Source organism: Aeromonas sp. DNP9, from assembly GCF_001728955.1.
GTDB lineage: Bacteria > Pseudomonadota > Gammaproteobacteria > Enterobacterales > Aeromonadaceae > Aeromonas > Aeromonas veronii.
In genome coordinates this window covers 1-44,957 of the sequence record NZ_LYSQ01000033.1, presented here as the reverse complement: position 1 = coordinate 44,957, position 44,957 = coordinate 1, and the positions used below count along the sequence as shown (strand labels likewise).

Genomic DNA, 44,957 nt, shown 5'->3' with positions numbered 1-44,957 from the left:
AAACAGTTGCAGGCGGGGAAAGTCAGTCTGCGTAACTACAACGGCCAAGTGGGAGAGGTAATGGCGTATGTCAGCGCCATAAACAAACTCAATACCCTGGGTCTGCCTGTCAGAAAGCCCCGAGTGTAACGGTCACTTGGGGCTGGGGGAGTTGTGGTTTGATGGTTGATTTGGGAAACAACGCCATTGTTTAGAATAAATGCATTTTAGCGGTCAGTATTTCAGCAAGCACTGTAATGATAGACGCAGAAAAAGCAGTGATGGCAATGTGTACGAGACCATGCTTGCTTAATGAAGCTGCCATATGCGCTTGGTGCGAACTACCCGGTGCAACTAATGCCTCTGGTTCATGAACGCGGTATACCGCTGGTTCTTCGAATGTCACTGTATCAGAATATGTGCTGGACAAGAGTGCATTCCCTTCACCTTCCACAGCTAACATATACCCTTGTCTCGGAAATGTTTTGAGCTCACAGTCAATGTCGGAATGCAGTGCAAGGGCCTTTCGTATGTTCGAAATCGCTTTTGTCAATGAGGTCTCGGCGACCAAGACATTGCCCCATACCTTATCGTTGATAAATTGTTTAGACAACAAGGTGTTCGGGGTATCGAGAAGCAACAACAAGATATTTGACTCTCGTCCACCCAACTTGGTAATCCCTGCTTCAGTCTGAATTTCGCGTTTTGGGTAGCAGAATGTTGCGTTCTGACCTAGTGGATACGATGTTCTCATGAAGTTGATCCTCGTTATGTGTGGTGGAGTGAGGAAAGCATAAGAGGGAACCTAAAATGGGGCAATGTCACGAAAAATCAAAATTTTTCCGATGGGTCTTGATTTTTTATTGTTAGAGGCATTGTTGACTAAATCCGAACAGGGGAAGCCTTTCCCCAAGCTGCTTCCCGCTCAGTTGGCATTGCAAGCGACTCATCGCGTCCGTTAACGTTTCATCATCGAACGTACCGCCACGGTCAATCAGATGAGAGCGTTGATGCTGGAATATGGTCTCACCGTACCAGTGGGCAGAAAAGTCTTCGAACGCTCCCAACCGGCGATCCTTGAAGATGCCGAGAATGGCTTAACTGATTTTATCCGCGCCCTGGTATTGCGCCTGAGAGAACGGTGGCAACAGCTGGATATTCAGATTGATGAGATGAGCCTCATGCTCGGACAAGCCTCGAGCACATCGAGTTTGTGCCAAAAAATCAGTACCGTCCCCGGCATTGGACCAATTGTCTCAACCGCGTTGATTGAATCGCCCCGGATTTTCTAGACACTCTGTTGCTGAAAAATAAATTGCCTTTCAAACTCTACCGGCGACAGCCCATCATTGGAACCATGACGCCTGATTGGGTTGTAAAACATCTCGATATAATCAAACACATCGCTGCGGGCTTCGTCTCTTGTCGGGTAAATCCTGCGTTTGATCCGCTCCCGTTTGAGCAATTGAAAGAAGCTCTCGGCGACAGCGTTGTCGTGACAGTTGCCACGTCGACTCATGCTGCAACTCAGGTTGTGGGCCTTCAGAAAGTCCTGCCATTCACCACCGGTAAACTGGCTGCCCTGATCCGAATGCACCAGTACCGGCTGCTTGGGCTTGCGCCACCAGACGGCCATCAATAACGCATCAACCGCCAAGTCTGCCGTCATGCGTGGCTTCATCGCCCAGCCGATGATCTGGCGAGAGAACAGGTCGAGCACCACCGCCAGATACAGCCACCCTTCTTGAGTGCGGATGTAGGTAATGTCAGTCACCCAGGAGATGTTGGGGGCTGGCACCTTAAACTGACGTGCCAGCGTGTTTGGGGCAGCCAGTGGGCTCTTGCCTCCATAATGCCCCTTACGGCGTTGATAGCCCGTTTGCGAACGCAGCCCTTCCCGCTTCATTAATTTGGCCACACGGTGCTTGCCGCAGGCTTCCACCAAGTCACGAAGATCGTGATGGATCTTGCGATAACCGTAGACAGCACCACTTTCCAGCCAGGATTGCTTGACCAATCTGGTCAATCGTTCGTCCTCCTGCTGCCGTGGCGACGCGGGCTGTTTCAACCACGCATAGAAGCCACTTCGGTGAACCCCCAGGGTCTGGCACAGGGTAACGACACTGTACCGGTCGAGTCGGGAGGTTATGAACGCGTACCTTTCCTTGACTCGCTGGCAAAGTACGCGGCGGCCTCCTTTAAAATGTTGCGCTCCTCGGTGACTTGGCGCAGTTCGGCTTTCAGACGGCGTATCTCGGCTTGCAAGGCAGACTCTTCGTACTGCTGGTCAGCGGGCTTACCGTACTGCTTGAGCCAGGCATACAGACTGTGGCTGGATACCCCGAGGGCTCGTGCAACATCAGCCACAGGCCGCCCGCGCTCGGTGACTTGTTTAACAGCTTCTATCTTGAATGTTTCTGGGTAACGCTGACGGGTCATAACACCTCCAATAGTTGCCTCATTTTAAGGCTGTGAGGTGTCTAGGGAACTGGGGGCGATTCAGATTGCCGCAATTGGCAATGGCTCACAATTCAAGAAAGCCCGCGACCTGTCAGCCTGGTTGGGATTCAATGGGTGGCAAATCTTCGCTCGGCGGGATCAGTAAGCGTGACAATAGCTATTTAAGGCAAATGGTTATTCAGGGCGCCAAAGCGCTGAAAATTCACATGAAGCGTGACAAATCATCGTTAGGCGAATGGGTCGCGAGGCTAGAGGTCGGCCATCACCACCATGTGGTCCTTATCGCCTTGGCCAATAAGATAATGCGAATTTGCTGGAAAGTGCTGACATCCGGCAGGGATTACCAACCCTATCCCAACCCAAGCGCAGCCGTTTAACAGATATAACTCATACCCGGTTTTGCGAGCCAAAAACAGATGACAGAAGCGTTTACCCCACGACGTTGCAGCCTAGCTAAAAAAGCAGTCTCTCATGACTGGTAGCTTTATTAGGACGACGACGTGCGGATCCCATCAAGGCCAGAGCCGGAAAACGGCTCACAGACAGGCCGGATACATTGACGCAAACGACTTCTGGAAATCAGTTCAAGCTTGCAGATAAGGAGCAGACCATACATTTTTTAGAATGTCCTTTTCGCGCTCGAGCCGATTGATGCGGGCTTCCAGCTCCTGAATTTTCTGCTGTTCTGGTGTCAGTGCTTTATTAGTTGGGGTTGTACCACTGCGTTCGGATTGCAGTTGCTGAACTCAGCGACGAAGTACGGTTTCACCGACATCCAGTGAATGGCTAGCTTCGGGGACAGAATATCCCTGTTCGAGCACCAGGGATGCGGCTTCGAGTTTGAATTCGGCAGTAAATGAGCGACGTAATCTTGTCATTGAACACCTCAGGTCATGGTGGCGACTGTACCACCTAAAATGGTGTCCTGGATGATTAGACCACTACACCTGGAGCTAGGGCCGTCATGACTTGCTGGCTAATTTTGGCAACAACGGCCTACCCTGTAGAGGTTGTGTGGTAACGGTTAACCGAGGTCGCTGAGCCGAATAGGGTGTCTTGTGAGCGTTGTGAAATGATTCCTATAGGTGTTCACGTATTTTTTAGCTATATTTAGGATAACAGGATTGGCGAAAAACCTAAGAAAATCAAATTCATGGATGTACAAATTTCCAAAGGTTGCATCCGGTAAAGAGCAAATCGATTTTCCCCCTAAGGTCTCGGACAGCATTAACCCTTGTAGACCGCGAAATTGAATGACTAATTTCTGTTTATTGGAGTAGTGTTCAAGCATGAGGTTTACTAACAAACCGCACAGCAAAAGAAAATGTTCTGACGAACGATAGTAGCTCAATGTTATCGCGACACAATTTTTTTCTGAATAATCTGATTCGTTCCGAGTAATGCCAAGGCAATCTAAATGGACGTTTAACCCGTGCTGCATCCAGATAAAGGATTCCACTGCCATATTGTCCTGCTCGCCAATGGCTAAGAGCTCAACATTGATGGGGGCGTAGAGGCTATGCGCTTGCTCTGTGATGCTCTTCAAAGCCTCGAGCTTATCCGAGAAGCGTTGTACATAGGGGTACAGGTCAGTGTTTTTACCCCTACTGTGGAATAAATATTCCTCGTGCTCAAACGCCAGAATGTGATGATAAGGCGCATCAAAGCGACTGAGATAGTTGGTGAAAATGCGTTCGTCAACACTGCTTACTTTAGCTTCTTCGAACGTATCCATGTACTCTGAAAGACATTGACATGACTGAGCGATCAATAACTGCTTGTGAAGACTCGGCTTTGATGTGCCTTTGGTCCAACGACCAAATGTCAGAGTATCTAAGCCGTGAAAATCTTCGCAGGCCAACTGAAGTCGGATCAATAGTTCTTTTTTTGAAATCTTCTTTAACACGATATCTTGTAAGAATTTATGAAATTTTTCCATAGGATTAGGTTAAATCATGAATTTCTTATACTATAAGCGATTTTGATTTTTCGTTCAAAGTATCGTCCTCTGTATATCAGGAATCGTCTAAATAGCTGTTCCGAATAGTAGATCACTGGAGGAAGGGAACTCAGTCCAGTTTGTGCGATCTCATTAGCCGCCAAACAAAACAAGCCACACCCAAAGGACTGAGTTGATGCCTATCCTACCACCCCTGCCACAGCCACAACGGCGCCGCATTCACAAAATCATCCATGCCACGCGTGATAAAGGGCATGCTCGTCTCTTGATGGCCATCAAGATCAATCGGTTAACAGGGCTCAATGTGGCAGCCTCTACACTTCGTCGCTGGTTACATCGTATGGGTATTGTCTGGCACAGGCCCGTGCCAACCTTGCGGATAAAAGACCCAGCCTATCAGGAGAAAATGGCGAATATCGACGCTGCGCTGGCCCGAGTGAAACACTTCATGGATACCGTGTCTCCTTTCCGGGGGAATGGCTATGGCACAGCGAAGGTGTAGCACTATTGGGATCCGTTATTTAGAAAGCACAAAGTCAGCGATGTGTGGGGGGGGGGGAGATAGAGGAGGTGGCTTATACTGCGGATTGATATCTGCGAAGAATCTCAATCAACAGAGGTAATATGCCATGACCAAATCTGCCCTCATAACCAGTCACAATCAGCAGCCAAGTCAACAGACCCGCCAAGGACCTGCTGCGTGAAGGCGCCAGAGACCAGATTGCCCAGGTAGAAGAAGCTGAGCTCCAAACCCTACTCGAGCGCAGGGTCAGCTAAAGCTCCCTGAAGGTTGCCAAGCTGTGGTGCGCAACGGCTTGTTGCATGGACGCACCATCCAAACTGAATCCCCCTTGTCTACTCAGCCTTACTTCATCCTGTGAAGCTAAGCCACGGTACTCGCCGTGGCTTAATTAAGGTTAAGTGACGATGGGGTTCACAGCTTTATGGCATTGGGAATGCAGGCCTTCCCGTAGGAGATGATGAACTATCTGCCGGAGATGGCAGGTCACGATCAATTGTGTGAAATGCTTTGCCTGTAATGTAGTCTTGGTTATCAATTACACCGGATGCAAGGCAGCCAGCAAAATTCATGCTTGCGCCTACTAGAGCATCACATCTATCTCCTGTTATTTTAGCTTGCATAGCCGTGGACCACCATTGAACACCGGAACTAGCGAACGCAGCACTAGCAGACATGTCGCCTGTGGCATTCTGGGTCAGGAGGTTCACATATTCTTTTGCCTTTTGAGGAGGAAGTCTACAGTGCCCGTTCGAGATCAGGTTGCTGTTCACGGTCTCCAAGGAATTTGCAAAAACTGGGCTGGTTCGAGCCTGGCTTGATTGACGCAAGGAGTTATTCTTTCGTAACGCCTGTCGCAGTTTGTCTCGTTCAGGTTGAATAAACTTCGGCTGTTCGGCACTGTGTGTGAGGGCATCATGTACACTCTTAAAAAGCGGGCAAACACATTTCTGACCCGTGGTATCTCTTGAATTAAAAGGCGTTGAATTGCTGGGCCACAAGTTGTCCCTCATGGGAGGAATGCTAGCATTAAAATGCGCACCGTCAGTCGATGACTGATCTTTTTCCTCATTTGACCGAAGTCTGATCATGTTCTGAATGATGTTGTATTGTTCGGAATTTTCTTGCAGCGCGTTAGCCGCAATTAATTCGGAACAAATTTTTTCCATCTGCTTTGACGATGTATCGTTGCTCTTGAGTGCTAGCCATCTTGTCACTACAAACTCTTTATTATCCATAATGGTGCGCGTTCGCGCAGAGTCTCGAGGATGATGATTACTCGTACGCTTGTTACGAACACCTGAAACGAGCATTTTCTGACCTGAACCAGATAGGCTACCCTCATCTCTCAATAATGAAGGTGATTTATTGAAATCAATTGGTCTGTCCATATCTATAACTCCAATTCGATATAGGGTTTGTATAAGATTTTTGCATGACGCTTTTAACGTCTGATAGCGCTAACCGATAGAAAAATTCGATTAGTGCAATCAATTTCGACTATCTCATCATGCGACCGGTATTTGATCACTGATAGGGGGGTATTTTTCAAATTTTTTTGTTGCGCAGCATTGCTCAATCTCGTAATACGATGCGAATGGCAGCTTAGAAAAAAAGACCCAGTCTGTTATTTGTATGAAATCGCAATGGGAGCATTGCAGGCAATGGAATAAAAATGAAAAAATATGGCTTTCTCTGAGTGAGGAGTCTGCAGTCTTCAGGATTACCAATTCCTAGGGTGTGTTCTTAAAAATATGATGATGTTATATCTATATTCTTAATCGGTTAATAACTATGTGGTATGCCGTCAAGATCAATTGATCGATGCACAGTGGAGGGGTAAGTCCATTTTCAACATTAGCGCAAAACGGAAGTCTTTGGTGAAATCTACCATAACTATTCGGTGCATGATGTTCGGTAAATAGACTTTTTGACGTTGGCTGAATACAGGGCGAAGGATGTCATTTATGACGGATTATAAATGTATCTAAATGCAGAAGTACTTGGTGAACACGTCATTTTTTGCATGGATGTCATCCATGCCTAGGCATTCAAAAGAGCTGAGGTGTCTATACAAGCCCGTCAAATCAAGCATTAGATGGTGAAAAGTGTTCGGTCGGTGTTCCGTGTGATTGCAGTCGCTTCATAGGTTCTCTATGGGGTGTGAAAAATTGCGGAGTTTTTTCTGTTTTTATCAGGGTGATTTCTGAAATTGTTGCTTGTGGAGATGGTGGGTTGAGGTTATGGGTCCATTTTGAGCGGGTCCCTAAATCAAATTGCTCGTCACTGCAACAAGCTAAGTAGTGCATGGAGGGGTGGGAGGATTCAGCTTTATTCATTTGATGTGGTGGTGGTGTGGTTGTAGGATTATTTCTATTAATGAAAAACAACTTAAAAGATGAGGTTTTGGAATGCAGAGTTTTGCTATTGAACAAGTTCAACCGTCTGTTATGGAAGAGACGTTCAATAATATAGGTGAAGGCTTTCAGGAAATTCTCGATCAAATGGATCGAATTAACACCAATCAAAGTATTACAACTGTTGATACGTTGGCATTACAGCAATCGATGTTTCATTATACCATGTTCCAAGAAATCGTGACAAAAGTGGCGTCAAAATCTGCCAACGCTATCAATGAAGTGATGAAGGCTCAGTGATGAGAAAGTTTTTTTGTTTATTACTTATCTTGCTGTCTGGCTGTAGTGAGCAAGGTGGGACACAAATAGCAAAGTTTGAGTCTTCGGACATGGCTAACAAAGTGATTGTTCTCCTTGCACATTACAAAGTGAAAGCGGAATTGAGTTCTGAGAAGGATAGTTACCTTGTTAGCGTTGATGATGATGCTGAAGCCAAAGCACGTGAGATACTGACACAGTTCAACATCTACTTCGAGAAAGAAGATTTGAATGAGTTGCTTGAGTCAAAATTTGCGAGCTTGAGTAAATTGGAACAGGTTAAAGGAAACTTGCTAGAAGGACGTGAAATATACAACAAGCTCAGTGTCATCCCTGGAATAATGCGAGCTAATGTGGTTGTGACTGGCGATAAGTATAAACGAGTCTCGGTTTTGGTCATGAGCCTCGCTGAAATCAACACAACAAACAAACAGAACATAGAACGGTTCTTAAAAGGTATTGTTGACGACGGTGACAAACTCACAGTGAGCTATTTTGTAGAACGTGAGCGAGACAGTGATGCTAATGATAAACAAGGCTAAACGTCGGTATCAAGTTCTAGTGCATCGTTGTTTGGTGAGGAAGCAGGTATCTCAAGAGTTATTTTTTTTGCTCACCAAGCTGACGGAAGACGAGGTCGCTTTGTGTTTCGCCTATACCATTCAAGAGGTACGTTTAATCGTTGAAAAACTTGGCATGATGGTCGAATATCAAAGCGCAAAACGTAGCATGAGCGTGTCAAGGTTATGGTCATTGCGCCAAACCTTGGGTCAGGAGTTATCACTATGGTCAGACGTGGCGGGGGTTGAACCCTCATCTCAGTCATTTAATACAACCGAGTTAGGTTTGCAGGTTGTGAAGTTACATGACTATCGTCTTGCTGCAATATGGTCGCTTCGACTTAATGTGGTTTTTCCTGGGGATGCTCTTTCAACCAAAAGTCAACATCGTACAGGCAATTTGGTATCGAAGGTTTCAAATCAATGTGTGCGACTCACTGAATCTCAAATAAGCATGATCAGGATTTAATTATGAAGTCAAAATCGATCCACTTCGGTGAGGCGGGTGAAGAATTTTACGCACTGCTTGAAAAAAATATGGTAGAGCAAGAGATCGCAGCTATACGAAGGTCGAGCAAGGTGTCTGTTCCTCAGCTTAAAGCTATATTTGAGTTGGGGGTGGACTTTTATAACCAGTTTCAGTTCAAGGAAGCGGAGATCGTCTTTTCGGCCTACAGCGCGCTTAACCCTTACGATCATCGCGGTGCAGGATGTTTAGCTGCGATTTATCTGGAAAAAAAGCAGTTTCAAAATGCATTAGATATGCTGAACATACTCAAAATGTTTCCCACTAATGATTTAGATGAAACTATTCTGAATATCGCATTGTGCCACTATAAACTGGACCAAATGCTTGAATCTGCCGCGATGCTACTCATTGTACGACCAGATAATCTAAGCGGCTATTACATTCAACGTTACAAATATCTAACAAAGCAGCTAAATCCTTACTTATAAGGTAAGAGTACCATGCTTTAATTCTATATTCTGTTGTTCGTTTTAAAATCAATATAACAATTTAATATGAGTTATTAAAGAGTTTAGGTGGAGATTAGAAAATAATGAATTTAATAAATCTTGATGGTTATTTTAATGGTGCAATTATTCGTGAAGGTAGCCATGATGGTGTCAATTCTAAAAAAGCATCCATGGATATCGACATAAATAAAATTGAGTGTTGGATAACGCTCGTGGTAAGCAATATGCAGTTACTGGATGGACCAAGTTCTTTGGCAACAAAAAAAGGCGTTACCGATGTACTGATGGTTGTATCGGCACACCAAAAGGATATTGTCGCACAAATGGCAAGTTCAAATCCAGAAGATGCAATTTCCCTCTCATTGGCGGCAAGTATTGAGGCGTATAGCAAACAGTTAGAGATTATTGAAGGTTGGACTAATGGTGGTGTGGAAATGTTTGAATCTGCACTTTGGCTCATGTTGGAAGATATTGAATCTGATGGAGTAATCGCACCAGAAGAGATGGAGGATCTATTCCAAATAGCCCTACTTGAAATCATGATTCATCCCGAAAAATATGGTTTGGAGGATTGGTATGGCGATAATAAACAAGACATCAGTCATGTCTTGGAGAGCACTGGTAGTGGCAGTCATGGGCTGCACGAATCTGATTATGACTCTCCAGAAGAATTAGCTCAGGTCACAAAAACACTTTATGATGGGATTTTGGAAAATGCAGTGATCCCGCCAGGTTCATTACTTGATTGCGTCATGAAGGATCTTGAGTCAGGCGGCGGCGCTAGTGTTTTGGGTGATCAGATAGAAGATCACTATTATGATGACTATGGCTGGTGGGCCAATGGTACTGCTGACGATCTCAGTCCTATGCTTCGTTTGTTTTTATTAAGTATATTACTCGAAAAAAACCCTCAGATGTCTCAACAAGATGTTGAGATTGTTTTGACCGGAAGTATAGAAGAAATAGATGAGTATATAGCCGCTACATTTGGTAGTGACTCAAGCGGTAATCCTTATACTGCATTGAGTTTTTTATGTGAAAACTCACAGTGGCAAATACAGGAGGGTGGTGCAGCAACCGGTTCACAGACTGGATATGACCAAATCGATTGGGTTGGTGATGGTATTGATGATGATGACTTAATTGATTTGTACTCAAATTTTCCACCTCGTGAATTGACCGAAGAAGAGATTGAAGAGGTGAATCGGATTGGTGACCAAGTAAAAATGTTGCAGCAAACGCTTCTATATTGGCTAAAGATATGTCGAGATGAACAAATGGCGATTGCTAAAAACACGTGAGTTATAATCATTATTAGTCGATGTAGCATGAAAGTTTCAATTCCATGATGGAGCTGTAAAGTGATAAATATTGATTTTCCTAACCTTGACAGAGCTGCCATAGTTTATAACCCTGACAATAATAAAACTGAATCAATAAAATTAAAATTAGAGCAGTTTGTAAAAGAATCTGACTGTATGGTTACCACACTTGAGTCTCAGACAGAATTTGCAAACACAACAGGGGCAAGTGACGCGCTGATGGCTGCTGCGGCACATCAAAAAGAGATTGTTGTGCAGATGGTCAGTTCCAATCCGGAAGACGCGATAGCCCTCTCATTGGCTGCCAGTATTGAAGCGTACGGTCAGCAATTAGAAGATATTAATGCCTGGACTGAAGGGGGGAGTGCCGTATTAGAACCTATGCTGACTATGATGTATGAAGCCATTTTGGAAGATGGTGTGGAGGGAACGGAATACGAAGATATAATGCAGCTATTGGTCATCGATTTGCTATTACATGAAGATGAATGGGGCTTGGATCTCGATAGTAGTTATGATGTGTACTTTGCACAGATAACAGAACATTTTGGTAGTGGTTTACATGCTCCATATAGTCAGTATGGTGCTCACCCACCAGATGAAGTCATAGATTGGTTTCTAAACGAACTCATTCCAACGTTGGAAGCCCAGATCCCCGATCCTATCCCAAGCAATTCTCTGACGGCTCAAATAGTGGCGTTCTATGGTGATGAAGCTAACCAAGAAGGCCTAGAACAATGTGCAGAGAACTATTGGACGGACCCCGATGGTTTTATTAACGGGTCAGATCAATATTCATCGGATGAGTGTGAAAGGCTAAGCCCAATTCTGAAAATCTTTATTCTTTCTGATGCAGCTGAAGAAGGAATTGTTACATCAGATGAATGGGATCAGTTGATTACAGGTGATGTTTCAGATTATGAAGAATTACTTGGGTTAGATGACGGAGGCCTTGGGCAGTACCTGACAACTAACGTCGATGGGTGGATTCCCAGTAATGGAGTAGGAAGTACTCCGGAGTCGGGAGAACACGTTGAAGCGGGTCGATACCCTGATTTCGCTGGTAGTGCTGGCATCTACCCTCAAGATCTAATTAACGTACTGAATGATTTTCCAGGAAGAGATCTGACAGAAGAAGAGATCGAAGAGGTCAACCGTATCGGAGATCAAGTGAAAATGCTGCAGCAAACGCTACTGTATTGGTTGAAAATCTGTCGCGATGAGCAAATGGCAATGGCTCAAAATATTTAAATGACTGATGTGTTACACACGTTTTTCTTGAAAATGGTATGACATTGCCGGGGACATACCGCTCTCTGAGTCCGCAGGCAGGTCGCGGACCTGCTTATTCCTGGCCAATAACATGAAGAGAAAATAATGAGTACATTCATGAACACCGTCGCAGCCACTGCCTATGTGAATGCTGTCGATGAAGAATCATCCAAGGTCTCTAGTCAGCCGACGCAAAGTGTGTCTTCGAATTCGGCTGTGCCAGGTCAACCCCTTCCGGGAAGCTCTGTGTCGCTCAGTGCGCTCTGGCGTTTGGTCGAAGATCAAATGAAAGAAGTGGCAAATGCTGTATCGGGCACGGGTAAAGAAAATTCGGAAGCCAAAAAATCACTTATTGAAGTGCAAAAACAATCGCAAATCAACCAACTTGAGGAGCGTGAGAAGGACATCAATGAGCAGCAAAAAGCCCAGAAAAAGCAAGGCTTCTGGGGTAAGTTTGCCATGGCTCTGGGTTTTATTGCCGCTATTGTCGTTGCTCCGTTTAACCCGGCAATGGCTGCTGTGATGATTGGCGCTATGGTTGCGACTATTGTTGTGCCCAAAGTCGCGGATGAAATTATGAAAGCCGCGGGGGTACCTGAAGAGACTCGAGCCAAGGTGACCATGGGCCTGCAACTGGCGATCGGTATGGCAACTATGGTGCTTAGTTTCAACCCGGGGAAGATTGTAAACAAACTCGGAAAAGCCACCTCAAAAATGGCATCTAAAGTGGCTAGCACCGCAGCTAATGTCGTCAGTAAAACGCCGCTCAGTTCCGTGACGTCGATGATGTCAAAAGTGGGTGAGCTAAAGAATATTGTGGCGTCCATGAAAGCAATGCGCCCACTTTGTAAGATGACGCAAAAAGCGAGCAAGATGTTGGATGACGTTGCCGAAAAGCTAAAAGACTTCATGGTCAGCAGCGATAAAGCAGCTCTTCGAGCATCTCGCATGAGTCAAGTTGCGGAAGTGGGTTCAACAACGGCTTCAGTTGTCAGTGCCGGCTATGGAATTAAATCAGCTGACATTATGAAAGATCTAGAGATCAATCAAGCAAAGCAAGATGAACTGGAAACTCGGATCCAGCAAATTATCAATATGTTGAATCAATCTATGCGCGCCATTTCACACGCGTTTGAATCGATGTTCAAAACGAACAGTGATCACCGAGACTTCAACGCAAAGATGATTTCCATCCATATGTAACTAATAGGAATTGAACGTGTCTACAAACAACATCAATATGCCGTCCGTGTTCACTGATGCACAAAGTATCAGCGCATCATCTTCTTCTGTATCCATCCAAACGCTGGGTTTGCAAAGCCAATTGCAGTTAGTCGCCCAAATCATCAAGGAGGCAGACCAGTTCGTTGTGACAGACCATCAACTGGATGGGTTGGCCAAATTGTCGATGGCTGTGGCGAGGGGGGAATTCTCTGCAGCTGAAGGGCATCTAATGCATTTAAGTGCCTCTTCAAGTTCGGTTGGGGAAACATCGCAGGCGGCTGAGCAATCGAACAGGAGTGACACACATAGTAGTGTCTCGATGGCTGAGTTGCTGGCGTTGATGACCGAAATCATCGCTTCCTCACATGAGCTTCGCTCACAAGTGATGCAAAACCGTATCAATGAGGCGTCCGCAACTTGCGATTTAGCGGTTTCGCTGGCAGCTGACAAGTGCCACGATGCGCAGACAAAATTCGGCATTACTCTCGCCGCGTCAATCCTCACCATGGGAATTTCTACCTTCGCGGCAGTGCGTATGGCTCAGCCGAAATCATTGCAAGATAAGCACATCCGCAGCATGTCTGGTGATGAGAGTGTAACTGTTAAGTCTCTCGATGCTAAGACACGTAATGACTATGCTGCGCGGCTTCAAGATGCCCGTACCGGGAAATACCGCGCGGTATCCCAAGCAGCGGAAATGTCGCAAGGTGTTGTGGGGAATGTCAATGAAATCCAAAATGCAGCTCAAATCCGAAATCAGGAAGAGACCCAAGCTACCAAAGACATGAAAGAAAAGTTCGATGCTCAGCTCGATCAATACATCCAAAATCTGACTCAAGAAACTGCCAAGTTGAATGAGATCTTGGACTCAATTGCAAAGGCAAGCTTGGTTACTAACCGTTAATAGGGAATGAGCGGGCTTGCCCGCTCATTTTAAACAATGCGTAATATTTCGATATCCATACCACAACGCATCGAACGAGTGTCTGATGTCTCTCAGACTAAGCAAACGCGGGATGAGGGTGGGCTCAAGCGTGTTCGCGATGTCAAACACATTGAAAAACGTCAACGGAAGTATCCACGCATTTTTCGTGTTCGACGTAAAGAGATGACGCCACAGAACCAGCGTCAGTTCCTTAAACAGCTCAATAGCTATCAACTTAGAGCGCTGCGCGATTGGCAGGGTTTCTCCGAGTCATTACCGGATGCTGAATCACTCAATGATGCCCAAATATTCATCTTGCAAGCTGTGAAGCAAAGTCAACATTTGTATCCGGCTTCAGTGAAGAAAACTCTCAAACAATATGAGCAAGTTTTATCAGCTCTTTGCGATGATAGTGAGCCCAGTAGCGAAGCTCTGCAGCAACTTATCGCGTATGACTACTATCTGGCAGGGTTGCTGTCTTTACTTGTTTTGTGTCGTCGCTATGATAAAGCCAGTAAAGCGGTACCTCGCGGCAATGACGAATATCAGGATAATACCGATGCCTAAACAACGTATCAGCCATTGCAATTTGCGAAATGTCTTATTCGACCCCTATGTGTTGATTGCCAGTAAGTCGCAACGTTTAAGTTGGAATCAGGTGAGTGAAACCGATGCTCTTCTGAGTAAAAAAGAAGTTGTTGAATGGTTTGCCCTGCTTAGAGCGTATTCAGAGCAGACCGTTCAAGCTATTTTGGTTGATGGTATTTTAAATAGTAACTTTCATAACATTACCTTCATTTTTAGCTTGGTGCAGAAGGATGATTTCAAACTGGTCGCGTCCAAACAAGCTTATCAAACTCTTTATGAGTTTGTTTCGAGAACACCCGCAGGCATCCGAGAGTGGATTGATGATAAAGATTTCTTAATGAGCAGAGATGTGTTGGCGTTGCTTTCTCGCAATAGGTAGATACAAATGAATAATCATATCGTAACCATAGAATGTGCCGCAGTGTTGTCTCGCAAGCCGGTGGACACCATCAATCGTGTCGCGGGGCATATTTTTGATAACGGAGCTATTGAAATTGATTTTTATGGTGTTCGAGCAGAGGCTAAGCCGCCACCGAAATGTGTCAAATTTCACTTAAATCAACAAGGTATCGAAGCCCAAGGCTATATAACTACTGAGATAGTTCAGCAGCTTTTGGCTGTTGACGTTCAGTATCTCGATTCGGAATACATCTCTTATCTTTTAGCTCAGAAAACAGCGAGATATGGTATCAGTCATATTCATTATGAAGCGGGCGAAGTGTGCGCCCCGCAAACGATGATTGACGCGTATTTTCGTGTAGGGGATACCGCAGTCAAGGTTACCTTGAATGTGAAAGATCTTTTGGTTGAAGAGCGCTTCTTACACCCTAAAAGCCAAGTGTTGTCTGGGCAGATCAAATTGTCAGTTAGCTATGCTCCGTTTGAAACAAAACTGCGAGCCCAAGAAATAGCTGATCTGACAAAACATGATTTAGTGCTGGTGTACCCTAAGTAAATGTCTGAATTTAGCCCCGTAGAACAATTTTTATTGAGATTGGAACGGAATGAACGTGATGTGTTTGTGCACCATCCTGACCATATCTTGGTTCCTATCATTCCATTTTTTCAACTGGTCCACGCCGTGAATATCGAATGTGTTTTAATACAGCTAAGCCGATTTGAGCAAGAGGAAGGGAATGCTCTGATCCGACTTGATGGTTTTCTTACCTTAGCAGCAGATGAAAAAAATATTCGACCAGACGACTTGCGACGCTGGATAATAAATTTATGTGAGTCCATGAGGTTTTGACATGATTGTACTTGATTCAATTACAGCCCAAGATATACAGGAGCCCCTAGTATCTAGTGACAACAATATAACCTCGGTCGATACAGCACCAACCATACTGTCTACATCACCCGAAAAAATATTAACATCTGAGAGCAACACTCAACCCTGTTCGGTCTCGACTGCGCTCTCTTTGTTTAATAAGGTGGGTGCCGAACAGCCCCATAGGGCTGCTGAGGTTGAGGATGTCAAATCGACTCAAAGCACATCCAATAAGTACAGTAATAAAACAAAAGCCAAGGTTCACCTCGGTGCATGTTCAATTGGAGCGCTTACATTTGGTGTTCTTGCGGGCCCGGTTGCTTTGGTGTTTGTGCCAACATACCTCAATGCAGTGCTGATGGCGTCGTATGGAGGAAGCGGTTTTGATATTGGGGAGAATGCTTCTCCAAAAGCTAAGCCCGAGGCCGTAACATCGGAACCCGACCAGTCAGAGCACTCAGCCAGTCAAACACCACCTCGTCCTGCGAGACCCGACCAGCCGGATGGACTCGATCATGAGGAAGAAGAGGATCCCAATCATAGAGATGTGCCGCCAGGACCGTTTCAATTTCATAGTAAAGGTGGGAACTTTACCTTTGCGCCGGTCTACGCACCGAACATCACCATTAATGAAGCGCCGAACATCACTATTAATGGCAATATTTACTTCACGCAAGCTGGCGAGACGGGAAGGTCATCGCACACAAATTCAACGAATGAGACATCGACGAAACCCGACAAACGGCGTAATGAAACTGCCGCTCATCAAGGCGAGCAACTGCGGGCAACTAGGATCACGAAGATGACATCAGAACAAGTGTCAAGCATGGTGAGCTCGGCTACTAGCGTGATTGGTACCCAAATCGTGCAGACATTAGTTGCCGGAGGAGGGAATGCACACCATGTTAGCTTCAATGATGGCGCTCAAGCAATTGTGACAGGTTTACCTGCCCCCGTTCCATCTCTGCATCATCGTGGTAAAGGGTTTATGGCATTTAATGAGGCGAGTGTGTGCTTCTCGCAAGGGTCTCAGTTAAAAGAGAAGATCAAGGATGGTGATATTAACGTAGGTAAAACACACTCTTGGCGTATGAACGAAAACCGACAGTGGGCTTTGGTACCTATTGTGAAACCAAATACAGACGACGTAAAGCCGATAAGTGATGATGCTCGACTGTACGATGAGCATAAAAATAAGCCTAGTCAAGCTCAAGGCAGAGTGACTGAGCAAGTATTTAAGCGAAATACGCAACAGATACTTACACCACCAGTCTATGGTGTAAATGGCAATGAATTGGAAAAGGCTTCAGGTCATCAAGGATCATGGCTCCGTGTAGGTAACAGTTGGATTAAAAATTCTGAGTCAAAGATTGGTCACAGTTCTTCTGTGATTTTGAGCTCTGGTTCTGCCCAAGCCATTTCTAGTCAGCACAGCAATCTGACAGCGGGAGTTTGTAACAACATCTCTGATCTTAGTATCGCTGGTTCTGACGATAGTAAAAGAAGTAGTGAGCTGCCAACGTCCTCAACCCAACAAGTAAATTCAAATATAAAAACAAATGAGTCTGAACAGCTAATGGCGGAAGAGGCTAACGACGATATTCTTGTATCTGATGTGGTTCGTGAGCCGACAACACAAGCTCAAGCTATTGGAGAGTTAGTTTCAGAAAATAATTTGGATACTGTGAATAGCAATGAATTGGAAAAGGCTACAGGTCATCAAGGATCATGGTTTCGTAAAGATAACCATTGGATTCCAAACTCTGAGTCAAAGTTTCGTAACAGTTCTTCTGTGATTTTAAGCTCAGGTTCTGCCCAAGCCATTTCTAGTCAGCACAGCAATCTGACAGCGGGAGTTTGTAACAACATCGCTGATCTTAGTATCGCTGGTTCTGACGATAGCAAAAGAAGTAGTGAGCTGCCAACGTCCTCAACCCAACAAGTAAATTCAAATATAAAAACAAATGAGTCTGAACAGCTAATGGCGGAAGAGGCTAACGACGAGATTCTTGTATCTGATGTGGTTCGTGAGCCGACAACACAAGCTCAAGCTATTGGAGAGTTAGTTTCAGAAAATAATTTGGATACTGTGAATAGCAATGAATTGGAAAAGGCTACAGGTCATCAAGGATCATGGTTTCGTAAAGATAACCATTGGATTCCAAACTCTGAGTCAAAGTTTGGTCACAGTTCTTCTGTGATTTTAAGTCTAGGCTCTTCACAAGCCGTACCAAGTACATATAGTAATCGTGTCACGGGACTTTTGAACAATATGTCAGCAATTACACTGAAAAAAAATGAAAGTGTCGCTCACAATGAAGTGGATGTTCCTTCCCAAAGACAGCACATTATTGGGGGTCGACCAGCCAAAGCTATGCAGTTAACCAATTTTGTATATCATGGCACTGTAATGCCCTAAAATTAACAACCATCGTGTGTCGCAGACTAAACCATTATTTTTCAGGTTTAGTCTTTTTTTTTCTTTTGGGGCGAGTGAGTGTGCAGAGGTAGAATGACTTTCATAGAAAATGAGGTGAGTCATGTATATTGAAATTGAATCATCACAACGTTCAATCCCATGTATTAGCTTTAAACGAGACTGTGATTCGAATGTTATAAAAAAATCCGAATTGCGTCTATACAAGCAAGCCCAAACGCTTTTAGATAGTGTGAAGGGACGAGTAGGAGATTACCAGTCTATCTTAGAGCAAGAAGTTATTAGATTGTTCGACGAGAAAGAAAAATCTTTAAACACCTACATGGAGAAGGTGTTTAAAGACTCGTTGGAGCGTTGGAACAGCGAAAAAAAACAGTGGCTAGCTGACGCAGAGGAAAAACTGTCTGCGTTGTTAATCGAACAGAGCCAAAGTATTTTGGCGATTAAAGATGAGTTGAAGCGTGCTGTAGTGATGGTGGTTCAATCGAAGTTGGGTGATATCAGTCGCAACGAAACGTTAATTCAGCATTTGGTTGAAGTTTTACACATGCAAATAGACGACGCTAGCCGTTGCTTGAAGGTTGATTCTCACCTTTCAGAGACAGGTGTAACTTTGTTTATCGAAGATGATGAACGATGCATTTCTATTGACACCTCTGATCTGATCGCCCAACTGAGAATGAGCTTAGATAAAATATGATGAAGCTATTAAAACTGCAGGATTACTTGTTCAACCCAAGCAGCGTGATTTTAGCCCTTTTATTGCCTACGATTATTTTGTTCACCCTGCCAGGTGAAGTAATTGACGCATTTATTTTGTTGAGTTTCATCAGCTCAGCCTTATTGCTCATCATCATGCTTGAGAACGATGAACCGTTGAAAGTGACTTTTCTCCCAACGGTAGTGTTGCTTCTAACTACGTTTAGATTGCTGTTGTCGATAGCTACAACACGAAACATCATAGCCAACGAAGATGTAGGCGTTGTGATCGAAACAGTTGGCCAGACAGTGATGGGTGGTAACCTGTTATCCGGACTGTTGATTTTCCTGATCATTACTATTGTCCAATTTCTTGTTGTGACTAAAGGTGGTGAGCGCGTCGCCGAAGTCGGTGCTCGTTTTTCTCTTGATGCCTTGCCTGGGCGTCAGATGACCATAGATGGTGACTTGAAAAGTGGTTTGATCACAGGAGAGCAGGCGCAAACGCTACGAGCGAACCTCAGTACGGAAAATAAGTTGTTTGGATCCCTCGATGGCGCGATGAAGTTCGTCAAAGGAGACTCAATTGCCGGGATATTGATCAGCATCGTCAACTTGTTCGGTGGCATTTATGTTGGAATAAACCAATTTGAACTGTCGTTGTCAGAAAGTGTAAGTCGATTTTCTGTTCTGACAATTGGAGATGGACTGGTATCACAAATTCCGAGTCTATTGTTGTCTTTGGCTTGCGGCGTATATTTGACGCGGATAAAGAGTGTTGAAGAAGAGTCGAAGCCATTTATATCACAACTGATGATACAGGTTGGTTCATTCTGGAAAAGTCTTCTGATTATCGCTGGCGTCGTATTGGTTGTTGGCGTGCTGAATGTAGAACTATTGCTTGTTTGTCTCCCATTATCAATAATTTGTGCTCTTTCCGCATATTCTCTGAGGCGGAAGCAGTCGGTAGTGAAGGCGATAACAAGCGATAAAGGTAGTGGATTGTTCGAGTCGCTTAAATTCGTTGTCCGTAATGATAATCATCAAGGCGTTATCCACCATGGATTGAAAATGATAGAAGACGCATTGTGGGGGCAGATTCTGGGCGCTCCGGCTATAGTGGTGGATGATTCATCTGATCACGATCTAGAAGTGTACATCGCCGATATATGTGTATGTCGATTTAGCAATGATGTGCCCAAAGATGTAGTAGAAATAATGAACGATGGTATGTTCGTTCGCTGCGACAATATAGAGGAAAACTTATCTCACATCGCGTCTTATTTTTTAAGAAAACGGTTGATAGAAAAATATAACCTTCAATTTACAAGTAATGTAATTGAGGCGTTATCTCAGGAAAGTGACGTGATGAAAAAGGAGATTGACTCAGCCATCGGTCACAATAGGGTACATGACGTTCTAAAAGAAATGCTTCGTGCACCTGAGTTTTTTTTAGACAGAATAAGCTTTTTTGAATCTCTAATATATTGGTCAAGAATAGATAGCGATCCAAAAAACTGGTTAATACGGATTCGGGCTCAAGCGAAATATGAGATCACTTCTCGATTAATGAATTCGAATAATCAAATCCATGTTGTTCTGCTGCCAGCGGAGCTAACCGAGCAAATATCTTGGTTTGTTTCTGGAGAAGTTGAAGACATCAATCAGATGATTGCAGTCCAAAAAGGCCTTCGACAAGAACTACTTCGGCTGACAGCTATGCATCGTTGCTTACCCACCCTGGTGGTGAATGATTCAGAGGTAAATATGGTGAAGACATTCTTTAATCAGGTTGTATCTACTTTACCGATATGTGGCCATGGTGATATTGCGGACTCCAGCTGTGTGGCCACATCGGACGTGATACAAATCGCGCAGTAGGAAGAAAAGTGGAATCTTCAGAACCCAAAAAATATCCTCCGACGGCTAAAAAGCTTCGAGACTTAAAGAAAAAGGGACAGTTTCCGAAAACGGAACTGGCGGAACCTACGCTTGAGTTAGTGGTGTTTACGCTAGTCTTTATTGCTGCGCTTTATCTGGCGTTCGAACACATGAATCAATGGATTGAAATGATGCTTTATGCCGATGTGCGAGTTGGCTTGTCATCACTGGTGGCGCTGCTTGGGGCTGTGATTGCTCTGTTGGTTGGATTGAAACTGATTGTCACTTTATTGAATTGGGTGCTACTTAATAAAACGGTGGTGAACACCGATTCGATAGGATTCAAAATTGAAAAAATAAACCCAATCAATGGCTTTAAGAATGTTTTTGGCTTAGAGGCGATGTCTCGCGCGTTGCGTAAAGTTTTGGAACTATTGTTTCTACTTTTCTTGTTGAAATACATTTTCGACGTGTTTGGCGGGGAGTTGACCTCAATGCGAGAAATTAATAACCAAAGCTACTTTATTTACTATCTGATGATTTTAATAGGATTGTCTTCAGTTGTATTTATTGTGTACGGCGTGTGTGTGGGAAGTGTTGATTATCTTGTCGAGCGTTTCCATTTTCATAAAAAGCACCGTATGACCTTTACCGAAATGAAAAACGAGATGAAAGAAACCGAAGGATCCCCTGAGATCAAGTCTGAGCGCCGCCGCCGGATGCGCGAAGTGATGGACACCCCCATCACCAAAGGACGTAAACCAACATTTGCTTTGGCTAATCCGACGCACATCTTAATTCCCATTTGCTATGAGCCCGGCATAGACAAAGCTCCGGTGGTCTTGACCATTCGCACCGACAGTTTCGCCAAAGACGAACGATTGCGGCTCGAGGTTATGAATGTACCCATCATCGAGAACAGACGGCTAGCCAGAGCATTGTATAAGAAGATGAAAACAGGCGACGCCCATATACCAAAAGAGTTTTATCGTGATATCGCGATTATTATTTCAACGTTAAGAAGGCAGGAAAAGAGTGGTAATTAAATTGAGAATGACGTTAGTTAGCCTGATGGCATTTAATATTTTTGCCTGTAGTTCCCCTGTCATCCGGGAGGAGAATCCGATATTGGATTTCGAGTGGGAAACTGACATCTACAACATGATGTATAGCACTGTGGCTGATGTCGATAATCTGCGGCTCTGGGTGCGTCGTACCCCGAATTTTGCGGATGGGGGGGTTCACCAAATGGCGTGTGTGGAGATTGCTCAGCCAGGGAAGGACAATGGATTCTATTTGGTCAACCTGAACACTTACGGGGTGCAGGAAATAAATAATTGTAAAGGCGACTATGCGGCGTATTCAAATTTTGTCACCCCTAACCGTTATCAGAGTTCAAACAATAAAGATTTGAACAAGTATCAGAGTTCAAACAATAAAGATTTGAACAAGAAAGAATTGGCGAGTGTTGATGGTGTCAGAGCGACATCACTAGAGAATGGTCTTTATCGATTCACCTTCACCAATTTGTTCTTGGTGAACCAATATGAGTTGACGGCAGAAGGCAAAGCCACATTGCGTAACGTCGTTGATCTAGCTCGGCAATGGCCAGTTAAACATATTCGCATCTATGGTGTCGCTGACTCCTCAGGGAAATATCCTCATAATCAATTTTTGGCAAATGCGCGAGCACAAGTTGTTCACGATTTTTTAAGGGAAGAAGGCGTACATCACATCCCAATCTCGTTGCGCGGCAGTGTAGAAAATGGATTGCCCAGTGCCGAGGAGCGTATCACTCAGCGTCGTTTTATTATTGAAATGAAATTAGATACACAATGAAGAATAAGCAATTTTCGTTATTAATGAGTGAAGTGGCCCAGTTGGTACAGGGCCGTTCCATGCTCGTTCACGACAGCGATGCATTAGTTTGTACCTATGCTGAATCGTCTTGCAGAATTGAAAATGGAGCAGCGGTTGGTCTGACAGGACAGATTATTGTGTTGGTAAAGTTGGATTTGGTTATCGACGATCAACTCGCTCTTAAGTGGAATAGTTACTTTGGGTTGACACAAGATGGCTACATTGCAATGCCATTTGACGGCGAGCGATTCTATATACGCCATAAGCCGATGCCGACACATCCACAACAAGTCCTTGATCTGTTGGGTCAAACAATAAGTAACGTTTATCAAATGAAAAAAGAAATGAAAAAAATATGTGGCTGATTGAATTTATCACTGGGCACCTGCAAGGCGTGACTCTCCCTTTAGATCGCCCGTTGTGTTTGACTGGCTCCACAGAGTCTGAACAGCCGGATGTGTTGGCAATCCCAGAGTATTGGCCAAATGAGACCAAGCTGTTGCTTGAGCCTGATGGAGAGCAACTTTATGCGCAAGGTCTTCATCATAAAGGCATACGTAAGCTGCTCGTCGCGAACCACGTGTATCAGCACCAAGGACTCGCATTCTTTGTATACCCCCAAGGGTTGCGAGCGCCTAGATTGCGTCGATATCGGCTTAAGCAATATTACCCCCTGATCGTGATTTGTCTGGTGCTCAATGCCATCCTCACCACGGGGGGCATTGTGTGGTCACAGTATCATGAGACCGCATTGATTCATAAGTATCTGAAATATATTGATTCTGGCTATATCAAAGGTGGCCGTTTATACGTGTTCGACCAGGCCATCATTGATGGCTTGCCTCAGTACTTGAGTGCAAATATGACCGTTATTGAACAGGCTAAGTACTTACGAACCTCACAGTTGTTGGTAGAAGTGGTCTCATCCGTGACTGGTTTGCCTGTCCGCAGTTCCATCACAAATAAGAAAGGGCGCGATCAAATTCGCGTGAACACGGGGGAAGTTGACAATCAAGTCATGGCGCTTTTAGGGGAGGCAGGCGTAAGCTTTGTCCGGGAGGGGCAAAGCTGGCGTGTGTCAGACACTGAGCTGGCTTCACGAGTACTCAAGGCTCATGGTTTGACTGACATCTCCAAACGCCTTACATCTCGTCTTGATAGTCACGAACGTATTGATACGGATGCTTTTCCTTACGCCATCTTCTTGTCTACCCAATCGGTGCGCTATATCTACGATGCAAGTAATCGGTATTGGGAAGGCAGTCTCGTGCCTGGCCTCGGTGTGATACAAGCTATTACACGTGAAAAGGTAGTTTTCAAAGATGGTTTGAAAATCCGAGTTTATTACATTCCGAAACAATAGGAGAAGAAGTATGTCAATGCCACAGATCACGAATTTTTCGAATATGAAGCCAGGTTTCTCTCATCAATCGTCCGATGTCACACTGGAAAAAATGATATTTGATCACCCGGCGGTAAAGAATATGGTCGGTGATAATGGATATCGTACAAGTGGCTCTGAATCGGTGCCTTTATTCACTCCAGGGGCGGTCGACCCGCTCGATTTGATTGATCAGATCTTATCTCAGTACATTGAAGAGCAAACAGCTAAAGCGGATGCTATGGCACAAGAAATTGAGGTGATGTCCAATGCTGTTGCTGAGATCAATCGACTATGGGGACTGGTTATGCAGGACAACCTTTCGTTTACTGACCCTAATTCGAATGATAAAAAAACACAATTGGGTGATGGTAATTCAGCTGCTTACTTAGATGAAATTGATCGTTTGATTAGAGAGGATTTACATAACCCTGATGGTATCAAGGTCATCACAGGTAAAAATCTAAATGATTCGAAAAATTGGCAAGTAACCTATGGAGAGCTTCAGGAATTAAACGCGACCATGACGGCATACTGCGATACTATCCAAGTCGATTTGGACACTAAGCAGCAAGAGTTCAAGAATGTGATGACCGAAATATCCTCTGCCCAAGAGGAAATTCGCGACGTTCGTCGAGCTATTGTCGCCATTACTCAAGGATAGATCATGAAAATTGCTATCGATGTGGTCATTGGGCACACGACGTTAACGCTCGAACAACTAAATCAGTTGCACAAAGGCCAGGTTAAGCCGTTGACAGACTTTGTACAATCTTCGGTCATGCTAAAGAGCGGAAACGAATTGATTGCCACCGGAACACTGATAAAAGTTGATGATGGCTATGGCGTGTTGGTGGAAGAGATCAACCCGCACTGCAACTAGTACACGGATAAAATGAGAAGGGTTTGACTTGGCTATTGGGCTGTATATTGCAGCCTAAGCGGGTGACCTAATGACTCTTTATGTTAAACATGGCCTCGGCAACATCACTTTTGGACAAAAAAATGACAAATAAGATAGTAAGCGGTCACGTAGATTTTCAGATGAACAGTAGTGCAAAACTACAATCAAAAATCAGCCATTTAGAATATAAAATAAGCAATATTAAGAGCAAGAAAAATGAAATTGCATCGTCTGTTAGTGCTATTAACGGAATGATCAAACAACTTAACAGAATCTCCACAAAGCATGGCGATAATTCTATAGTGCGCCTAAAAGCTTCGGGAAAGTTAAAGCATGAGAAATCTAGCAGTAAGCTGAAAAATCTTTTTAACTTGGACGCAAAAAGACTCAAGAGTGAGCGACGAGCTGCTGTGGAACTTGTTCGTACTCAATCTACTGATGCAAAAGCAACTACGGTTATGGCGAAGGAATGTTCAGAATATTTTACTAAGCTTGTGAATGATGGACGTAACGAGTTGACGAAATTATCCAGTGAATTACCCAGTTTGGAAAACGAGCTACATATAGTAAAAGAACAATTGACGTCGGCGAAGGCTCAAGAGCATAAAATAGATGAAGCCAAGAATAACATAAAGGAACGCATTCAAGTTTTTAGCGTAATTTATCGTTCGGATCGTGGTTATCCCTTAATTAATGCGGCTGCGCGTAGTAAATATGGTAATTCTAGTTCTTATTGCAACGAGATTTTAAAACATAAGAATGTCCTTGAGTCTTACACTCAAATAGATGATAAAGCTTTTAAGAATGAACAATATAAACATCTACCATTGAAAATTAAGAATGCATGTAAAGATATGGATAAGCTGGTTGAAGATAGCGCCGAACTCTTTTATAATAAAGACGGTGGTAAAATGACAACATACCGTGGCCAGTCCATGACAACAGATGGGCTTAATACACTGAGAACGAATTTTGATAACAACAAGAATATTATATACGGTCCTGGGCAGTTTTTTTCGACTACTAAAGACAAGCAAACAGCATATGGATTTGCTAAGGCTAATGCTAAGGCTAAGGCTAATGCTAATGCTAATGTCTATGTTCAGGCTCCTAATCCAGTAAGATACACCATAAAAGGTTTTAGTAGTGTCAATATGTTGATCCCCAGTGGTCTCGGTTACGATAAGGATGAAAGTGAACGAATATATTCACCATTGGCTAGATTTAAGGTGGTTGGTTTTTCTATGGTAAAAGATGAAAGTGGACAGGAATATACCAATATTGACTTGCATGAGGTCCGGCGGACAAGTGAAAAGGTGGAACCTCTTCCCGCTTAGAAAACTTGACTAAATTGTCTAGCATATAAGACACTACACCCTAGCCCCATTTGTTAATGATATTTGGGGCTTTGTTATTTTGACTGGATTGTATGATGTATGAAGTTTCACTGCTATCATTTCCCTTGCTTTGCAATTGTATATCTGCAGGCTGATTCTCATACCATCAACTACCTGATTCGATATAATATGTGCTCGATCTGCGCGCAATGGTGATAACGCGTTAATATCTTTCATGTGTACTACGATTTTGCATTATGGGAATGTTTCATTTCATAATTAACGTTATCGCCGCTCCTGACACTGCCTTTTATTCAATGGTTAGCACTTAGGTGTTTTTTTGAGGGGGCCGCGCTCGAATGACGCTTATTTGTTGGGGCTGAGATTATGATTTTTTCATTTTTATTTGTGTTATATTATTTAATTTAGAGTGAGTAGAGATTGCGCTCTGGTCTCAGACAGATTTCCATTCTGGGATTATCGTATACCTAGCTGCGCAACATTAAATGTTGCCAGGGTAAAAGAGATTGATAATGTAATGGCTAAATGAATGGAAAGTTATGATGAGAAATTATGTACTTGGCAACCAAACGGTGTTTGATGTACTAAAGCGGGAAGTTGTTTCACCCACACAGACTATCATGCTTGGAGGACGTGAAGCCGCAATCCTGAAATTGCTGTGCATGCACAGCAATGAAGTAATCAGCAAAGAGCAAATCCATCAGCAGGTGTGGGGCAAGGTGTTGGTGAGTGAAACATCTCTCACTAAAGCCATCTCTAACCTGAGAAAATCGTTGGTTCGAATAGAGAGTTTGTCCTGCGAGATAAAAACCATTCCAAAAGAAGGTTACATGCTGATCTGTGAAGGCAGCAGCATCTTGGAACTCTCAACTGAAATGGTTCCAACGTTTAACGTTAAACAGATAAACAATGTGAACGCATCAATAGAACTCACTAGGCGGATTTCCAGCCAGGATAGTAATAATATTGAGTCGGTGTCACACATTACCCACACTCTGATTTCCATTCGACGCTGCTTTATGCTCCTCCTTGCATCATCACTCTTAGCTTCATTTATCTCTGGCGCGGTATTTTTTTTAATAAAATAATGTATTGCTACCACTACGGCACTTGCGTGTTCACGTCACATTGTTATGTGCATCGTTAGCTGATATTTTTAATATGTCGAGGTCTATGAATGGACGTCATAGCCCTCTATCTGGCTTGAGTGTATTCTACCTACTTTTTATACCCCTATGGTGAATTTATTATAGAGCAGACTACTGTGGAAGTTGTTAGTCTGTTTAATTCCACCTCAACCAAGCATGTCCTCTTGGCCAGTTTGTATTGATAAAGCTCAAAGACTTCGTGTGTGTTGATTTTGTTTGGTGATTGAATGAGACCACAAACGGAGTCTTTTATGGCAGTTTAAATAGGTTAGCGCTAAAGATCTTGCATATGAAAACAGCACTCAGGAAAGACGGGCGATGGCTTTTCATGAAGATCCCAACTCTTCACAACGTGTGGAGACTAACCTAAATAGCTTGTTCCGAATAGTAGATCACTGGAGGAAGGGAACTCAGTCCAGTTTGTGCGATCTCATTAGCCGCCAAACAAAACAAGCCACACCCAAAGGACTGAGTTGATGCCTATCCTACCACCCCTGCCACAGCCACAACCGCGCCGTATTCACAAAATCATCCATGCCACGCGTGGTAAAGGGCATGCTCGTCGCTTGATGGCCATTTAACTGTTACATGAAGGACGCACGATCACTGATGTTCATCACCTTACCGGTGCTGCTCGCTCGACCATCGGCCGTTGGCTTCGGTGGTATCGGGATGAAGGTGTGGGGGCTCTAGAAGCCTTACCGGCTGGCCGTGCCCTGGTCTTACCTGTCGCCAAGATTGTCACCTTACTGGTGCTGCTCATGCAGTTTTCTTCGCAAGATTTTGGTTATCAGCACAGCCGCTGGTGTACCAAACTATTGGCTCTCAAGATCAATCGGTTAACAGGCCTCAATATGGCGGCCTCCACGCTCCGCCGATGGTTACATCGTATGGGCATTGTCTGGCACAGGCCCGTGCCAACCTTGCGACTAAAAGACCTTGCCTATAAGGAGAAAATGGCGGATATCGACGCGGCACTGGCCCGCTGTGATGCCGATAATCCGGTGTTTTATGAGGATGAAGTCGATATAGACCTCAATCCCAAATTAGGGGTCGACTGGATGTTCAGAGCGCAGCAAAAGCGGGTTGTCACACCGGGGCAGAACGGGAAACATGACCTGGCAGGCGTTCTCCATGCAGGCAACGGAAGAGTGCTTTACGTCAGTGGGATAAAGAAAAACTCATCCCTGTTTATCGCCATGCTGGAAAAGCTGCGTCGCCACTACCGACGGGCCAAAACCATCACGCTGATCCTCGATAACTACATCATTCACAAAAGCAAACAGACCGATCGATGGTTTAAGAAGAATCCCAAGTTCTGCCTGGTATTCCAGCCAGTTTACTGTCCTTGGGTTAATCACATAGAACGGCTGTGGCACAAGTTACATGAAACCATCACGCGAATCATCAATGCAGAGGGATGGCCAGCCTTCTGGCCCGAGTGAAACACTTCATGGATACCGTGTCTCCTTTTCCGGGGAATGGCTGTGGCACAGCGAAGGTGGAGCACTATTAGGATCAGTTATTTAGTCGATGGTCAAATCAGTTGGTAATGCCGAATTCGAAGATTGGTATTGTTGCTACTTGGTGCTTTTTCCAGAAGATTGCTTCTCTGCAACCGGATTTTATAAAAGAAGACTGATATTTTAAAGTGTGACAATTTGTGATGTTAATCGCTTTTTTGTGAGGTTGGTTTTTTCATCATTATTCACTTCATCTGATTTGGTTGTGCTGATAATTTAAGTCTCGAAAAAAGCATGCCTTTATTCGTAACGTACACAAACGTACAAACGTACAAACGTACAAGCGTACACATTAAAATCAAAAAACAGGAAAAACAGGAGTAATAATATATGTCAACTAATATCTCGCCGGCTACAGTTACAACTGACAGTGGGCTCACTACTGCAGATGTTGCAAATTCTTTTGAGGGGTTTATTTCATCTGCTGATCAGGATGTTGAAGCTTTCATAACACAAAATACTAATGCTGATGGCGCCCTCGAATTGTCGGCGTCTCAGTCATTGGAACTTCAACAGCTAATGGCGGACCAAAGCATTGCTGCGCAAACAGGTACGGCCACGTTGAAAGGCGTAAAAGACTCTATTCTTGCTGCTGCACGTAATATTTAATCATATGTCTGGAATTTCTATATGCATAAGGACATCGATTTTGGCCCTTTTGCTCTAGGCCAACTGACTACCAGTGATGTAGCAGATGTTTTTGAAGGATTTATTTCAGCTGCAGATGAAGATGTTGAGAATTTTATCACAAGTAATACTAATGCTGATGGTGCGCTCGAAATGTCTGCGTCACAGTCATTGGAACTTCAACAGTTGATGGCGGATCAAAGCATTGCTGCACAGACGGGAACGTCAACCCTGAAAGGGGTGAAAGACTCGATTCTTGCCGCTGCTCGCAATATTTAATCGTCGCAGGGCTAATGCCCTGCGACTCATTCGGTATAACTATGATAGATCTATTGAATCCGGACAATGCCTTTTCAGGTGCCAACTTAATTGTATTGTTGGTATTGGCATTGATATCGACGGTTCTGTTTATTTGTTTTTCGGGGTTCGTCAAGTACAACATTGTTTTAAATATCATCAAAAATGCGGTAGGAACACAACAAATACCACCTTCTATCGTTGTGAATTTACTCGCAGCATTGATGGCATTGAACAGTATCTGGCCTGATATAACGCCTGGTTTAGAGAGAATTAAACCGTATTTCTCTGAACAACAAGAGGAGCGGCAATTTCAGCTGGACATTCAGGAAATACAAAATAAAGAGCAGCCTAAAAATATAACCATGTACTACTTAGTCGCTCATTTGTTTGAATTCTTTCCTGAGTTGCTAGAGCGGGCAAAAAATAACACAGATACACTGATGGGCCTGATGGAACTCCCTCTCAACTTTGACAGCAACGCAGACACGTTTAAATTTTTCCTTGGCAATTTAATACTGGATATGTATCAAGGTTTCGAAATGGGGCTGAAGCTCTATATGGTGTTTGTGAGCATAGATTTTTTGATCGCAGTGATATTGAGTGGTGTAGGGATGACGATGCTTTCTCCAACCGTGATTTCCACTCCCATAAAGCTTGCTATTTTTTACTTTTCTGACAGTTGGACTATGTTGTTTAGGGCGATGGGTTAGTATGGAGGCTCTGCTATTCCCCCATTGGATACTGTTTGCTGGGCTTTTCCTTTTTTTGAAAGTCTATGAGCCGACGCGTCTCTATTTAGATAATACCTGTTGTTTGGCAATCTCTATTGTTTGTGCGATGTTTTTGGACCACCAAGAGGTCTTGAATGACCTTCAATTTGGCTGGGTGATTGCAGTTGTGATGTTTGCTTTTTTGATTTCGGTCCCCTACCTGTTAGGGGGCATGGTCGGCAGTGTCATTCAGCAGTTGCTACTACTGAATGAACAGTCAGTGCAAGATAAGCGCTTTACGGACGAGTCAGAATCATTGGCGAAACTGAGCAGTTTGTTGTTTGTGTACTACGCGTTAGCTGATGGTGCTTTGTTTCGTCCGTTTTTGCAATTGCTCAATGCGCCGGCATCAATTAGCTTGCATACCGATTTTGCGTATTTGTTCTTTTTAATCACGGACAGCTTGGTGGTTTTGATGGTGGTGTCTTGCAAATACATTGTGCTTATGATCTCAGTCACCGTCTGTTGTGGTTATGTTGATCTGTTTTTTAAAAAAGCCTCCTTATCCCAGTTTGTTACTCCCAACATGAAAGCGGGGTTGGTGGTGATCTTGTTAAACCTCTGGTTTTTAAATGACCAGTTCTATGTCTTTAAACTGTTAATGCAAAAGGTGGGGTATCAATAATATGCAAGTACAAGGCCTTGGCCAATTAAGAAGTGCATTTGAAGAAACATCTGATTTTGAGACATTTACTCATGAACTCGCTCAAACCAAGGGCTGCTCAGGGGGTGATGAAACGGGTAACTCGGGTGAGGTTCTTGGCGAGGATGAAGTAGTAGAAATGATTCTAGAACAGACAATCATTAATAATACTATCCGTCAAATGAAACAATCCGAGCAACAGTTAGAAGAAATTTTAAATGAAACTTAAAATATTTTTTTGTGTACTTTGTCTTCTATCAGGAAGTGTCTATGCCAACGTTTTTATCAAACAGCGAGATATGAACGTCGAGCAAGCGTTGAATGCTATCGCTAAAGATATGAACCTGAAATTAGTGAATACATTAGAGGGTGAGATCGGAAGACAAGTGGTTTCACGCCCTCTCTCTGGGGAAGGGAAAAAACTACTTTCAGAACTCTCGCAAGTCTACGACTTTGATTGGTATATATACGGTGGCACGCTGCGTGTACAGTATGTTCAAGACTATATAAATTATTCATACCGCCCAAAGAATATTCAACCAGCTGACTTGCTGTTTGAGTTAAAACGTACATTTATTACCAGCTCGACAGTCAAGATAATAAGCGTTGAGCGCGATCACTCTGTGCTGCTTTCCGGTTCCAGGGAATTTGTCAATGATGCAGCTAGTTATGCAGCCATGGTAGACAAAAACGAGTTTCTCGAAAATGAGAATGACCTCGAACTTGCCAGGATAAAGTTTGATTACTTGTCCGTTGTTGACAGAAGCATTGCAACCTTTAATGGGGCAGTGAATTTCCCTGGTGCGCAGTCTCTAATTGCTTCCGCGATCACGAACATTGGCCAATTTGAAAACGTTAGCGACCAACAGGCGCTAGAAAAAGCGTATAAGGTCAAACTCAAGGATGGTGACAAGCAATCACTTGATGAGGAAGAAAAAACGTCTAAAGTGCAAGTAATCCCCTCTGCTAATGCGCTCTTAATTCGTGGAACCCCTGCTGAAGTGAAACTGGCAAAACGTATTGCAGCTCTTATTGATATCAAGAGTCAGCAACTGCTATTTTCTCTTAAAGTCTATGACGTGGCGGTTGACAGAGATGAAACTCTTGGCCCAGATAGTACCCTTCTTAACGGTACTCAAGGCATCTACGACGTTGTTTCCGCTCCGTTTAGTGAAACCAAAACTTTCCTTGAGGGGTTTCAAGCGACTACTACTAATGGGATGGCTCGTGGTGTCTATGAGACAAACCTATTGACCCTGGAAAACCAACAAGGTCATTTTGGTCGTAAGGAAACAGCAACCATCAGTCTGATCTCAGAGAAACAAGTAGATACAAAAGAGATTGACGCGGATAACAGTGTTTATGTCACTGGTCGCTTGCTCCCCTCCGGGCGAGTTCAGGCAAAGGTTGAATATAGAGAAGAAAGCCTAGATGATGAAGATGATGATGATGATGAATCCAGTCAGTCGATTTCCCCTCCGAGGGTAAGCTCTCAATCTCTAGAGTCGGAAGTATATATTAAACCGGATCAAACAGTTATTCTAGGTGGTTTTGATAATACAGTTACACAATCTACAGAAGTGGGAGTCCCTGTTCTATCAAGCATTCCATTATTAGGATTGTTATTCAAAAATACCCATGAAACCAAACGAAAATACAAACGGTATATTTCGATTTCTTTTCAGGTGATTGAGTGATAATTAAGCGCTACTTTAAAGTGAAAGAATCTTGCCAAGACACGGTAACCTTTCATGCAACTATCGATACCTTTGTCGGCCAAGAGTGCTTTATTCATACTGTCGACGGGCAGAGAATACGCGGGGAAGTGGTCAAGGTGCTCGGTCATAGGGTGGAAATTAAGCTCCTGCAACCTGGATCCGTGATGCGAGGTGGGAAAATTGAGATTACGCCAAATCGTTTTTGTTTTCCACTAAACGAGCAGGCATTAGTCGGCAAAGTGATCAACTGCTATGGGCAAACATTATATGGTCAAAATTATCTAGATCAGCCTGGAGACTATGTGGACTTGCCTATCGCTATTGAGCCTATTCCATTAGCAATACGGGCACCGATAAAGGATGTATTCCCAACAAAATTGAAGATTATCGATGGCCTGTTCACCATTGGCGAAGGCCAACGTCTTGGGTTATTTGCCCCCGCTGGCGCAGGCAAAACGACGACAGTGTCGATCATGGCCAACAATATGGACGCTGATGTGGTTATTTTCGCAATGATAGGCGAACGGGCTCGTGAAGTGGTGGAATTTCTTGAAGGAGAAATCGGACCTGAGGTGATCCAAAAATCCATCACCATTGTCTCGACGTCTGAAGCGAACCCATTGGAAAAAGTCCGCTCTGGACTGGTCGCTGTTTCGGTTGCGCGGCATTTTATGGAACAAGGGAAAAAAGTTGTTCTGTACTTCGACTCGTTGACACGTTTTGCCCGCGCACAGGCAATGCTCGATGGCACGCCGATTGACGGCGGCATTCCCATTGGTGTCTCCTTAGCTTTGTCGCGTTTAGTTGAAAGTTGTGGTAACTCAATTCGAGGCTCTGTAACCGGAATTTTCACTGTGCTGATTGAGAAGGAAATTGATAATGATCCGATTGCTCATGAAGTGAAGTCATTGATTGATGGTCACTTGGTGTATTCTACAACCATTGCATCAACCGGTCGTTATCCGGCGATTGATGTACTGAAAAGCAAAAGTCGTCTGCAAAATAAAGTCCAGGAAGCAAAGTTCGTTCGCATGTCCGAAGCAATTAAAGATATGGTGTATCGCTATTTTAATGTTGAGCTATTAATCCGAGTCGGTGAGTACGAAAAAGGCAACGATTTAGAAACTGATGAGGCGATTGAGCGTTATCCCCGTATCATAGAATTTCTGAAGCAGGGATTTGATGGGGTGGAGTATGAAGAAACCCTCGAAGCAATGGGTCGAATTTGGTCAGATTATTGATATAATTGATATTCGCATCGGCAAGCAGCAACGTAAGCTCATCAAACTAAAAAAAGATCAACAAGCACTGTTCGCTCAAATTCATGCACTATGGGAACAGATTGAACAAGAGCAAAATGTACTTAAGACCCTCAAGATGCTAGATGAAAAAAACGCATTGGAACGTCTTTTTTTGCGACGAGAAGATTGCAAATCTCAGATTGAGTCGTTCTATTTTGATGTTTCTATTAAGCAACAACAAAGTGAAGTATTAGCTCTGGAAATAGAAGCCACCGAAGCGGAGAAAAGACAGTTGGAAAAGCGAAAAGATGCACTAGGTGAACTGCGTGAACTGATCAGAGATGAGAAGGCATAATGGAAGTTACTCCGGCAACGCTGTCACTTAACACGCTGGGTGAACACAGTGACTTTGAAGCAGAAGTTGAGTCGGTTACTGACGCCATAAATGATGAACCATGTCGTGATGATCATAAGGTTAATCGGCTAGTGGAAAGACGGCGCTTGGTCAAAGAGGTTGCTCAAGCACAATCATTCGGTCGCCATCGGCAGAAGAAATGCTTCTTAGGGCGGGGCTCGTCAGGCAAGCTTGATGTAAATAAATATCGTCAATGCGATGCCCCCGAACAACAAAATCAGCCATCAGGTTACAACTTTGGCTTCTTTCAGAGACGCTCGTGGGGTACCAGCACTGACGGTCAGCCTTTCACGCTAAAAGGTCCAATAGTCACAGTACAAATGAACCCCGCAGCAGTGGGCTTAGCTGAACGGGTGCGGAGATGGCATGTTGAAGTACAGCAAACAGCCGTCTATGTAGCAGCGGTAAGCCCTTTTGCAGCGAGCGCTCGCTTGTTTCATTATGAACATAAACTCAAAAGTTATCGTGTGTTATACCAAGGCAAATATTACCATTTTGAATTTGAAGGGGAAGAGATGAAAGAGTACTGTGAGCTAGAATATGACCGTACTTGATGTCACTGCCGCTTGTTTGGAAATCGTGAAAGATGCAGTCATTATTTTTTCGCTCAGTTTTGTCATCACCGGCGTGTTAGTTGGTCTGTTGCAGACAGTATTAAGTGTGCAAGACCCAGGTTTACCCATGGTGTCAAAACTTGTGGTATTCATGGTCCTGCTGACGCAAATGGGCGGCAGTATCTACGAACAATTTCATATGCTGTTTCGACAGTTATGAATATTGTAATAACGAAAGCTTTATATTATTGGAGGGAAGTTTTTGAAACAATTAAAAGAAATCGTCTTCAAATCTTTGGTGGATAATTTGGGAGTTGACCCTGCATTGCTGTCCCGGGTTGAAGCAGATCAACCTATCACCATTGAACTGACGGGGGGGGAGGATATTTATGTGTACTTTCAGGGTAATACCTTACAGACCTATATTGAGATCCCCTTTAAAGACCGCAGGGTTCTCCCGTTGAAAGCTTCAAAATTCATGGAGGCTCTGGCGAATGATGAGCATTTTTTTATGAATGTTCAGAAAGATAAGGTTATTGTATTTGCGGAGTTAGGTGAAGATATAATGGGTCTTGAACAAAAATTGTCTGGTACACTTGACAAATTCAATACGTTAGCGCATCAGTTTAGGATTTAGATTGGATAGCCTACTTACGGAAATGATAATTTATTATACGATGTTTATTGCGTAAAGGTTATCTGATGATAATAGTATCATTCACCTTAATGATTAAAAAGAAGGTTTATAATGAGAGTTACAGCATCTCAAAGTCCCATATCTAATGAAGGGATGATCACTGATTCCAAAATTAGCTTTAATGTCAAAGGTGTTACCAATTCTGGAAATAAAGCGAAATTTGTCGATAAATTAAAAAGCATGATGCTTTTTTTGAAAACTATGTTATTGGGGGGGGCAAAGAAGGCTCAACCGGCTTCCACTGACCCGGTGATAAGACCTGGTACTAATGAAGTTACTGAAATGAAGGCTGCTAGCAACCCGTCTATAACAACGGCGGCTGAACCTGTCGATCAAGACGGGAGCTCTTCTATCCCAGAGAGTCTTCAACCAGCGGCTGGGCCTGTCGATCAAGACGGGAGCTCTTCTATCCCAGAGAGTCTTCAACCAGCGGCTGAACCTGTCGATCAAGACGGGAGCTCTTCTATCCCAGAGAGTCTTCAACCAGCGGCTGAGCAAAGTGAGCCTTCAGCTCTTTCTTTCAAGGAAAGAGCATTAATTGTAGATCGCTCTCTGAAGAATGGTCCAAAGACCCCCGCTGAGTTTCGGGCTAGAGAAACGGCAAGACGACATGAGAATAAACTAAAGCAATTAGTTCACAGTCAATCCGCACCTAGTTTGTTGGCACCAAGTAAGAGCTCTATTTCGATAACCCCCGGGGTAATTCCACCGCCGCCGCCGCCACCGCCACCGAGAGTTGAGGCTCATTCTGGAGTAAGAAAAACTTGGGATAAAGTCGATACGAGTGGTGTAAGTTCACGCAACCCAAATGCAAGCACTATGTCTGCAAAAGCATATATCGATAAAATCGACAGTAACCAAAAAAATGTAATGGAAAATATTAAAGAAGAGTTAGCGAGAAATGTGGTTTTTCTGAGTCGAAGGCCGGCTATCGAAGGCAGTGAGTTGGATGATTGATTATAAAGATGATTGATTCATTGTCCTGTAAGCCAACACTCATTTCATAACAATGAAAATCTGGGCTGATTTACTAAGGTCCAGATTTTTTTCGTTATTTCACACGGGTGGAATTTTGTATGTTCTATCTAGCCTGGCATTTGAGTCTTGATGATTTGCAATCGGTGTTGCTTACTATATCAGCCAATAATACATAATTATAATGGCCTTAGATGAACGTAATGCTAGACTCCGTTTGTAATCTTCTACTCGCTGCTTCTATTTTTTTATAAAGAAGCGTTTTTTCCCTGCACTATCAAGTTGATGCTATTTTACCGTCTTAATATATTGTAATTCCAATTCCAATTCCAATTCCAATTCCAATTCCAATTCCAATTCCAATTCCAATTCCAATTCCAATTCCAATTCCAAGTCTGAGGATGAGCTGTTCATGCAGTGGTAGATAGTCTAGTTTATTGGCTTGGTTAATATGTAAAATCCAAGCTGAGTGTTTTTAAATGAACTGACCATGCATCTGAGTTTTTAAGGTGCATATCTATTATGCTCACGGCTGACTGATAATATTAGAGGTAATCATGAAATTAAATTTATACCAGCTTCAGCAACAGGTAACCAACCCTGTTAATCAAAATCGTGGTGACATGGTCGGCAAGTTGAGATATGAGGTGGCGGCCAGTAGTCAGTTTAAGGCTTTATCTGTCTCCAATGAGGCTTCGCGTGAAGAGATTCACCCAAGGTCAGGATGCACCGCCGTTGCCGCCACGTCGTGCTCCGCCCCTTCCTCCGCGTAATGCCGGCCCGGCACTGGCCCAGCAGCATGAACGATTGATGAGTGCCACACCCAGAATGGTGACCCCTGCAGCGGTTGATCCTTACGGGGCGCAGACGAAGCGGGAACTGAGCAGCAGGCTGGCCGGTTTACAGCAATAGCTGCAACCCTCGGTGCAACCTGATCGTTATCTGCAAAGCAGCGATGGCAGTCAGCTCAACCGCTTCAACGACATTCGTGCCAACAAGGTGACCGCCGTGCGACCTGACCTCAACGCCAACTATGTGCAGGTCGGAACCCATCGCTCCATTGCTTGCCAGTACCCGCTCGACAGTCAGCTGGAGAGTCATCTGCATATGTTGTTCGACAACCGGACGCCGGTACTGGCGGTTTGGCTTCCGCCAACGAAATCGCCAATCCCCAGTTCAAGATGCCCGACGATTTTCGTCAGAGCGGCCAATATGGGTGGTATCGGTAAAGTCCGATCACAAGATGAGTGTCGACCTGGGTGATGGCATTCAGGCCGATGCTTATCAGATGGCACTGACCATGCCCGGCTCTGGCAAGAAGGGGATCCAGGTGCCCGTGGTTCATGTCAGCAACTGGCACGATAAAACGGCCGTCAGCGCCGAGGTGACTGAGCGGCTGTCAGTCCTGCTGGAGCAAAATGCGCAAGCGAAGCGCACCATTTATGAGAAGGCGGGCAGTTCGGCGGTGGGGGATGAGAACAAATAGCTACCGGTGGTTCATTGCCGCACCGGGGTGGGGCGTATTGCTCAGGTGATCGGTGCCATGGCGATGCATGATCCGGGCAATACTCAGCTGAGCATGGAGGATGTACTCAGCAGCATGCGAACCAGCCGCAATGGCGTTATGGTGCAAAAAAAGAAGCAATTGAAGGTATTGATGACCCTGGCTCAGCATCAGCAGCGCCCATTGCTTGTACAACCGTTGCTTCCAACTAAATGATGAGCAAATCAAATCACAGCTGTCATCTGGTTAACTATTAACAATGAGGTTTGTAACCGGATAGCTCTGTATTTGGGCCAGAACTATGAAAAGCTCAAGTACTCTCCAGTTGAGATTGTAGTGATGTGATGGATGCCCCTCTCAGTGCGGTCAGTTTCATACTTAGGCTGACTGCGTTCAACTTGGAGGGAGCAGCACATGAACACTATCAAAGTAGTTGGAATCGATATTGCCAAGTCTGTTTTTCAGGTGTGTATGGATGGCTGATGGTTCTGTTGCCTGGAATCGTAAAATATGTAGCTCGCCATTCAATATTTGCTACAGAAGGATACCGGAGGTCGTGCCGGTACTTGATAAAATAGAGGGGAGATCAAAACCAGAGGTGGATAAAGCGGAACAAATAGTTTGTTCGGTTTTGGCAAGATGTATAATCTTATTCGGCGGCTGCATAGTATATTAGGCAAAACTGAAAGATAGAAAGAAGCGGCCTACCATAGGCCGTCTCTTTTATTCGGTTAGACAATTACATGCAACAAAATTCGCCCATGCATCCATCATCGGACGTCGCAGATCCAGCAAGTCTGTGCGATGGTAAGCAGCTTCTACCTTGTTTTGTACCGTGTGAGCTAATGCTCGTTCAGCAAGATCCCGTGCATAGCCTTGCTCGCTGCACCAGTCCCGAAAACTCGAACGAAAGCCATGTGCCGTTGCCAGACGGCCAGGAGTAGAGCTTGGCGCCTTTTTCCGTCGCAAAAATGTCGTTAGTACCATATCTGATAGGGGGACTTGATCCCGTGGCGAAGGGAAGACCAATTCATTATGCAATCCCTGTAATCCCATCAGTATCTCAACAGCTCGAAGAGATAACGGGACGCGATGCATTTGTTTGGCCTTCATTCGTTCTGCTGGCAAGGTCCAGACCTTTGCTTCCAGGTCTACCTCTGACCATTTCATTGCCCTCACTTCACCTGAGCGGCAAGCCGTCAGGATCAAGAATTCCAGCATTAAGCGGGTCACATCGTAACGTTGCGTTGTCCTCAGATGCTGCTGAACAAAGGCAGGAATATCACGCCAGGGCATCGCTGGCTGATGCTCGGTACGTACGGCTTTACTGGGTTGTAGTGGGAGTAAGTGATTGACCACATCAACGGGGTTTGCTTGGCAGTGGCCGTGCGCCCAGCCCCAAGCCATTACCGCATGCAACCGTTGTTTCACACGGCTGGCAGTTTCAGGGATGTCCAACCAGATCGGCATTAAGACCTCAGCGATCTGTGCTGGAGTGATGGCAGAGATAGAGTACTGGCCAATCATGGGGAATGCATACTGCTCGAGCGTCGAGATCCACTGTTTGCCGTGTTTGGGGTTTTTCCATCCAGATAGCAGTTTGGAATGAACTTCCCGAGCAGCAGCCTCGAAAGTTGGGATAGCGGGTTTGCTCTCTTCAGCACGTTTGAGTTCGAGTGGATCAAGACCATTGGCGAGTTGCTCTCGCATCTTCTGTCCTTGCTTGGTGGCATCGGCTATCGATATCTCGGGGTAGGATCCAAGCCCTGCATTTCGGCGTTTTCCGGTTACTGGGCTGACATAACGAAGCACCCAGTTGCCACGACCTTTCGCCGTTGAGGGATGAAGTGCAAGGCCTGTTACGCCACCATGTGCAACCGCTTTGTCACCCGGCTTGAGATTACGTGCTTTGGTATCGGTAAGAAGTGCCATAGGGAAGATTCCTTGAGAATGTGGCATGCCATGGACTATGCCATCCATTGTGCCATTTAGAGCGGGGTAGTGTCATTTATAGTCGGACGATGTTGGACTAACTTGCCTGTAAGACATTGATTATAATTGGATGTATAGGATGTGGCTGGCTTTGTCTGGACTTGATTCAGGCGGGCTGTCTCTCCGCCACATACCAAGCCCAGCCTGTTGAACAGGTTGGGCTTTTTCTTTATGCACCTTCTTCTTTATGTAACCACGGTATGGATGCGATGACCTGTTTACTGTGTCGTGGCAGGAGATAGGTGGCCACCTGACGTGAGGTGACATGTTCGCCTGATACTTGGAGCGGGTATCCATTATTGCGGCCTGTTCCGGGTGAGCTGGGTGGTTGGGGATGACTTATTTGGCGCGAAATCATGGTTTTTTGCCGCTAAAAATTGAAACCGTTTTCAGAAATCCTTTTCAACTGTGATCCGCTTCAAAGCTTTTTCGGGCGCTAACCTCTAGCATTGGCTCCACGAATTAGGGGCTAGCGCTCCCGATTTTCCCGCTGTGGGAGGTAACCGGATGATCCGGCTATTTCCTTCGTTACTTTCGACGGTCATCATGGATGGCCGTTTTTTTTTGAGTTATTTCACGGTAAAGGGTCGAGCCGCTGGAGCTTTACCGTTAAAATTCCGCTTTTGCACTTGCCCGTGAGTCTTGATGTCTGCGTCCACCCTCTCTTCGGATAGTTATGCCCTGCTCGCCACCCTGCAATTGCAGCGCGTTGCCAGTACCCGTTTGCTGCAAGAACAACTGGCGATAGGCCATGCCCTGATCGATAAACTGACCCGACTGCAGAATGCGGGGCTGGTCAGATTGCGCGGGGAGCAGCAGTGGAGCCTGACCGCCGAGGGGACGCTGGCGCTGATCCTGGGGGTGCGTGCCGGTCTCTGCCCGGCGCCGGACTGGAGCCGGGTGCCCTCATTAACCGGGCAGGATCTCACCCATGCGGTGGTGCGCGAGCTCTGCCGCGGCAAAGCGGGGGAGATCCCCGCCTATTTCTCGGCCAGCGATCTGCTGACCCTGCTCGATACCCCGGACGCTCACCAGTTGCTGGCGGGCTCCAGCCCCTCCTGGCAGCAACTGCTGCTGGAGCACTTCTCGCTGCAACTCTTGCTCGATGCCCCCTATGAAGAGCGCTGGCCGCTGGCCAATGCGCTGGTGCGCTGTGCCCCCGAGGTGCAGGCCCGGGCCAAAGCGTTCGAGGCGGAGTGGCGCTGGCTCTGTGGGGATGGCGAGAGCACATCGCCAACCGGCGAGGACAAGGATGCCGCCCCCGGCTGGCCAGCCCTGCAGGCGCTGGCCCAGCAGAGCCAGAGCGGCCCGCTTGGCGAGCGGCTGCTCACCGCGCTGGGTCAGTGGCAGGCAACCGATGAGGGCGAGGCGGGCCAGTGGCCCCGTTCATTCAGCGCCCTGCTCTGGCTTGGCTGGTTGCAGCAGGCCGATCCCGTCATCGCCAGCGAACAGCGCAAGAAGTGGCAGCGCAGCCTGACTGGCCAGTTCCCCCTGCTTGCCGACCTGCTCAGTCAGTGGGCGGGCGATCGCCACGGTCAGGCGGTTGGCTTGTTCGATACCCTGCAACTGCCGGTGGAGGAGCTCCACTGGGGCTATCTCTGGCTCGATCTCTGCGCGCTGGCCCGTCACGGTGCCCAGAGCCCGCAGGTGGCCATGTTGCACAAGTGGGATCTCTCCCATCTGCTCGATGCCGAGCCCCATCATCGCCTGATGGCATTTTGTCAGGATCTGCTGCGTATCTTGTTGGGCGAGGTGGCCAAAGGGGCGCCCTTGTGCCAACTGCGCGGCAGTGAGGAGAGTGCGCAAGAGGGCAGTGACGAGCAGGATGATGACGGGGACGAGGACAAAACCGCGGCCTCTGCCAGCTGGCTCAACTGGTTGCAGGGGCTGGGACGCTCCAGTGGCGTACGAAAGCCGCAAGAGCGGTTGGTGTGGCTGCTCCATGCCGACGGCCCCGAGCTGGAGTGCAAGATCCAGAAGCTGAGTACCAAGGGGGAGTGGACCGCCGGTCGCCGGGTCGATCCGGCCCTGCTCTCTACCCAGTATGCCGCCATGCTCGATGAGCATGACTGGGCACTGGTTCGCACCCTGCCACGGGTGATGGGACGGCTGCCGCGGGATGTCTGGGCGCCGCTGGCCGATCACCCCCGCTTGTTCAACGCCAAGGGGCAGAAGCTGCAACTGGCCATCAGCGCCCCCCTGCTGCAGGTGGTGGCCACCGAGCAGGGAATGAGCGCGCAGCTCTGCCCCGATGCGGCCGCCCGCGGGGCCCATATCATGCCGCTGGCGCAGGATCTGTGGCAACTGATCCTCACCCCGCAGCCGCTGCTCGACCGCTTGCCAGCGCTCGAATCCATCCCGCTGCTGCCCGCCGAGGGGCTGGCCGAGCTGCAACGCACCCTGGACGCCATTCCCGAGCTGCCCTGGCACAGTCAGGTTGCGGGGCTTAGCGGCAACGCCGAACTGGCTCCCTGGCCGGGCATTCCTTCGGTGCAACTGGATTGGCAGGATGGTCAGCTGTCGGTCAAGCTGGTGACCCGATTTGAGGATCTGCCGCCCCAGCCCCTTGGCAAGGGGGAGTCGATCGTGCGGCAGGGGATCAAGGCGTACCACTACTGGCAGCGGGATCTCGGGGCCGAGAAGGGGCAGGCCCAGTTGCTGCGCAATCAATTGCCCATCGGCCTGCCCGGCAGCGAGTGGCTGCTGCAGGGGGAACAGGCGCTGGCGCTGGTCAATGTCCTGCCCGAGCTGGTGGATGCCGGTGTGGTCATTCACTGGCATCAGGACAGCGCTCGCCTCAAGAGCCTCGATGAAGCGGCTCTGAGCCTGCGCATCGAGCGGCGGCAGGACTGGTTCCAGGTCGAAGGGGCACTGGCGCTTGATGAGCACCAGATCCTCGATCTGCGCCTTATTCTGCGCCAGATGACCCCGGGGCAGCGTACCGTTCAGCTCGACGAGAAGACCAGCCTGATGCTGAGCGACAAGCTGGTGGAACGGCTCACCATGCTGGGGGCCATGCTCGATGAAGAGCAGCGGATAAACAACAAGCTGGCCTATCCGCTCACTCGTCTGCTCTCGGTCATTACCACCGAAGGGGATGCAGCGTGGCAATCCCTTCAGCAGGAGTGGCAGCAGGAGGTGTCCTGCCCGCCCGAGCTGCTTACCTCCCTGCGGGACTATCAGAAAGAGGGTGTGCGCTGGATGGCGACCCTGGCCCATCACGGTTTTGGTGCCTGTCTGGCCGATGACATGGGTCTGGGCAAGACGCTGCAGGCGCTTATCGTGCTGCGGATGCGCCAGCACCTTGGCCCTGCCCTAGTAGTGGTGCCCAAGTCAGTGGTCACCAACTGGCAGGAGGAGGTGGCCCGTTTCGCTCCCGAGCTGGATGTGGTGGTGTTCGAGAACCCGGCCGAGCGGGAGGGGATCATTCGCGAGGCCAAGGCCGGTCAGGTGATCCTCATCAACTACGGCATGCTTGGCAGCCTGGCGGAGGCGCTCAAGTCCCGCCGCTGGTCTTCCATGGTGCTTGATGAGGCGCAGCAGATCAAAAACGCCGGTACCCAGCGCGCCAAGCTGTTGTTCCAGCTCGACGGCGATTTTCGCCTCGCCCTCTCCGGCACCCCCATCGAGAACCATCTGGGGGAGCTGTGGAGCCTCTTTACCTTTATCAACCCGGGGCTGCTCGGCAGCCTTGGCGAGTTCAAGCGTCGCTTTGGCAAGGCGGTCAAGGATCCCCAGCACATGGCGCTGCTGCGGGCGGTGATCAGCCCCTTTATCCTGCGCCGTCTCAAGCAGCAGGTGCTGACCGAGCTGCCGGACAAGACCGAGATCATCCACCACATCAGCCTCTCCCCCGAAGAGCGCCAGCTCTACGAGGCGACCCGGCGGGAAGTGGTGCAGCAGGTGCAGAGCGCCGATGGCCGCGCCTTGATGCATGTGCTGAGTGGCCTGACCCGGCTGCGCCGTCTCTGCTGCTCGCCGGAGCTGGTGATGCCCGAGTGGTCGCAGACCAGCAGCAAGCTGGACGAGGCGATGGCCCTACTGGAAGAGGCGATCGACGGCGGTCATCGGGTGCTGGTGTTCAGCCAGTTTGTCGATCTGCTGAGCCTGCTGCGTGCCCGCATCGAGCAGAAATCCTGGGACTACTGCTATCTGGATGGGGGCTGCTCTGCCAAGTCCCGTCAGGACTCCATCCTGCGTTTTCGTCATGAGGAGGTGCCGCTGTTTCTCATCAGCCTCAAGGCGGGGGGCACCGGCCTCAACCTCACCCAGGCCGATACCGTGCTGCACCTCGATCCCTGGTGGAACCCGGCGGTGGAAGATCAGGCGAGCGATCGGGCGCACCGGATGGGGCAGACCCAGCCGGTGACCGTGTACCGGCTGGTGTGCGAGCAGACGGTGGAGGAGAAGATCGTCGCTCTGCATGACGAGAAGCGGGCGCTGGCCGATGGCCTGCTGAGCGGCCAGTCCGAGGTGCGCGGGCTGGATGTGGAGAGCCTGCGGGCCCTGCTGATGGGCTGATTGGCGACGCCACCTTTCATACCGCCTATCGATACAGAAAAGGGGAGAACATCCAGGATGTTCTCCCCTTTCTTAT

Annotated in this window: 44 protein-coding genes and 5 pseudogenes; 43 read left to right on the top strand and 6 right to left on the bottom strand. The window is 46.2% G+C overall.

The genetic code is table 11. The features are described 5' to 3' along the window. Window positions 1-129, top strand: a pseudogene (locus A9G06_RS22150) (IS5/IS1182 family transposase); the annotation flags it as partial. Between the two features lie 61 nt (window positions 130-190). On the opposite strand, the gene A9G06_RS19355 reads toward A9G06_RS22150, so the two are convergent. After that, window positions 191-733, bottom strand: coding sequence for a winged helix-turn-helix domain-containing protein (locus tag A9G06_RS19355; protein ID WP_069556298.1), 543 nt, complete (start codon window positions 731-733; stop codon window positions 191-193). A 256-nt stretch (window positions 734-989) separates the two neighbouring features. On the opposite strand from A9G06_RS19355, the gene A9G06_RS19350 reads away from it, so the two are divergent. Further along, window positions 990-1,271, top strand: coding sequence for a hypothetical protein (locus A9G06_RS19350; RefSeq protein ID WP_069556297.1), 282 nt, complete (start codon window positions 990-992; stop codon window positions 1,269-1,271). Here the strand turns inward: A9G06_RS19350 and A9G06_RS19345 are convergent. The 3 genes and pseudogenes from A9G06_RS19345 to A9G06_RS19330 form a co-directional block, all read right to left on the bottom strand. Further along, a protein-coding gene (locus A9G06_RS19345; protein ID WP_139126305.1) for an IS3 family transposase occupies window positions 1,268-2,418 on the bottom strand; the annotation gives its coding sequence in 2 pieces (ribosomal slippage) (window positions 1,268-2,190 and window positions 2,190-2,418; 1,152 coding nt in all). The two genes, A9G06_RS19350 and A9G06_RS19345, sit on opposite strands and share 4 nt — an antisense overlap. Window positions 2,419-3,056: 638 nt before the next feature. Next, a pseudogene (locus tag A9G06_RS21735) lies at window positions 3,057-3,317 on the bottom strand (transposase); the annotation flags it as partial. A 146-nt stretch (window positions 3,318-3,463) separates the two neighbouring features. Beyond that, complete coding sequence (locus A9G06_RS19330; RefSeq protein WP_171903406.1) at window positions 3,464-4,345, bottom strand: hypothetical protein; 882 nt, start codon at window positions 4,343-4,345, stop codon at window positions 3,464-3,466. A gap of 229 nt (window positions 4,346-4,574) precedes the next feature. Here A9G06_RS19330 and A9G06_RS19325 point away from each other — a divergent pair. Continuing rightward, window positions 4,575-4,835 (top strand): annotated as a pseudogene (locus A9G06_RS19325) (winged helix-turn-helix domain-containing protein); the annotation flags it as partial. Between the two features lie 254 nt (window positions 4,836-5,089). Then, window positions 5,090-5,241, top strand: a pseudogene (locus tag A9G06_RS21730) (IS256 family transposase); the annotation flags it as partial. 100 nt (window positions 5,242-5,341) lie between these two features. On the opposite strand, the gene A9G06_RS22145 reads toward A9G06_RS21730, so the two are convergent. Further along, on the bottom strand, window positions 5,342-6,310 hold the full coding sequence (locus A9G06_RS22145; protein ID WP_139126304.1) for a hypothetical protein: 969 nt from the start codon (window positions 6,308-6,310) through the stop codon (window positions 5,342-5,344). 1,020 nt (window positions 6,311-7,330) lie between these two features. Here A9G06_RS22145 and A9G06_RS19320 point away from each other — a divergent pair. The 38 genes and pseudogenes from A9G06_RS19320 (at window position 7,331) to A9G06_RS22510 (ending at window position 38,584) form a co-directional block, all read left to right on the top strand. After that, window positions 7,331-7,576: an EscI/YscI/HrpB family type III secretion system inner rod protein gene (locus A9G06_RS19320; RefSeq protein WP_069556291.1), complete on the top strand. Its 246-nt coding sequence runs from the start codon at window positions 7,331-7,333 to the stop codon at window positions 7,574-7,576. Further along, the gene (locus tag A9G06_RS19315; RefSeq protein ID WP_069556290.1) at window positions 7,576-8,136 is read left to right on the top strand and encodes a type III secretion protein; all 561 of its coding nucleotides are present in this window, start codon (window positions 7,576-7,578) and stop codon (window positions 8,134-8,136) included. Before A9G06_RS19320 ends, A9G06_RS19315 begins: the two co-directional genes overlap by 1 nt. A gap of 67 nt (window positions 8,137-8,203) precedes the next feature. Continuing rightward, entirely contained in the window at window positions 8,204-8,623 is a 420-nt protein-coding gene (locus A9G06_RS22140; protein WP_139126303.1) for a hypothetical protein, read from the top strand. Between the two features lie 2 nt (window positions 8,624-8,625). Further along, a complete protein-coding gene (locus A9G06_RS19310; RefSeq protein ID WP_069556289.1) occupies window positions 8,626-9,111 on the top strand; it encodes a regulator in 486 nt (161 codons plus the stop codon). A gap of 104 nt (window positions 9,112-9,215) precedes the next feature. Continuing rightward, window positions 9,216-10,433, top strand: a complete 1,218-nt coding sequence (locus tag A9G06_RS19305; protein WP_139126302.1) for a hypothetical protein — start codon at window positions 9,216-9,218, stop codon at window positions 10,431-10,433. A gap of 60 nt (window positions 10,434-10,493) precedes the next feature. After that, the gene (locus A9G06_RS19300) at window positions 10,494-11,705 is read left to right on the top strand and encodes a hypothetical protein (RefSeq protein ID WP_069556288.1); all 1,212 of its coding nucleotides are present in this window, start codon (window positions 10,494-10,496) and stop codon (window positions 11,703-11,705) included. A gap of 138 nt (window positions 11,706-11,843) precedes the next feature. Then, the gene (gene sctE / locus A9G06_RS19295; RefSeq protein ID WP_139126301.1) at window positions 11,844-12,929 is read left to right on the top strand and encodes a type III secretion system translocon subunit SctE; all 1,086 of its coding nucleotides are present in this window, start codon (window positions 11,844-11,846) and stop codon (window positions 12,927-12,929) included. Between the two features lie 16 nt (window positions 12,930-12,945). After that, window positions 12,946-13,854, top strand: a complete 909-nt coding sequence (locus A9G06_RS19290) for a type III secretion system protein (protein WP_139126300.1) — start codon at window positions 12,946-12,948, stop codon at window positions 13,852-13,854. 78 nt (window positions 13,855-13,932) lie between these two features. After that, entirely contained in the window at window positions 13,933-14,442 is a 510-nt protein-coding gene (locus tag A9G06_RS19285) for a hypothetical protein (protein ID WP_216093228.1), read from the top strand. Then, window positions 14,435-14,842, top strand: a complete 408-nt coding sequence (locus A9G06_RS19280) for a hypothetical protein (protein WP_069556284.1) — start codon at window positions 14,435-14,437, stop codon at window positions 14,840-14,842. Before A9G06_RS19285 ends, A9G06_RS19280 begins: the two co-directional genes overlap by 8 nt. Window positions 14,843-14,848: 6 nt before the next feature. Continuing rightward, window positions 14,849-15,418 carry a hypothetical protein gene (locus A9G06_RS19275; protein ID WP_069556283.1) on the top strand — a complete coding sequence of 190 codons (570 nt, stop codon included), beginning with the start codon at window positions 14,849-14,851 and terminating at the stop codon, window positions 15,416-15,418. A 295-nt stretch (window positions 15,419-15,713) separates the two neighbouring features. After that, window positions 15,714-18,152 (top strand): hypothetical protein, encoded by a 2,439-nt coding sequence (locus A9G06_RS22135; protein ID WP_139126299.1) that lies wholly within the window; start codon window positions 15,714-15,716, stop codon window positions 18,150-18,152. Window positions 18,153-18,273: 121 nt separating this feature from the next. Continuing rightward, on the top strand, window positions 18,274-18,870 hold the full coding sequence (locus tag A9G06_RS19270; protein ID WP_069556282.1) for a hypothetical protein: 597 nt from the start codon (window positions 18,274-18,276) through the stop codon (window positions 18,868-18,870). Further along, on the top strand, window positions 18,867-20,750 hold the full coding sequence (locus tag A9G06_RS19265) for an FHIPEP family type III secretion protein (protein ID WP_069556281.1): 1,884 nt from the start codon (window positions 18,867-18,869) through the stop codon (window positions 20,748-20,750). The genes A9G06_RS19270 and A9G06_RS19265 overlap by 4 nt, the downstream gene beginning before the upstream one ends. Before the next feature lie 8 nt (window positions 20,751-20,758). Next, complete coding sequence (locus A9G06_RS19260; protein ID WP_069556280.1) at window positions 20,759-21,796, top strand: EscU/YscU/HrcU family type III secretion system export apparatus switch protein; 1,038 nt, start codon at window positions 20,759-20,761, stop codon at window positions 21,794-21,796. Beyond that, window positions 21,786-22,589, top strand: a complete 804-nt coding sequence (locus A9G06_RS19255) for an OmpA family protein (RefSeq protein ID WP_216093227.1) — start codon at window positions 21,786-21,788, stop codon at window positions 22,587-22,589. The genes A9G06_RS19260 and A9G06_RS19255 overlap by 11 nt, the downstream gene beginning before the upstream one ends. After that, window positions 22,586-22,975, top strand: coding sequence for a hypothetical protein (locus A9G06_RS19250; protein ID WP_069556279.1), 390 nt, complete (start codon window positions 22,586-22,588; stop codon window positions 22,973-22,975). The genes A9G06_RS19255 and A9G06_RS19250 overlap by 4 nt, the downstream gene beginning before the upstream one ends. After that, the gene (locus A9G06_RS22320; protein ID WP_069556278.1) at window positions 22,966-23,973 is read left to right on the top strand and encodes a hypothetical protein; all 1,008 of its coding nucleotides are present in this window, start codon (window positions 22,966-22,968) and stop codon (window positions 23,971-23,973) included. Before A9G06_RS19250 ends, A9G06_RS22320 begins: the two co-directional genes overlap by 10 nt. A 10-nt stretch (window positions 23,974-23,983) precedes the next feature. Next, window positions 23,984-24,655 carry a hypothetical protein gene (locus A9G06_RS19240; protein WP_139126298.1) on the top strand — a complete coding sequence of 224 codons (672 nt, stop codon included), beginning with the start codon at window positions 23,984-23,986 and terminating at the stop codon, window positions 24,653-24,655. A gap of 3 nt (window positions 24,656-24,658) precedes the next feature. Continuing rightward, window positions 24,659-24,874: a FliM/FliN family flagellar motor C-terminal domain-containing protein gene (locus A9G06_RS19235; protein WP_069556277.1), complete on the top strand. Its 216-nt coding sequence runs from the start codon at window positions 24,659-24,661 to the stop codon at window positions 24,872-24,874. Window positions 24,875-24,954: 80 nt separating this feature from the next. Continuing rightward, complete coding sequence (locus tag A9G06_RS19230) at window positions 24,955-26,232, top strand: hypothetical protein (RefSeq protein WP_069556276.1); 1,278 nt, start codon at window positions 24,955-24,957, stop codon at window positions 26,230-26,232. A 560-nt stretch (window positions 26,233-26,792) separates the two neighbouring features. Next, window positions 26,793-27,341: a winged helix-turn-helix domain-containing protein gene (locus A9G06_RS19225; RefSeq protein WP_069556275.1), complete on the top strand. Its 549-nt coding sequence runs from the start codon at window positions 26,793-26,795 to the stop codon at window positions 27,339-27,341. Between the two features lie 536 nt (window positions 27,342-27,877). Beyond that, window positions 27,878-28,917: pseudogene (locus tag A9G06_RS19220) on the top strand (IS630 family transposase). 337 nt (window positions 28,918-29,254) lie between these two features. Beyond that, a complete protein-coding gene (locus tag A9G06_RS19215) occupies window positions 29,255-29,533 on the top strand; it encodes a hypothetical protein (RefSeq protein WP_069556274.1) in 279 nt (92 codons plus the stop codon). 21 nt (window positions 29,534-29,554) lie between these two features. Then, window positions 29,555-29,830 carry a hypothetical protein gene (locus tag A9G06_RS19210; RefSeq protein WP_069556273.1) on the top strand — a complete coding sequence of 92 codons (276 nt, stop codon included), beginning with the start codon at window positions 29,555-29,557 and terminating at the stop codon, window positions 29,828-29,830. A 41-nt stretch (window positions 29,831-29,871) separates the two neighbouring features. Then, window positions 29,872-30,561 carry an EscR/YscR/HrcR family type III secretion system export apparatus protein gene (locus A9G06_RS19205; protein ID WP_069556272.1) on the top strand — a complete coding sequence of 230 codons (690 nt, stop codon included), beginning with the start codon at window positions 29,872-29,874 and terminating at the stop codon, window positions 30,559-30,561. 1 nt (window position 30,562) lies between these two features. After that, entirely contained in the window at window positions 30,563-31,246 is a 684-nt protein-coding gene (locus A9G06_RS19200) for a type III secretion system apparatus protein VscT2 (protein ID WP_069556271.1), read from the top strand. A 1-nt stretch (window position 31,247) separates the two neighbouring features. Next, the gene (locus tag A9G06_RS19195; protein WP_069556270.1) at window positions 31,248-31,493 is read left to right on the top strand and encodes a hypothetical protein; all 246 of its coding nucleotides are present in this window, start codon (window positions 31,248-31,250) and stop codon (window positions 31,491-31,493) included. After that, window positions 31,483-32,961 carry a secretin N-terminal domain-containing protein gene (locus A9G06_RS19190; protein WP_069556269.1) on the top strand — a complete coding sequence of 493 codons (1,479 nt, stop codon included), beginning with the start codon at window positions 31,483-31,485 and terminating at the stop codon, window positions 32,959-32,961. The genes A9G06_RS19195 and A9G06_RS19190 overlap by 11 nt, the downstream gene beginning before the upstream one ends. Continuing rightward, window positions 32,958-34,223 (top strand): type III secretion system ATPase VscN2, encoded by a 1,266-nt coding sequence (gene vscN2, locus A9G06_RS19185; protein WP_216093226.1) that lies wholly within the window; start codon window positions 32,958-32,960, stop codon window positions 34,221-34,223. The genes A9G06_RS19190 and vscN2 overlap by 4 nt, the downstream gene beginning before the upstream one ends. Next, the gene (locus A9G06_RS19180; protein ID WP_069556268.1) at window positions 34,177-34,578 is read left to right on the top strand and encodes a hypothetical protein; all 402 of its coding nucleotides are present in this window, start codon (window positions 34,177-34,179) and stop codon (window positions 34,576-34,578) included. Before vscN2 ends, A9G06_RS19180 begins: the two co-directional genes overlap by 47 nt. Next, on the top strand, window positions 34,578-35,192 hold the full coding sequence (locus tag A9G06_RS22125; RefSeq protein ID WP_139126297.1) for a hypothetical protein: 615 nt from the start codon (window positions 34,578-34,580) through the stop codon (window positions 35,190-35,192). Before A9G06_RS19180 ends, A9G06_RS22125 begins: the two co-directional genes overlap by 1 nt. Continuing rightward, complete coding sequence (locus A9G06_RS19175) at window positions 35,179-35,412, top strand: flagellar biosynthetic protein FliQ (protein WP_069556267.1); 234 nt, start codon at window positions 35,179-35,181, stop codon at window positions 35,410-35,412. Before A9G06_RS22125 ends, A9G06_RS19175 begins: the two co-directional genes overlap by 14 nt. A 42-nt stretch (window positions 35,413-35,454) precedes the next feature. Continuing rightward, complete coding sequence (locus A9G06_RS19170) at window positions 35,455-35,829, top strand: hypothetical protein (protein WP_069556266.1); 375 nt, start codon at window positions 35,455-35,457, stop codon at window positions 35,827-35,829. A gap of 153 nt (window positions 35,830-35,982) precedes the next feature. Next, window positions 35,983-36,846, top strand: coding sequence for a hypothetical protein (locus A9G06_RS22120; RefSeq protein WP_139126296.1), 864 nt, complete (start codon window positions 35,983-35,985; stop codon window positions 36,844-36,846). A 942-nt stretch (window positions 36,847-37,788) separates the two neighbouring features. Beyond that, complete coding sequence (locus A9G06_RS22520) at window positions 37,789-38,127, top strand: hypothetical protein (RefSeq protein ID WP_290439014.1); 339 nt, start codon at window positions 37,789-37,791, stop codon at window positions 38,125-38,127. After that, the gene (locus A9G06_RS22515) at window positions 38,108-38,350 is read left to right on the top strand and encodes a hypothetical protein (protein WP_290439013.1); all 243 of its coding nucleotides are present in this window, start codon (window positions 38,108-38,110) and stop codon (window positions 38,348-38,350) included. Before A9G06_RS22520 ends, A9G06_RS22515 begins: the two co-directional genes overlap by 20 nt. Before the next feature lie 6 nt (window positions 38,351-38,356). Next, window positions 38,357-38,584, top strand: coding sequence for a protein-tyrosine phosphatase family protein (locus tag A9G06_RS22510; RefSeq protein WP_290439012.1), 228 nt, complete (start codon window positions 38,357-38,359; stop codon window positions 38,582-38,584). Window positions 38,585-39,091: 507 nt separating this feature from the next. On the opposite strand, the gene A9G06_RS19160 is transcribed toward A9G06_RS22510, so the two are convergent. Beyond that, on the bottom strand, window positions 39,092-40,300 hold the full coding sequence (locus A9G06_RS19160; RefSeq protein ID WP_069556265.1) for a tyrosine-type recombinase/integrase: 1,209 nt from the start codon (window positions 40,298-40,300) through the stop codon (window positions 39,092-39,094). Window positions 40,301-41,005: 705 nt separating this feature from the next. Between A9G06_RS19160 and A9G06_RS19155 the strand changes: the two genes are divergently transcribed. Beyond that, window positions 41,006-44,881, top strand: coding sequence for a DEAD/DEAH box helicase (locus A9G06_RS19155; RefSeq protein ID WP_069556264.1), 3,876 nt, complete (start codon window positions 41,006-41,008; stop codon window positions 44,879-44,881). The last annotated feature ends 76 nt before the right edge of the window (window positions 44,882-44,957 follow it).

Bases quoted from the DNA above. Each gene is read 5' to 3' on its own strand.
- A9G06_RS19355 (WP_069556298.1), bottom strand. From the start codon at position 733: ATGAGAACATCGTATCCACTAGGTCAGAACGCAACATTCTGCTACCCA.
- A9G06_RS19350 (WP_069556297.1), top strand. From the start codon at position 990: ATGCTGGAATATGGTCTCACCGTACCAGTGGGCAGAAAAGTCTTCGAA.
- A9G06_RS22145 (WP_139126304.1), bottom strand. From the start codon at position 6,310: ATGGACAGACCAATTGATTTCAATAAATCACCTTCATTATTGAGAGAT.
- A9G06_RS19320 (WP_069556291.1), top strand. From the start codon at position 7,331: ATGCAGAGTTTTGCTATTGAACAAGTTCAACCGTCTGTTATGGAAGAG.
- A9G06_RS19315 (WP_069556290.1), top strand. From the start codon at position 7,576: ATGAGAAAGTTTTTTTGTTTATTACTTATCTTGCTGTCTGGCTGTAGT.
- A9G06_RS19310 (WP_069556289.1), top strand. From the start codon at position 8,626: ATGAAGTCAAAATCGATCCACTTCGGTGAGGCGGGTGAAGAATTTTAC.
- A9G06_RS19305 (WP_139126302.1), top strand. From the start codon at position 9,216: ATGAATTTAATAAATCTTGATGGTTATTTTAATGGTGCAATTATTCGT.
- sctE (WP_139126301.1), top strand. From the start codon at position 11,844: ATGAACACCGTCGCAGCCACTGCCTATGTGAATGCTGTCGATGAAGAA.
- A9G06_RS19280 (WP_069556284.1), top strand. From the start codon at position 14,435: ATGCCTAAACAACGTATCAGCCATTGCAATTTGCGAAATGTCTTATTC.
- A9G06_RS19275 (WP_069556283.1), top strand. From the start codon at position 14,849: ATGAATAATCATATCGTAACCATAGAATGTGCCGCAGTGTTGTCTCGC.
- A9G06_RS22135 (WP_139126299.1), top strand. From the start codon at position 15,714: ATGATTGTACTTGATTCAATTACAGCCCAAGATATACAGGAGCCCCTA.
- A9G06_RS19270 (WP_069556282.1), top strand. From the start codon at position 18,274: ATGTATATTGAAATTGAATCATCACAACGTTCAATCCCATGTATTAGC.
- A9G06_RS19265 (WP_069556281.1), top strand. From the start codon at position 18,867: ATGATGAAGCTATTAAAACTGCAGGATTACTTGTTCAACCCAAGCAGC.
- A9G06_RS19250 (WP_069556279.1), top strand. From the start codon at position 22,586: ATGAAGAATAAGCAATTTTCGTTATTAATGAGTGAAGTGGCCCAGTTG.
- A9G06_RS22320 (WP_069556278.1), top strand. From the start codon at position 22,966: ATGTGGCTGATTGAATTTATCACTGGGCACCTGCAAGGCGTGACTCTC.
- A9G06_RS19240 (WP_139126298.1), top strand. From the start codon at position 23,984: ATGTCAATGCCACAGATCACGAATTTTTCGAATATGAAGCCAGGTTTC.
- A9G06_RS19235 (WP_069556277.1), top strand. From the start codon at position 24,659: ATGAAAATTGCTATCGATGTGGTCATTGGGCACACGACGTTAACGCTC.
- A9G06_RS19230 (WP_069556276.1), top strand. From the start codon at position 24,955: ATGTTAAACATGGCCTCGGCAACATCACTTTTGGACAAAAAAATGACA.
- A9G06_RS19225 (WP_069556275.1), top strand. From the start codon at position 26,793: ATGATGAGAAATTATGTACTTGGCAACCAAACGGTGTTTGATGTACTA.
- A9G06_RS19215 (WP_069556274.1), top strand. From the start codon at position 29,255: ATGTCAACTAATATCTCGCCGGCTACAGTTACAACTGACAGTGGGCTC.
- A9G06_RS19210 (WP_069556273.1), top strand. From the start codon at position 29,555: ATGCATAAGGACATCGATTTTGGCCCTTTTGCTCTAGGCCAACTGACT.
- A9G06_RS19205 (WP_069556272.1), top strand. From the start codon at position 29,872: ATGATAGATCTATTGAATCCGGACAATGCCTTTTCAGGTGCCAACTTA.
- A9G06_RS19200 (WP_069556271.1), top strand. From the start codon at position 30,563: ATGGAGGCTCTGCTATTCCCCCATTGGATACTGTTTGCTGGGCTTTTC.
- A9G06_RS19195 (WP_069556270.1), top strand. From the start codon at position 31,248: ATGCAAGTACAAGGCCTTGGCCAATTAAGAAGTGCATTTGAAGAAACA.
- A9G06_RS19190 (WP_069556269.1), top strand. From the start codon at position 31,483: ATGAAACTTAAAATATTTTTTTGTGTACTTTGTCTTCTATCAGGAAGT.
- A9G06_RS19180 (WP_069556268.1), top strand. From the start codon at position 34,177: ATGAAGAAACCCTCGAAGCAATGGGTCGAATTTGGTCAGATTATTGAT.
- A9G06_RS22125 (WP_139126297.1), top strand. From the start codon at position 34,578: ATGGAAGTTACTCCGGCAACGCTGTCACTTAACACGCTGGGTGAACAC.
- A9G06_RS19175 (WP_069556267.1), top strand. From the start codon at position 35,179: ATGACCGTACTTGATGTCACTGCCGCTTGTTTGGAAATCGTGAAAGAT.
- A9G06_RS22120 (WP_139126296.1), top strand. From the start codon at position 35,983: ATGATCACTGATTCCAAAATTAGCTTTAATGTCAAAGGTGTTACCAAT.
- A9G06_RS22515 (WP_290439013.1), top strand. From the start codon at position 38,108: ATGAGTGTCGACCTGGGTGATGGCATTCAGGCCGATGCTTATCAGATG.
- A9G06_RS19160 (WP_069556265.1), bottom strand. From the start codon at position 40,300: ATGGCACTTCTTACCGATACCAAAGCACGTAATCTCAAGCCGGGTGAC.
- A9G06_RS19155 (WP_069556264.1), top strand. From the start codon at position 41,006: ATGTCTGCGTCCACCCTCTCTTCGGATAGTTATGCCCTGCTCGCCACC.